General features: G+C 59.2%; 52 protein-coding genes (2 of these 52 running past the window's edge). 32 read left to right on the top strand and 20 right to left on the bottom strand.

Going from position 1 to position 57140, the window contains the following annotated elements:
• The 3 genes from repA to repC form a co-directional block, all read left to right on the top strand.
• A protein-coding gene (repA, locus tag ACGYLD_RS14720) for a plasmid partitioning protein RepA (protein WP_394402963.1) crosses the window boundary here: on the top strand, window positions 1-112 show its 3' portion. It extends 1088 nt beyond the left edge of the window; 112 of the gene's 1200 nt are visible here — the last part of the coding sequence; its start codon lies beyond the left edge, outside the window; its stop codon occupies window positions 110-112.
• Complete coding sequence (repB, locus tag ACGYLD_RS14725) at window positions 112-1080, top strand: plasmid partitioning protein RepB (RefSeq protein WP_394402965.1); 969 nt, start codon at window positions 112-114, stop codon at window positions 1078-1080. Before repA ends, repB begins: the two co-directional genes overlap by 1 nt.
• Window positions 1081-1318: 238 nt before the next feature.
• Window positions 1319-2374: a plasmid replication protein RepC gene (gene repC / locus ACGYLD_RS14730; protein WP_394402967.1), complete on the top strand. Its 1056-nt coding sequence runs from the start codon at window positions 1319-1321 to the stop codon at window positions 2372-2374.
• A gap of 212 nt (window positions 2375-2586) precedes the next feature.
• Here the strand turns inward: repC and ACGYLD_RS14735 are convergent, their stop codons facing one another.
• Window positions 2587-3789, bottom strand: coding sequence for a Fic family protein (locus ACGYLD_RS14735; protein WP_394402969.1), 1203 nt, complete (start codon window positions 3787-3789; stop codon window positions 2587-2589).
• Window positions 3790-4081: 292 nt separating this feature from the next.
• On the opposite strand from ACGYLD_RS14735, the gene ACGYLD_RS14740 reads away from it, so the two are divergent.
• Complete coding sequence (locus tag ACGYLD_RS14740; protein WP_394402971.1) at window positions 4082-4552, top strand: hypothetical protein; 471 nt, start codon at window positions 4082-4084, stop codon at window positions 4550-4552.
• A 40-nt stretch (window positions 4553-4592) separates the two neighbouring features.
• Complete coding sequence (locus ACGYLD_RS14745; RefSeq protein ID WP_394402973.1) at window positions 4593-5531, top strand: ArdC family protein; 939 nt, start codon at window positions 4593-4595, stop codon at window positions 5529-5531.
• A gap of 75 nt (window positions 5532-5606) precedes the next feature.
• Here ACGYLD_RS14745 and alaE read toward each other — a convergent pair whose 3' ends face one another.
• Entirely contained in the window at window positions 5607-6071 is a 465-nt protein-coding gene (alaE, locus tag ACGYLD_RS14750; protein ID WP_394402975.1) for an L-alanine exporter AlaE, read from the bottom strand.
• 95 nt (window positions 6072-6166) lie between these two features.
• On the opposite strand from alaE, the gene ACGYLD_RS14755 reads away from it, so the two are divergent.
• The 6 genes from ACGYLD_RS14755 to ACGYLD_RS14780 all read left to right on the top strand — a co-directional run bounded on the left by ACGYLD_RS14755 (window position 6167) and on the right by ACGYLD_RS14780 (window position 11089).
• A complete protein-coding gene (locus ACGYLD_RS14755) occupies window positions 6167-6556 on the top strand; it encodes a DUF3768 domain-containing protein (RefSeq protein WP_394402977.1) in 390 nt (129 codons plus the stop codon).
• A gap of 159 nt (window positions 6557-6715) precedes the next feature.
• A complete protein-coding gene (locus tag ACGYLD_RS14760) occupies window positions 6716-8698 on the top strand; it encodes a ParB/RepB/Spo0J family partition protein (protein ID WP_394402979.1) in 1983 nt (660 codons plus the stop codon).
• A gap of 75 nt (window positions 8699-8773) precedes the next feature.
• Window positions 8774-9367 (top strand): regulator, encoded by a 594-nt coding sequence (locus ACGYLD_RS14765; RefSeq protein WP_394402981.1) that lies wholly within the window; start codon window positions 8774-8776, stop codon window positions 9365-9367.
• Window positions 9368-9469: 102 nt separating this feature from the next.
• Window positions 9470-10123: a DUF6927 domain-containing protein gene (locus ACGYLD_RS14770; protein ID WP_394402983.1), complete on the top strand. Its 654-nt coding sequence runs from the start codon at window positions 9470-9472 to the stop codon at window positions 10121-10123.
• 124 nt (window positions 10124-10247) lie between these two features.
• On the top strand, window positions 10248-10574 hold the full coding sequence (locus ACGYLD_RS14775) for a type II toxin-antitoxin system PrlF family antitoxin (protein WP_005668772.1): 327 nt from the start codon (window positions 10248-10250) through the stop codon (window positions 10572-10574).
• Window positions 10571-11089, top strand: coding sequence for a type II toxin-antitoxin system YhaV family toxin (locus tag ACGYLD_RS14780; RefSeq protein ID WP_394402985.1), 519 nt, complete (start codon window positions 10571-10573; stop codon window positions 11087-11089). Before ACGYLD_RS14775 ends, ACGYLD_RS14780 begins: the two co-directional genes overlap by 4 nt.
• 301 nt (window positions 11090-11390) lie before the next feature.
• Here the strand turns inward: ACGYLD_RS14780 and ACGYLD_RS14785 are convergent, their stop codons facing one another.
• Window positions 11391-11816 (bottom strand): Lrp/AsnC family transcriptional regulator, encoded by a 426-nt coding sequence (locus ACGYLD_RS14785; RefSeq protein ID WP_394402987.1) that lies wholly within the window; start codon window positions 11814-11816, stop codon window positions 11391-11393.
• Window positions 11817-11944: 128 nt separating this feature from the next.
• On the opposite strand from ACGYLD_RS14785, the gene ctlX reads away from it, so the two are divergent.
• The 8 genes from ctlX to ACGYLD_RS14825 all read left to right on the top strand — a co-directional run bounded on the left by ctlX (window position 11945) and on the right by ACGYLD_RS14825 (window position 21261).
• Window positions 11945-12883, top strand: a complete 939-nt coding sequence (gene ctlX / locus ACGYLD_RS14790; RefSeq protein ID WP_394402989.1) for a citrulline utilization hydrolase CtlX — start codon at window positions 11945-11947, stop codon at window positions 12881-12883.
• Between the two features lie 10 nt (window positions 12884-12893).
• A complete protein-coding gene (locus ACGYLD_RS14795; protein WP_394402991.1) occupies window positions 12894-13943 on the top strand; it encodes an ornithine cyclodeaminase in 1050 nt (349 codons plus the stop codon).
• A gap of 412 nt (window positions 13944-14355) precedes the next feature.
• The gene (locus tag ACGYLD_RS14800) at window positions 14356-14502 is read left to right on the top strand and encodes a hypothetical protein (protein WP_156505811.1); all 147 of its coding nucleotides are present in this window, start codon (window positions 14356-14358) and stop codon (window positions 14500-14502) included.
• Window positions 14503-14770: 268 nt separating this feature from the next.
• Complete coding sequence (locus ACGYLD_RS14805; RefSeq protein ID WP_394402993.1) at window positions 14771-19033, top strand: strawberry notch-like NTP hydrolase domain-containing protein; 4263 nt, start codon at window positions 14771-14773, stop codon at window positions 19031-19033.
• A gap of 122 nt (window positions 19034-19155) precedes the next feature.
• Window positions 19156-19542 carry a DUF6878 family protein gene (locus ACGYLD_RS14810; protein WP_394402995.1) on the top strand — a complete coding sequence of 129 codons (387 nt, stop codon included), beginning with the start codon at window positions 19156-19158 and terminating at the stop codon, window positions 19540-19542.
• A gap of 1 nt (window position 19543) precedes the next feature.
• Complete coding sequence (locus ACGYLD_RS14815) at window positions 19544-20005, top strand: DUF6915 family protein (RefSeq protein ID WP_203212335.1); 462 nt, start codon at window positions 19544-19546, stop codon at window positions 20003-20005.
• Window positions 20006-20105: 100 nt separating this feature from the next.
• Window positions 20106-20408 (top strand): hypothetical protein, encoded by a 303-nt coding sequence (locus tag ACGYLD_RS14820; RefSeq protein WP_203212336.1) that lies wholly within the window; start codon window positions 20106-20108, stop codon window positions 20406-20408.
• Between the two features lie 124 nt (window positions 20409-20532).
• Window positions 20533-21261 carry a DUF736 family protein gene (locus ACGYLD_RS14825; protein ID WP_394402998.1) on the top strand — a complete coding sequence of 243 codons (729 nt, stop codon included), beginning with the start codon at window positions 20533-20535 and terminating at the stop codon, window positions 21259-21261.
• Window positions 21262-21493: 232 nt separating this feature from the next.
• Here the strand turns inward: ACGYLD_RS14825 and ACGYLD_RS14830 are convergent, their stop codons facing one another.
• The 3 genes from ACGYLD_RS14830 to ACGYLD_RS14840 are packed head-to-tail and all read right to left on the bottom strand — an operon-like array spanning window position 21494 to window position 24158.
• A complete protein-coding gene (locus ACGYLD_RS14830) occupies window positions 21494-21970 on the bottom strand; it encodes a hypothetical protein (RefSeq protein ID WP_292069321.1) in 477 nt (158 codons plus the stop codon).
• 5 nt (window positions 21971-21975) lie between these two features.
• On the bottom strand, window positions 21976-23175 hold the full coding sequence (locus ACGYLD_RS14835; protein ID WP_394403000.1) for a nucleotidyltransferase: 1200 nt from the start codon (window positions 23173-23175) through the stop codon (window positions 21976-21978).
• Entirely contained in the window at window positions 23172-24158 is a 987-nt protein-coding gene (locus ACGYLD_RS14840; protein ID WP_394403001.1) for a CBASS cGAMP-activated phospholipase, read from the bottom strand. The genes ACGYLD_RS14835 and ACGYLD_RS14840 overlap by 4 nt, the downstream gene beginning before the upstream one ends.
• A gap of 285 nt (window positions 24159-24443) precedes the next feature.
• Here ACGYLD_RS14840 and ACGYLD_RS14845 point away from each other — a divergent pair, with 285 nt between their 5' ends.
• The 13 genes from ACGYLD_RS14845 to ACGYLD_RS14905 all read left to right on the top strand — a co-directional run bounded on the left by ACGYLD_RS14845 (window position 24444) and on the right by ACGYLD_RS14905 (window position 44457).
• Window positions 24444-25505, top strand: coding sequence for an ImmA/IrrE family metallo-endopeptidase (locus tag ACGYLD_RS14845; RefSeq protein WP_028288601.1), 1062 nt, complete (start codon window positions 24444-24446; stop codon window positions 25503-25505).
• Window positions 25506-25542: 37 nt separating this feature from the next.
• Window positions 25543-25998 (top strand): hypothetical protein, encoded by a 456-nt coding sequence (locus tag ACGYLD_RS14850; protein ID WP_394403002.1) that lies wholly within the window; start codon window positions 25543-25545, stop codon window positions 25996-25998.
• A 596-nt stretch (window positions 25999-26594) separates the two neighbouring features.
• Window positions 26595-27524: a DUF2493 domain-containing protein gene (locus ACGYLD_RS14855; protein ID WP_394403004.1), complete on the top strand. Its 930-nt coding sequence runs from the start codon at window positions 26595-26597 to the stop codon at window positions 27522-27524.
• A 538-nt stretch (window positions 27525-28062) separates the two neighbouring features.
• Entirely contained in the window at window positions 28063-28269 is a 207-nt protein-coding gene (locus ACGYLD_RS14860; protein ID WP_394403006.1) for a hypothetical protein, read from the top strand.
• Between the two features lie 563 nt (window positions 28270-28832).
• A complete protein-coding gene (locus tag ACGYLD_RS14865; RefSeq protein ID WP_394403008.1) occupies window positions 28833-29426 on the top strand; it encodes a transposase in 594 nt (197 codons plus the stop codon).
• Entirely contained in the window at window positions 29413-31746 is a 2334-nt protein-coding gene (locus ACGYLD_RS14870; protein ID WP_394403010.1) for a relaxase/mobilization nuclease domain-containing protein, read from the top strand. Before ACGYLD_RS14865 ends, ACGYLD_RS14870 begins: the two co-directional genes overlap by 14 nt.
• 8 nt (window positions 31747-31754) lie before the next feature.
• Window positions 31755-33722: a type IV secretory system conjugative DNA transfer family protein gene (locus tag ACGYLD_RS14875; RefSeq protein WP_394403012.1), complete on the top strand. Its 1968-nt coding sequence runs from the start codon at window positions 31755-31757 to the stop codon at window positions 33720-33722.
• Between the two features lie 197 nt (window positions 33723-33919).
• On the top strand, window positions 33920-35077 hold the full coding sequence (locus tag ACGYLD_RS14880) for a cysteine desulfurase family protein (RefSeq protein ID WP_394403014.1): 1158 nt from the start codon (window positions 33920-33922) through the stop codon (window positions 35075-35077).
• A 9-nt stretch (window positions 35078-35086) separates the two neighbouring features.
• Window positions 35087-36013, top strand: coding sequence for a DUF4007 family protein (locus ACGYLD_RS14885; protein WP_349539930.1), 927 nt, complete (start codon window positions 35087-35089; stop codon window positions 36011-36013).
• A gap of 70 nt (window positions 36014-36083) precedes the next feature.
• Complete coding sequence (locus ACGYLD_RS14890; RefSeq protein ID WP_394403017.1) at window positions 36084-39317, top strand: hypothetical protein; 3234 nt, start codon at window positions 36084-36086, stop codon at window positions 39315-39317.
• Complete coding sequence (locus ACGYLD_RS14895; RefSeq protein ID WP_349539932.1) at window positions 39314-40150, top strand: phosphoadenosine phosphosulfate reductase family protein; 837 nt, start codon at window positions 39314-39316, stop codon at window positions 40148-40150. Before ACGYLD_RS14890 ends, ACGYLD_RS14895 begins: the two co-directional genes overlap by 4 nt.
• Before the next feature lie 66 nt (window positions 40151-40216).
• Complete coding sequence (locus tag ACGYLD_RS14900; RefSeq protein ID WP_394403019.1) at window positions 40217-42565, top strand: ATP-binding protein; 2349 nt, start codon at window positions 40217-40219, stop codon at window positions 42563-42565.
• Window positions 42565-44457, top strand: coding sequence for a hypothetical protein (locus ACGYLD_RS14905; protein WP_394403021.1), 1893 nt, complete (start codon window positions 42565-42567; stop codon window positions 44455-44457). Before ACGYLD_RS14900 ends, ACGYLD_RS14905 begins: the two co-directional genes overlap by 1 nt.
• A 17-nt stretch (window positions 44458-44474) precedes the next feature.
• On the opposite strand, the gene ACGYLD_RS14910 is transcribed toward ACGYLD_RS14905, so the two are convergent.
• The 14 genes from ACGYLD_RS14910 to ACGYLD_RS14975 form a co-directional block, all read right to left on the bottom strand.
• Window positions 44475-45416, bottom strand: a complete 942-nt coding sequence (locus tag ACGYLD_RS14910; protein WP_394403023.1) for a phospholipase D family protein — start codon at window positions 45414-45416, stop codon at window positions 44475-44477.
• A complete protein-coding gene (locus ACGYLD_RS14915) occupies window positions 45416-47248 on the bottom strand; it encodes an ATP-binding protein (protein ID WP_394403024.1) in 1833 nt (610 codons plus the stop codon). The genes ACGYLD_RS14910 and ACGYLD_RS14915 overlap by 1 nt, the downstream gene beginning before the upstream one ends.
• Window positions 47232-48884: a DEAD/DEAH box helicase gene (locus ACGYLD_RS14920; protein ID WP_394403026.1), complete on the bottom strand. Its 1653-nt coding sequence runs from the start codon at window positions 48882-48884 to the stop codon at window positions 47232-47234. The genes ACGYLD_RS14915 and ACGYLD_RS14920 overlap by 17 nt, the downstream gene beginning before the upstream one ends.
• 192 nt (window positions 48885-49076) lie before the next feature.
• On the bottom strand, window positions 49077-50156 hold the full coding sequence (locus ACGYLD_RS14925) for a type IV secretion system protein (protein WP_394403028.1): 1080 nt from the start codon (window positions 50154-50156) through the stop codon (window positions 49077-49079).
• Between the two features lie 6 nt (window positions 50157-50162).
• Entirely contained in the window at window positions 50163-50567 is a 405-nt protein-coding gene (locus ACGYLD_RS14930) for a hypothetical protein (protein ID WP_394403030.1), read from the bottom strand.
• Window positions 50564-50752 (bottom strand): hypothetical protein, encoded by a 189-nt coding sequence (locus ACGYLD_RS14935; protein WP_394403032.1) that lies wholly within the window; start codon window positions 50750-50752, stop codon window positions 50564-50566. The genes ACGYLD_RS14930 and ACGYLD_RS14935 overlap by 4 nt, the downstream gene beginning before the upstream one ends.
• Window positions 50749-51735, bottom strand: coding sequence for an ATPase, T2SS/T4P/T4SS family (locus ACGYLD_RS14940; RefSeq protein WP_394403034.1), 987 nt, complete (start codon window positions 51733-51735; stop codon window positions 50749-50751). The genes ACGYLD_RS14935 and ACGYLD_RS14940 overlap by 4 nt, the downstream gene beginning before the upstream one ends.
• 4 nt (window positions 51736-51739) lie before the next feature.
• Window positions 51740-53119, bottom strand: coding sequence for a TrbI/VirB10 family protein (locus ACGYLD_RS14945; protein ID WP_394403036.1), 1380 nt, complete (start codon window positions 53117-53119; stop codon window positions 51740-51742).
• The gene (locus ACGYLD_RS14950; RefSeq protein WP_067294495.1) at window positions 53116-53811 is read right to left on the bottom strand and encodes a TrbG/VirB9 family P-type conjugative transfer protein; all 696 of its coding nucleotides are present in this window, start codon (window positions 53809-53811) and stop codon (window positions 53116-53118) included. Before ACGYLD_RS14950 ends, ACGYLD_RS14945 begins: the two co-directional genes overlap by 4 nt.
• A 2-nt stretch (window positions 53812-53813) precedes the next feature.
• Window positions 53814-54470 carry a virB8 family protein gene (locus ACGYLD_RS14955; protein ID WP_394403038.1) on the bottom strand — a complete coding sequence of 219 codons (657 nt, stop codon included), beginning with the start codon at window positions 54468-54470 and terminating at the stop codon, window positions 53814-53816.
• 14 nt (window positions 54471-54484) lie between these two features.
• Window positions 54485-55294, bottom strand: a complete 810-nt coding sequence (locus tag ACGYLD_RS14960) for a type IV secretion system protein (protein ID WP_394403040.1) — start codon at window positions 55292-55294, stop codon at window positions 54485-54487.
• A gap of 8 nt (window positions 55295-55302) precedes the next feature.
• Window positions 55303-56382, bottom strand: coding sequence for a lytic transglycosylase domain-containing protein (locus ACGYLD_RS14965; RefSeq protein ID WP_394403042.1), 1080 nt, complete (start codon window positions 56380-56382; stop codon window positions 55303-55305).
• 55 nt (window positions 56383-56437) lie between these two features.
• Window positions 56438-56605 (bottom strand): hypothetical protein, encoded by a 168-nt coding sequence (locus tag ACGYLD_RS14970; protein WP_394403044.1) that lies wholly within the window; start codon window positions 56603-56605, stop codon window positions 56438-56440.
• Window positions 56602-57140 carry the 3' portion of a type IV secretion system protein B4 gene (locus tag ACGYLD_RS14975; RefSeq protein WP_394403046.1) on the bottom strand. Its footprint extends 1837 nt past the window's final position, so only the last 539 of its 2376 coding nucleotides appear in the window; the start codon falls outside the window, past its right edge; its stop codon occupies window positions 56602-56604. The genes ACGYLD_RS14970 and ACGYLD_RS14975 overlap by 4 nt, the downstream gene beginning before the upstream one ends.

The following is a 57140-nucleotide window of genomic DNA, read 5'->3' on the forward strand; positions in this document are numbered from 1 at the left end:
AGTTGATCCCGGCCAGTTCATCAGGAAAACGATTGATCGCGCTCTGACCAGCGTGAACGGCGTTGCCGATGAACTGGAGCAGACGATCCAAATGGCATGGGGGCGTCGCTGATGGCCAGAAACATTTTCAACCAACCTCCGAAGGACGAAAAAGAGAGCGCGGCTCCCTCCCCTACCCTGCAAAAAACTGCAAAGCTGCCCGGCTCTGTTGGCGGTTTGCGGGACTCCTTGCGCGAAATCACGGCCAATTCGATCCGGGACATCGAACCCGGTCAGATTGACATGGATGGCCTTCGCGATCGGTTGGTGCTGGAAGATACGAGTATCGACGAGCTTGCGGAGAGCATTCGCAAGCATGGCCAACAAGTGCCGATCATGGTCCGCCCATCGGGCCAACCCGACAGATACCGCATCATCTACGGCCGCCGTAGACTGGCAGCGATCCGCAAAATCGGAGGAACGGTCAAGGCAATCGTTCGCACATTGGACGACGACGCCTCGCTTATCGCACAGGGTCAAGAAAACAACCTTCGACTTGATCCGTCTTTCATCGAAAAATCTCTGTTTATCAGAGAGATGCAGGAAATTGGGTACAAACCCGGCGTCATTCAGGATGCTTTGGGGTTAACCCGGCAAGGCGTGTCCAACCACCGGGTCGTTATCGATCAACTGCCTGATGGGCTTGTTCAGCTTATCGGGCCGGCACATGGCATCGGAAGACGGCAGTGGGGTGATTTAGCGGCCCTATCGGGAAAGGTAGACTTGGTGAATTCGGCCAAAGAGGTGATCGCCGCCCTGCCCGACGACATTCCAAGCCCCGAGAGATTTCAGGCAGTCTATTCTGCTTGCTCGCACAAGGCGCGTGCAGACAAGAAACCGACCAGTCGCGGCGTGACGTCCGTCGTCAAGAATGAGAGCGGCGACACTGTCGGAACGCTGACAGTCGATCAGAAAGCGATCGCCATCAAGATCGCCAAAAAGGACAACCCGGAATTCGGCCAGTGGCTCGAGGAACGTGCGGAAGCTACGCTTTTGCAACTCTTCGATGAGTGGCGGAATGAGAGCGGCTCTGGGTCCTAACCCAAGCCACATAGAGGAACCCGAGCAAAGGAGAAAAGCGAAGACCAGAAAGAAAAGAGCCCCCCAAAGTTTCCCCTGGAGAGCCCTCATCATTCGATTTGCACTCATGATGTAGCAACCTCCAGCAAACCGGTCAAGAGTCACCGATTCGGTGAACCGATTTTTATTGCCTTTTCCCAGATAAAATCTTGGGAGGAGACAGGGAAGCTGTGGGCCAAACGGTCATCGTGATCAAATCATGGCATTTACAAAACTATCAATCGAGGCTGCTGGTGCAGATGCATCATGCGGCTCAATTCCCGCATCTGAAATCGATATCTGGACCATCTTCCGGGCCCTGAGAGACGCGCGCAGCGTGTTCGGGCTTCGCCCTGGCCACATCCAGACCCTTCAAGCAATGCTCAGCTTTTTGAAACCTGGCAACGGCGAAACGGTATTTGCGTCCAACTACACCATTTGCCAGCGCGTTGGCGGGATCGACGAACGGACACTCCGCAGGCACATCAACCGCTTCGTTGAACTCGGATTCATCAAGCGCAATGACAGCTCGAACCGAAAGCGCTACCGCGTACGCTCATCCGGCGGCGAGTGCATCAGTTATGGATTGTCTCTCACCCCCCTGCTCCAACGTGCGAGCGAGCTTATCGCCATCGCGCAAGAGATAGAGAATAACCGGCGCGATCGGATATTTATTCGCAAACAGATCCTTACCAAGCTCGCCCATTTGGAAGAGCATGATCCCAGCAACACATTCATCAACCACGCACGGAAAGCTCTACGCAGGAAGCTGAGCCTCCCCGAATACCACGCTCTGCTCGCCAATACAGATGCAGAATGCCAGAGTTTATCTACCCCGGATGACCCACCTGAAACTATGGAATTGCCCGCCAATGACGGACAAACTGTCCGGCATCAATCTAAGTCTAAAAAAGAAAAAAAAGATTTAGATAGCAACATAGGCGATGAGGCCCTGAAACCAGACTTGCTTACCTCAGTCTGCGATCAGGCGACATCGTTCTCCACAGAGAGACTTAGAAACTGGTTGGACATTGAAAACCATGCTCGAACACTTGCACCCATGATGGGCATTCACCCAGAAACTTTCGAGAAAGCCAAGAATGCTGTAGGAGCTCAGAAAACGTCATGCGCGATCTTCATCATGCTACAGCTCGGAAAACGCATCAGGGATTTTGGAGCGTATTTCCACAGTATCACCCTGGGTCAAAGACAAAACCAATTTGACCCATTAGCTTTGATCAAGCGACTGTCCAAAACCAATGAGCAAACCGTCTAATGTCCACCGCGGTGGACTTCGAACGGGAAACAGCGCTTATGGCAACCACAACTGTCCAAACGCACCTAGCGGCGCGTGGTGGTTCTTCAGTTTATCTCAGACCAGCAGATGTCCACCGCGGTGGACAAGTGACACACGAGCGAGCCTTGTTGGAAATCTCGCCGGCGATGGAAGAAATATGCGGTCAGGCATTACACCCTAAATCCCTAGAGTTATTGTGGGAGGTCACCGTCTCCAAAGAGGTTTGGAAAGAGCCGCTCTCGATAATCCAACGGAAACGCCAACCGAACTGGCGTCTTCGGCGAGGCGGACGTCAGGTATCCGGCGGCGGTCAGTTTACTCAGCGTGTTGCGAGCAGTACGCTCGGACGTCTTGAGCACAATCTGCGCATCGCCTCGTTCCAGTGCCCCATGCCGAAGAACCGCCGAGATTAGTTCCGGCGCACGCTTGTCATCGATGGTATCTGCAACAAGACGACGATACCGTTGGTCCAGTCCGCCGAGATCGAACAATCTTGCTGAGAAGGTGATCTGGTCGAGCGTCACATTTAGGAACCATTCACTAAACGTCTTCAGTGCCACTTCTGACAGGTTCCCCCGTCCGTCGCGGTCTCCGCGGCGTGGACTGTCGGCCAGATCCATCATCCGTTTGTACTCGCCCCGATCGGTTAGCCCGCGGGCCAGCCCACGTGATACGGACCAGAGCTCTTGGCCACCAATCCCCGCTGTGAGGGCCATGGCATGAGACATCAGTCTGCTGACACGGCCGTTACCATCCGGGAAAGGGTGGATGTAGTTGAGCCGGTGATGTGCAGAGGCGATCGCGATGATCCGTCCGCTCGAAGACCGCGCCGCAATCTGAAACCGTTTGTCGAAATGGTCCATGAATGCCGCGACGCGCGACGATGAAGGAGGTAGGTGGCGCCCGACCGCAACTTCCCGATCGTCATCCTGGCGCATGCGTCCCGGAACGATGGGCTCTTGTGTGCCGTCGGGATGTTCGATGACCCGAAACTCGTCAGGCATCTCGTCGTAGAAGCTCTTATGGACCCAAGTCAGGAATTCGACAGATGTGGGGCGGGGCAGGGTGCCTATGCGATGCATCTCATCGATGGCCCGTTGAACGATGACGTGCGCCCGGGCCTCAAGGGCGAGAGGGCGGGTTTCTTCCTCAAGCTCGGCGCCAGCCAGCGCCCTTTCGATGTCGCGAGGGCGTGTGTTGTGTCCTTCGATCAGGTTGGAGTAGTAGCAGTTCATCACGCGGACGAGGTCGGCCAGCTCGGCTGCGCTGTCAGGATGCAGCCCTTGTCCCAGCCCGGTGGCTTCCCTCTGGATGTCGACCGAAAGGTCTGCCAATTCTGTAGGAATATGCTCCTCGAAGAAGCAGGGTTCGATTCTGGCGGGTGTTTCCAGCATTTTTGCCGATCTTCCATGTTTGCAAAGTAATTGAAAAATAAACACATTTCGTACTTTCAATCAAGTTTTTGCCGATATGCGTTGCCGATCTTGCCTGCCGATCTGGAATTGCTGCATGAAATCAATGGCTTCGGCAGAAGGCCGGGCTTTTCGGTTTTGTTGTGTGCCCAAAGGGGCCGGAAAAAGAGAAAGTGTCCTTCGGGTTTTGTGACTGACGAATGAGGGCCTTTGGGGTCCCTCAGATGGGTCCGGGCCGGATTCCGGTCTGTCGTTCCTGACGAAGGGCATTCCCATGCAAATAGGTGTCTTGCGCGTGTTGCGCGCGACCGCTGCCTCGTGGTGGCGACACAAGGAACTACGCCGAACCGGCCAGACGGGGCAGGCACAACGGCTCGAGCGCGAGACGGTCCTGCGTGATCTCGGCTATCTCAGGCAGGCGGCGACGCTGCCGAATGCCCATGTGATTTGCGGAGAGGGCGGCACGTTCATCCATCTTGGTTGGACCACCGTCTCGACCCTCGCGCCGATCGAGCGCTTTCCGTTGGCCGTTCTTGCGGTCGCTCGAGGGACGCCCTTCATCGATATCCGACCCGTCACCGATGTGATTGCCTTTGCGAACCTGCCGCGGGTGACGCGGGACGGATCGGTCGACCCTGAACCCTGGGGTCCTGGCAAGTCCGTCTCGCTGACCACCTACGTCGACATGGTCGAAGTGCTTGGTGCCAGGATCGCCAACGATCCGAGGCCCCGTCAGTCAATCTGATCACCATTCCCTCTCACCAATACTCGAAAGGAGGCCAGCCATGGCCCGATCCCGCACCCCCAAATTCGATGCCTCCGAGGTCATCACAAACGAAATCATCCGCATCATCGAGCGCGGCGTCCTGCCGTGGCGCAAGCCATGGACCGCAGGGGGCAGCTCTCGTCCCCTGCGCGTGGGCGGAGAACCCTACCAGGGGGTGAACAACTTCCTGCTGACGATGCGGACCGTGATGGCGGGCCACAGCTCGCCCTTCTGGATGACGTTGCCGCAGGCCAATGCGTTGGACGCAAAGGTCCGCAAGGGCGAGAAATCCTCTGTCGTCGTCTATTACGGCCAAAGCCGGAAAGACGCGGGCGGCGAGGACGACCGCAGCGATAGCGATGATCGCTCCGAGGAAGCCCGCATCTTCCGCTTCCAGAAATCCTATCGCGTATTCAACGCCTGCCAGATCGAGGGTTTGCCGGATAGCTTCCATCCCGAGCCGGACCCGGTGCCTGAACATCCCCCGTCCGAGCCCATCCCGCACACGCAGGCGTTTTTCGATGCCATCGACATCACGACCGTCTTCACGGGGACGGAGGCGTACTATTTGCCGCCCGTGGACAAGGTCTACATGCCATCCATCACGCGGTTCCAGGACCCGCGCAATTTCTACGGGGTCTGGGCCCATGAGCTGGCCCATGCCACGAAGGCCCCCCATCGACTGAACCGTGATTTCGGGTTCTCGAAGTTTGGCAACACCTCCTACGCGCGCGAGGAGATCGTCGCAGAACTGACCTCGGTGTTCCTGGGTCAGACGCTCGGCTTCACCGCGCATACGCTCGAGATGAATGCCGCCTACCTCCACAACTGGTTGCGCGTTCTTCGGTCGGACAAGGGCGCGATCTTCCGGCACGCCGCGGACGCGCAGCGCGCTTGCGACTACCTGATCGCCAGATCGGAGACGGGCAGGGCAGGGCGCAGTGCCGAGGCCGCCTGACAGATCTATTGCTGCGAAGCGGAATATGGCCGTTTTGAGTTCAATATCACATCGAATGCGTGACCAAAATTTAGGCTAGGTCACACCAGAAACTTTGCGAACTGCATCGAGGAACAGTCCGAACGGTCGGCTGACTGCGAACATCAGCACAGCGGTTGATACAAGAAGCAAAACAATTTCGCTTCGATCAGCTCCAACGAAAAACAGCACTACGGCATAAACGGGCAATTGGAACGACAAGAAGGCGAGCCCGTCGATCAGAGTTTTGCTCCAAGAAACCGTGGGCTTGGTTGTGCTAAAAAACCAGTCTCGCCAGAGTCCGTACGGTCGCCCTGTGAACAGCATGAGCGGTATCATTGTCAGTCGCGTCTTCAGAACTTCGCCGGGCTCCATACCTGCGACGAACAATTCGGTAAGCGATGCGACAAACGTGAAAAAGATCACTGTCGCAAGTGTATCAACTATGGTTTTGCGCATGCCGTCGATTAGCGGTTCTGGATCAGATTGTCGAACGGCAGCAAAGTCACGCTGAGCGGACACTTGGATCTGGTCCGGTTGGGGAGGTTTGGTTCACCACGCGGAAAAGTGAAAGCGGGCTTTGGGAAGGGTGTTTCAACTTCTCAAAGGAGATCCCCATGTCCATGACCGTTCAACCCCTGCAAGACCGTCCGGATCCGAGTGTGATCGCGGCGCAGAACGACGCGTTTCGCAAGCTTGCATGCCTTGGGGTGCCGCCCGCGCAACCCATCCAGGGCCGCATGCATGTCACCCGCTCGCTTATGGAGGCCGGCGATGGCTTCATGGCCGAGGCGGTCAAGGCAACCGGTGAGTTTGCCACGTTCGAGCCTGAGAATGATCCCGAGGGCTGGCACGATTTCGGGGCGGTCGAGATCCGGGGAGAGACCGTGTTCTGGAAGATCGATCTCTATGAAGCAGACTCGGACTTCCGCTATGGGGCTGAGACCCCTGACAATCCTGCCACCACCATGCGCGTGCTGACCATCATGCTGGCGCGCGACTGGTAGAAGGGCAGGGGACTCCTCCCCCCTGACATCTGAGACGATGAAGGCCCGCTGACCCCTCAAAGGGAAAGTGGGCCTTTTGTCGTGGTGATCCCTGAAGCCGGGGATTGGTCACGCGCGTGAGCGCGCGGGCCACACCTCACCCTCCTGGAAGGATATCCCATGACCACAAGCTTTGCTCCCCTTACCGTCGCTATCGGCGATCTCGTCCCGCATCCCGCCAATGTGCGCAGCAACGCGCCGGAAACCTATGACCCCGAGAACATCGCCCATCTGAAGGCCAGTATCGCTGTGCTGGGCCTGCTCCAGCCGCTACTGGTCCAGAAGCTTGACGGCAAATATGCTGTCCTCGCCGGTGGCCGGCGCCATTCAGCCCTGAAGGAGCTGATCGCTGACAAGGCCAGCAAGGGGTTCACGGCGAAAACCAAGTTCGACTGCCGTCTTGTGCCAGAGGATTGCGATGTCACCACGGCCCTGTCGCTCGCTGAGAACATCACCCAGGCACCGATGAACGCAATCGACGAGTTCGAGGCTTTCGCCCGGATGATGGAGGTCGACGGCCAGACGCCCGAGACCATCGCAAAGACCTTCGGCACCACGGTGGCCGCCGTGAAAGGCCGGTTGCGCTATGGCCTTATCCACCCCGACATCCGCGCCGCGGCCCGGGCCAAGGTGATCACGCTCGACACGATGAAGGCCTTTGCCGAGCACCCGAGCCAGGAGGCGCAGTGCGAGGTCTTCGAGGCGCTCACGAAGGACGGCGGCTATCTGCAGGCTTATACCGTCCGTCAGGCGCTCAAATCCCGCGGCGTGCAGGTCAGCGATGATATCGGGGCTTTCGTGCGCGAAGACTACGAGGCGCGTGGCGGTGCCGTCGCGGCTGACCTTCTGGAAGAGCATTCCGTGCTCGAGGATGCCGCGCTGGTCGAGACCATTCTGCTCGAGAAGCTCGGGGCCGCCGCCGAGGACGCCCGTATGAGCCTGGGCTTTGCTTGGGCCGATGCGATGGTGCGCTATGATTACGCGACCATGGCCGATTATGGCCGGGTCTATCCCGGGCCGATCGATCCGGATGAGGCTGCCCAGAAGCGCGTGGATGCGATCACCGCTGAGCTCGAGAAACTCCAGCTCGAGATGGAGGATGAGGGGCTCGAGGACGGTGCCTACAATGCCCTTTACGAGCGCGTGGACGCCTTGGAAGAGGAAGCCCGCGATCTGCAGGAGGCCTACAGCGCCGAGGACCTCGCCCGGTCTGGGGTGATCGCGTCGTGGCAGGGTGGGCAGATCATGCTCCATGTGGGCCTCGTCCGCCCGGAAGACACCGTCAAAGAGGCGGGCGCGCGCGGCTCCTCGGCTAGCCCGACCGGGGAGGAGTCCCCAGACGCCGGCGAAATCACTTATCCAGCCTCGCTGGCCGAGGACCTCAAGACCGAGCGAGCCATGGCGCTTGGGGCCGCGATGGCACTGCATCCGGAAGCCACGCTCGATCTGACGCTCTTCAAGCTGGTCAGTGACGTTCTGGCCAGCGGCATGAGTGTCACGCAGGCGATCAAGATCGACGCCCGCAAGGAATACCGCAGCCATGCCAAGATGGACGAGATCGACGAGACCTCGCTCGAGCAGGTGGCGGCGGCGCATGATGCGCTTGATCTGTCTTGGCTCGATGACACCCGCGCGCCCGCCGATCAGTTCGCGGCGTTTCGTGCCCTTCAGGCAGGGGAGAAGGCCAAGCTCGTCGCCTTTGCAACCGCCAGCACCACGCAGTCCTGCTTCGCGCAGGACCGCCAGCGCGACAGCCTGATGCATGATTTCGAAATCGAGATCATGCCCGATATCCGCGCGCATTGGACGCCGAATGCGGCGCTCTTCAACCGCTTCAAGAAGGCTTGGCTCCTGAAGATCCTCGGCGAGGATCTGGGTCTCGCCCAGGAGGCTTTGACGCTGGCCCCGTCGAGCAAGAAGGAGATCGTCGCCTTCTGCGACAAGCTCTTTGCAGAGCCCTTCGCCACGCTCACGGACGCGCAGCGCGCTGCCGTGGCCGCCTGGTGTCCGCCCATGATGCAGACCGCCGGTGTCGCCTGTGATGAGGCGGAGCCCGCTGCGGAAACCCCGGAGCCTGACAGCGAGGTCGCGCGGGCGGCCTGAGCCATCACGCGACCCGCGCGTGGACCACGCCGCCCGCGCGGGTCGACCCTCCCACACCCAACGGAAAGACATCCCATGGCTATTCTCAAGTTCTCTGCCTCCGCTGTCGCGGCGCAAATCGCACATGCGCGCGCCTGCAAAACCTTCCTGCCCAACTGGAACGGGCCCGTGTACAGGCCGGCCCTGATCCTCATCGTCGGCAATGGTGTGCATCTGCGCTCGAACGGCATCGATGGCACGGCCACCCGTATCGTCACCACCGAGCAGGCCGACCCGTCCTTCGCCTTCGCCGACGGCATGAACCCGTTTCGAGACACCGACTGGATGGCGCAGCGCCGCATGGCGTTTCGCGATCTGACCGGCCAGTTCTACACCGACATCCTGGATGACATGCAGGTGCTCATCGACCGGGGGCGGGGTGCCATCCGGCTCGCCACCGATGGCCACAGCATCCGCGTCTTCGTGCGCCGCGCAGCGGATTATCTCATCGGCGGGACCTACGAGGTGCCCTCGGGCCTCGGCGGCACCTTCCGGGTAATCCTCAAGGATGCCTGCGACACCTTCGCGATCGTGCAGAACTGCGGCAATTGCGAGGATTTCGACGCCATGCAGCCCTACCGCGTGCCGCTCGATGCGCTGATGGAACTCGATGACCGGAGGGTGGCGTAACGCGCCCATTCTCAAACACGCATCGCCAATACCCTGCCGGGCCTGCGGCCCTCTCGGGACATTGGCGACAACAATTTCCCCAATGACAGAAAGGACTCTGAGATGGGTTGGCTCTTCTACACCGACGGCCGCGTCCAGACCTACGCGGATGAGAAAGCGGAGATTGCTCGGCTGTGCACCTTCGAGGGCGAAAGGCGCAAGACGGAACTGGTCAAAGCCTGCAAGGTGGGTTCGACTTGGTACGCGGCGGCAAAGGTCACAAATATCGACGGCACCCCTGTCGAAGACACGACCTATGTCACCGATGCGGATGGCTCCATCACTTTCGCCGCCGTATTCCTTACCCGATATGATGACGGCTGCTGGGGCTACAAGGACATGGAGGAAAGCGCGGGACCGGTCGAATCCCGCGCGCCACTGAGCCTATTGGCCCTGCTGTCCGAGCTGAAAGACCCAGACAGCTATGCTCATGCCTGGCGCCAGCGCTGCCAGGACTGGGCTGCGATCCCGGACTACGAGGAAGGCGACAAGATCAGGCTCGCCACGCCCGTGATGCTCACCGATGGCAGTACATGCCAGATCGTCACCGCGACGCACTACAAGCGGGGGCGGCAAAAACGCCGCTGCTACCGCATCGAGGAAACTGGTGGGCTCGTACGCCTGTCGAAGGCCTCGCTTGCGGGCTCGGAGCTGCTCAGCTCCGCGAAAGGTGCGGCTAGCCCGGTGCTGGCGGAGTTCCTGGCGTGGCGAAATTAGGTCCTGCGCCGGACGGTTCATCGACCTGCCCGGCGACAGCAGATGCTGCGGCTTGTCTTGACAAGGCAATGCAAATGCATTACCTATCGCGGGCAGCAAAGACCCTTTTCTTCAGGAGACTGCCATGACAGCCCTCGCACAAGATGTCTCGAAACTCACGGATCGGTATCAGACGACCGTGCCGGCGGGTGTGCGCAAGCAGCTCAAGCTGGGCAAGGGCGACCAGATTCGCTACTGCACCGAGCCGAGTGGCAGGGTCTATATCGAGCCCGTGCGCAGCGACGAGGAAGATCCCGTGCTAGGAGCCTTTCTCGATTTTGTCGAGGCCGATATCAAGGCGCATCCGGACCGCATTCGGGCGTTCGATGGGGCTTTGCATGACCGTCTTGCAGCACTGGTCGGAGACGTTGACGTCGATCTCGATGCGCCGCTATCGCTCGAGGATGAATGAGCGGCGATAGCGTGCCCGCCCAAGCGCCCCTTGTCGTAAACGGATGGTCGATTTATGCGCATCCGCTCTTTCTGGATCAGCTCGAAGGGCTGACCCTCGAGGTCGAGGCGCGTAAGGCACGCGATCCTAAGACCTGGCGCAAGAAAAACCCGACGAAACGGCTGGCCGCCATCTTCAAGCTGGTCACCGAGGCCATACCGGCAGATCCGGGTGCCGCCGCCTTCCGGCAAGGCGGCACACTCGGCGATCACCGCAAGCACTGGTTCCGGGCGAAATTCTTCCAGCAGTATCGGCTGTTCTATCGGTTCAACAGCGATGCGAAGGTCATCGTGGTGGCCTGGGTGAACGACGACAAGACCCTGCGCGCCTACGGCAGCAAGACGGATGCCTATGCGACGTTCAAAGGGATGTTGGAAGATGGCAATCCACCTGACAATTTTGACGCGCTCTTGAAAGAAGCAGCGGCGGCGAACAAGCGGTTCGAGACGTCCCTTGAAGCAGCGCCCGATCGGTAAGTGGGGTCGAATGCCCGAAGGGGCGGATTCCCACGCTAAGGCTGCCAGTGAGTGGGCATTATGCGTTTCAATCGCCGTCATACTTGGGCCAAGTGAAATAGGCGACATTGGTGTGTCATATGGCTGGTACGATGAAATTCTCAGAAGTCCCTCCCTATCCGTACACCTGCCGTTCGCTGCATCGTGTACTAACTGGTAAGATGCGGACGAAGTGCCACTTCGCTGCAGCTGCGCCAACGACGGCTTACGCTCGAATCTGTCGAAGCACTGAGCAAAAATCACATTCAAGGGCTGCTGATTGTCATACCGAGCTAAGAAGTATCGAAGTCTCACTGTTTGTGATCCCTGGAATGCCCCGCACTTCGCGGAGCACTCGATCGAAATCACTGAGGCTTTCTGCGCTAAGCTGCGCAACCAAATCCCAGTTTCCGTTGGTTGAATGCAATTGATGAAGCGCTGCTATACCGCGCAAGCTGCGTATCACTTGGGTTGTCGATTGACCTGACACCTCGATCATCATGATGGCCTGAACCCCATTTGGCCCGCTATCTTCGCGGGCGCGAATGGTAAATCCCAACACCGCGCCCCTATCCAATAATCTGTCCAGACGTGTCTGCACGGTAGCGCGCGACACCTGCAGCAGTGTTGCGAGTTTCGAGATGGGTGCCCGGCCATCTTCGCGCAGGATCGCGATCAGTTTGCGGTCAAGGTCATCGTAGATATGCATGGCAATATTTGTAATCAAATATAGCAGATTGCTCAATAAGAATATAAATATCGAATGTATTGAGTCTGCAAACTGCCATCACGGCAGTCTATGTTTTCTGTGCAACCCGCAGCACAAGGCTCGTTTCCATGCCCCGTTCCTCTGTTCAGGCACCATCGTCGGTCGCCATGATCCGCCCGCATCATTTCACGCCCAACACGTTGACGGCGCGGGACAACCACTTTCAAACCGACGGTGGCGCAGACGCCGCAAATGTCGCCCGAACCGCGCTGGACGAAGTGACCCGCGCCGCCGAGGCACTAAAGAATGCGGGGGTGCGGGTGCATCTGTTCGAAGACGAAGGCACGGCGACACCGGATTCTGTCTTTCCGAACAACTGGTTTTCGACCCATTCCGGCGGGCATGTGGCCATTTATCCAATGTATGCGCCCAACCGCCGCGCTGAACGGCGGCAGGATGTGCTGGAGATGTTGAAACATACCTACCGTGTCCAAGATATCATTGATTATTCCGGCCTGGAGCAGGACGATCTGTTCCTCGAAGGGACCGGAGCCATGGTGATAGACCATTTGGAACGGGTCGCCTATGCAGCACGATCCAAACGCACCAGTGAAATACTGCTGGAACGCTTTTGCACTCATTTCAACTACGAACCCGTGGTGTTCGACGCTGTGGATGCCCAAGGCCAGCCAATTTATCACACCAACGTTCTAATGTGCATCGGGACCGATTTTGCAATGGTCGGGCTGAGCGCGCTTCCCGATACCGTCCGTCGCCGCGATGTGGCCGAGCGGCTACGCCGGGGCGAGCGGGACATTGTGGATCTGACCCACGCGCAAATCGCCAATTTCGCAGGCAATGCCATCGAATTGCAGGGACGGGATGGGCTGATTTTGGCCTTGTCGTCCCGGGCTTTGCGCTCGCTGGAGCCTGCGCAGATCAAAACGCTGGAACGCCATGTCTCGCTGCTGCCGCTGGACATTCCCACCATCGAACACGCCGGCGGCTCTGTCCGCTGCATGATTGCCGGGCTACATCTGAGTGCCCGCTCCCCTCAAAGCGCCTGACGAGGTTCCCATGTCTCTTACGCCTTCCAAACGCGCCTATGTGCCCTTTGTCTCGGTCGAACACATGATGGGGCTCGTGCATCATATCGGCATCGAACAGGTGCTGACCGATCTGGCCAGCGAGATCGAAGCCGATTTCCGCCGCTGGCCCCTGTTTGACAAAACGCCCCGCGTAGCGTCGCATTCCGATGTGGGGGTGATCGAGCTGATGCCGACCTCAGATGGCGAAACCTATGGGTTCAAATACGTGAACGGCCACCCCAAGAACACTGCCGAGGGTCTTCAGACCGTGACCGCCTTTGGCCTGTTGGCCGAGGTGGAAAGCGGCTATCCCACCTTGCTGAGCGAAATGACCTTGTTGACGGCGCTGCGCACTGCGGCGACCAGCGCCATGGCCGCCAAACATTTAGCGCCCAAAGGTGCGCGGACCATGGCGATGATCGGCAATGGGGCGCAATCTGAATTTCAATGCCTTGCGTTCAAAGCGGTTTGCGGCATTGACACAGTGCGGCTTTATGACATCGACGCCTCCGCCACAAAGCGCTGCGCGCGCAATCTTGCGGCCCAAGGGCTGACAGTGGTGGAGTGCCGTTCTGGTCAGGAGGCGATGGAAGGCGCACAGATCATCACGACCTGCACGGCAGACAAACAATATGCAACGATCCTCACCGACAACATGGTCGGTAGCGGCGTGCATATCAACGCGATTGGCGGCGACTGCCCCGGCAAGACCGAACTACACCGAGATATTTTGCTCCGCTCGTCAATTTTTGTCGAATACCCGCCTCAGACCCGGGTGGAGGGGGAAATCCAGCAGTTGGACCACGACCACGCCGTGACCGAACTTTGGCAGGTCATCGAAGGTCAGGTAAGCGGACGCACGGATGACAGGCAAATTACCTTGTTCGACAGTGTGGGCTTTGCCATCGAAGATTTCAGCGCCCTGCGTTACATCGCGAAAGCGGTAAAAGGCACCCCATTCTTTACACAGCTCGACCTGATCGCCGATCCTGACGACCCGCGCGACCTGTTCGGGATGCTTCAACGAGCGACGCCATAAAACCAACAAGCTCTTGCCAAGCAGCGTGGGTAGAGTTCAAACCAACAAGAAATTCGGACTTTCATTCGAAGCGCAGCATTAGTCACAATGGGCTCGTTTGAGACCTTCGCGGCATCCCGCCCCAACGTCGGCAATGGTGTGAAGGGGCGTCTGTGCGCAGATGTTTTGGTCATCCCCATAATGTAGAGATCTCAAGAGTCTTATCGTCCGGGAAGTTTTGCTGTAACGTTCGATCATCGCGTGAACGGGGAATCCGAGTTGAAACAGCCTTCAGACCGCAAACAGGCTTGCGACAAAGTCAATCTGTCCAAGGTCCATTCTCCCTACCGCCGATCTCGGGTCGCTCTGAGCGTTGCAGCTATGCCGAGAGACCTAGGCGAATTTCTGGATAGGCGCCTCGAGGACCATTGCCGTGACCGCTGAGATGACGTCCCATGATGCCTGGTTTCGGTCCAAGGTGAAGGAGGCGCTGAATGACCAGCAGGCCGCGACACCGCATTCCTACGTGATGAATCTTGTGCAGGCGGTGATTGATGAGAAGCGCCGCCAACAGTCTTGAACAGTGCGTTCTGGTCTTACCTGGTACCTTTGTGCGTTTCGGGGTGTTTTGGTGGGTTGCCGCCGCTTCTTCTGTCAAAAAAGTGTTTGCCGATCGGCTGCGTGACTTAGCCTTTGATTCGGACAAGGGCGGGTCGCGCTCGTGATCTGAAATTCTGCACTCACTCTCGTTGCCCAACCTCCGTCATAGCTTTCGGCGGAAACCACAAAAAGTGTAGAGCGGGCTTTTTGTCCTTTGGAACTCAGACCCTGATCCAAAGGAAACCCCCATGTCCAAGCCCAAACCGGCAAATCCGGCTCTCTCAATCTCCGACACTGACCTCGCCTCTGCCCTCGCGCAAATCGGCGCGGAGATCGACCACCAACCCCTGCGCAGCTCATCGCTTGCGCGCATCATGCGCGAGACGTTTCATGGCAGTGATGCCGGTGGCGCCTGGGACTGGCGCATGGCCTATGACATGATGCAGGCAGCGGCCATTCAGGTGCTTCTGCGTGGGGCCGGTGCCACAGCAGACATCGCCAACGCAAAACTCCTCGCCTCACGTCTCCTTACGGAAACCCGCCGGTCAGAGCAGCAGATCCGGTTGCAGCAATTTTCCACGCCGTTGCCTTTCGCGGCAATGGTCGTGCGGGCGGCAGCCATTCGCAAGGGAGAGACTGTGCTGGAGCCCTCGGCTGGCACCGGTGCCCTGGCTGCTTTCGCCGCCCGGGCCGGTGCCGCGCTTATTCTCAATGAAATCGACCCCTTTCGCCAGCGCCTCCTGCGCGCGGTTTTCGGCGGAGAGGTCACAGGCCATGACGGCGAGCATATCGACGATCTGCTGCAGTCGCTGGTTCTACCCGACGTCGTGGTGATGAACCCGCCCTTCGCCTCATCGGTCGATCGCTCCCGAGACAAGCACATCGCCGCCAAACATCTCGTCGCGGCTGCAAAGCGCCTGGCACCCGGTGGGCGGCTAGTGGCGATCATGCCGCCGGGATTCACGCCCGAACGCGATGCCGCGCATTGGTCCCGCGCCTGCGGTCTCCTGACGCCGCGCTTGGCGTTGACGATGCCGGGGCAGGTCTACCGCAAGCTCGGCACATCTGTCGAAACCCAGCTGATGGTCTTCGACAAGGTGCAGGAGGACGGCGAAATGATCCGCGTCCCTGTGCGGGATCTGGATGAAGCCTTGGCATATGTCGATGCTGTGGCCTCAACCCGGACCGAGATGCGTTCCGTACAACAGGCAGCGGCGATCCCTAACGGGCGGCTGACCGTTCCATCCTCTACTCCGCGCAAGACCGCCGCTGCGCCTGTCGCCGCCTCCAAACCCCGGGCCAATGCCGTTGTCCCGCTAGTTTTCACGAGCCTTGATATCCCGCGCGACAACACGCCGATCTCGGACATCTATGCGCGCTACCGTCCGCAGCGGATCGAGATCGCGGGTGCGCAGGAACATCCCACCCCGCTCGTCGAAAGCATCGCCATGGCCTCGGTTGCCCCGCCCATGCCCTCAAACACGGGCAGTGATGACTTGCGCTTGCCCGCACGGTTGATCGAGGAGGGACATCTCTCCGAGGCGCAGCTCGAGTCCATCATCATGGCGAACGACGCGCACGCTCGCGACCTGCCTGGCCGGTTTATGATCGACGAGGACCAGACCCGGATGACCCGCGCCGACGATGACCCGGAGGCACGTGCCTATCGCCTCGGGTATTTCCTCGGTGACGGCACCGGCTGCGGCAAGGGGCGGGAATGCGCGGGGCTCATCCTCGTGAACTGGCTCGCGGGAAGTCGCAAGGCGGTCTGGATCTCCAAATCCGCAACTCTCATCGAGGATGCGATCCGCGACTGGACCGATCTCGGCGGATCGCCCGCCGACATCCAGCCGCTCGCGAAATGGAAGCCCGACCAGCAGATCCCCATGGGCGATGGCATCCTCTTTGTCACATACGCGACGCTGCGTTCCGCTGGCAAATGCGGGACAACCCGCCTCAGCCAGGTCCTCGACTGGATGGGCGAGGACTTCGACGGCGTGCTGGCCTTCGACGAGGCTCATGCCATGCAGAACGCCGCCGGATCGTCAGAGGGCAGGGGGGTCAAACCCTCCCAACAGGGTCTCGCCGGGCTCCGCCTGCAACTCGCCGCTCCCAGGGCCCGCGTCTTCTACGTCTCCGCTACCGGCGCCACCTCTGTTCACAATCTCGCCTATGCCTCCCGTCTCGGTCTCTGGGGCCAAGGGCCGGAATACCCGTTTCCGAGCCGGGAGAGTTTCGTCTCCGCGATGGAAGCGGGCGGCGTGGCCGCCATGGAGGTGGTCGCGCGCGATCTGAAGACGCTTGGCTTCTACACGGCGCGGGCGCTGAGTTTCGACGGCGTGGAATACGACGTTCTCGAACATGCGCTGACACCGGCCCAAATCGAGATCTACGATGCCTATGCCGGCGCCTTCCGGACGATTCATCACAATCTCGAGGCGGCGCTGACCGCGACGGGCGTCAATGATGCCTCCGGTCAGACCAATGCCTCCGCCGCCAATGCCTCGGCCAAGTCCCGCTTCGAGAGCACCAAGCAGCGCTTCTTCAACCATCTCCTGATGGGCATGAAAGCCCCGACCATTATCCGCGCTATCAATGAGGACCTGGCGGAAGGATTTGCCTGCGTCATCCAGGTGGTCTCGACGGGAGAGAGCCTGCTGAAGCGCCGGCTCGAGGCGATGCACCCGGAGGACGAGCTGGCGGAGGGTGCCTTGACACCTCGCGACTACGTTCTCAGTTACCTCGAGCAGGCCTTCCCGATCCATGCCCAGAAGCTTGTCGAGATCGACGGGAACATGGTGGCCGAGCCGCTTCGGGATGCGAACGGCGCCTTGGTCGTCTCACGCGAGGCGCTCGCCTTGCGCGACGCCGCGATGATGGAGCTGATGACGCTGGCGCCGATCCCCTCGGCGCTCGATCAGATCCTCTGGGCCTTTGGCGATGAGGCCGTGGCAGAAGTCACAGGCCGATCTATCCGGCCCCTCAAGGCCGAGGACGGCCATCTCTTCATCGAGAAGCGCGCCGCCAGCAGCAATTCCTCCGAAACCCAAGCCTTCATGGACGGTGAGAAGGATATCCTGATCTTCTCCGATGCAGGCGGCACGGGCCGGTCCTATCACGCGGCGCAAACGGCGAAGAACCAGAAACGGCGGCGGCACTACCTGTTGGAGCCCGGCTGGCGCGCCGACGCGGCCATCCAGGGGCTCGGCCGCACGCATCGCTCGGCCCAGGTCAGCGCGCCCTTCTTCCGGGTCTGCACCTCGGATGTGCATGGCGAGAAACGCTTCACCTCGACTATAGCCAAGCGCCTCGACCAGCTGGGAGCCCTGACCAAGGGTCAGCGCGAGACCGGCTCGCAAGGCATGTTCCGCGAGGAGGACAATCTCGAAAGCCCGATCGCGCGCGCGGCATTGCGTGGCTACTATGCCGATCTTGCCGCCGGGCGCGCCGAGGCGATGAGCTACGAGAGCTTAACCGACTGGACGGCCCTGCGGCTGATCGACAAGGACGGGGTGCTGCTCGAAGAGCTGCCGCCGATCCAGCGGTTTCTCAACCGAGTTCTGGCGCTGCCCATCCACATGCAGAACGCGCTCTTTGCCGAGTTCATGCGCCGGATTGCCGATCAGACCGAACGGGCGCGCGCAGCGGGTACGCTCGATCTCGGCGTGGAAACCCTGCCTGGCGAAAAGATCGAACAGGTTTCCACCGAGGATCTCTGGACCTGCCCGAAATCCGGTGCGGTCACGCGGATCATCGGACTTGAGGTGACGGACCCGGTGCACGTGCTGTCGGCGGATGACGCGCTGTCGCGCAATCCCGACAAGCTGCCCATGGTCAACCGCGCTTCCGGCCGCGCGGCGCTGATCTCGGCGCGGCCCATGCAGATGTATGACGAGGATATCGTCACACTGATGCGCAAGGCCGTGCGGCCCAACGGGTTCAGCTACCTCGAGGAGACGCGGTTCGCGTCCTCTGCCTGGGAAGACATCGGCAAGCCTGAGTTTGCAGGGCTTTGGGATGCCGAGGCTGCGTCCCTGCCAAAAACCACCACGACCAAGCTCTACCTGCTGACCGGGCTGCTGCTGCCGATCTGGAAGAACATTCCGACCACCAATGAGCGTATCTACCGCGTCACGCCGGACGGGGCGACCGCCATGATCGGGCGCACGCTGAGCGAAGAAGGGGCGGCCGCGCTGCGCGCCCGCTTCCTCGTCTCCAATCCGCAAACGCCGCAGGAGATGCTGACCGCCGCCCTCGGCACCACCGTACCTGTCGATCTGGGCCGGGGTCTCACCCTGACCCGTCGCCGCGTCGCAGGCGAGATGCGCCTTGAGCTCTCTGGTGCGGATCGGGGCATGATCGACGGCCTCAAGGCCCTCGGCTGCTTCACCGAGATCATCGCCTTCCAGCTACGGGTGTTCCTACCGCATGGGGACGGGATCGACACAGCCGGCATGCTGGCTCTGATCGTCGGGCAGGGAGCCGCCAGAGCGGCAGAACGAGCCGCCTGAAAAGTCAAAGCGGGCTTCCGGTCGGGCGGCGTGGATCTGGGTTTCACCGGTCTGCGCTTTCGGGGCGCGGGCAGACCAATGCCACGCTCAGCCCCCCCAACTTCAGACGAGAGGACAGACCCATGACCAACCCCCAGATCGACTATGCCGCAATGGCGGCTCAGTGGCGTGCAGAGCGCGAAACCACCTTGAAGGCATCCCGAACGGAGCTGCTCGCGCAACTACGTGCGCTTGGCATCAGCGAGGTCACCGCCGAATACGAAGGCTATGGCGATTCCGGCAATGTCGAGGATGTGACGGTGCAGCCTGCGGAGGTCCAACTGCCGGAGCCGCTTGCCACCGAGGTTGGCGACTTCGCCTGGTCGCTCGCCTATCACCATCACCCGGGGTTCGAAAACAACGAGGGCGGCTACGGCACGCTGACCTGGGACATAGCAGCCGACAGCATCACGCTCGATCATGCGGACCGCTACGTTGAATGCTCGCACAGCTATGACGAGGGGCTGTGAGATGGCGCATCCGCTTCATCATGCCGAAAGCTCGGCCCGGAAATTCGGCGGAGTGCCGTCTGACTATCAGTCCATACATGACTGGTTCGATGCCTCGAAAGAGCACCTCGCGCTCTTCACGCACCGAGCCATGCGTCACCATGCCCAAGGCCTATTTGAGGCCGAACGTGTCTTCGGCGTGTCCCTGACCAATAGCGCAGGTCGGGACATTCCCGTGCGCTGGATCGGCGAGCAGCATATCCGTGAAGACTGCCAGGGCCGCATTCCGAGCATGGCGGACTGGCTGCGACGGATCCAGCCCGAGCCATGGATGGCCAATGGTCATATCGACCGCCAAGTCGGCGATGATCCCTGCGGCGACCCAAGGGTTGCCTGGGCCTCCGAGGTCGCCGCCGGACGAACCGTTCTTGGCCTGAAGGATTGGATGGCGGCGCGCGCGATGCAAGCCACGCAAAGCGCCTGACAGGTCTCGGTCGTTTGCCAAACGAATGCCGCACGGAAGCCCGGTTGGACGATCGGGCTTCTTGCGTCGTTTCCCCACCATTCTTCTTGAGGAGGATCGCATGACACTCGATGAAATCAAAGCCGCGGTTGATGCCGGGCAGACCGTGCATTGGGCCAATACCGGCTACGTTGTCCACAAGGACAGGCTCGGTCAGTACCTCATCACCTATGTGCCGAACGGAAGCTGCATCGGTCTGACCGACCGGAGCGGGCACCGGTTGAACGGAAAAGAAACGGAGTTCTTCGTCGCGCAATCGAAGGACGCCGCAGAAAATCCGGGCAACCAATCAAGACCAGACGGGCAGGGGAGGGGCGTAGCACCCAGAGGCGCGGGGGCATTCCCACTCGGACAGCAGCTCTGACCCGTGGGCGGGGCTGAAAGGAAAGCAGGCTTTCTGATTTGTGATCCCTCAAGGGGTCAAGAAAGCAATCCCGGATGCGTTGGCAAAAACGTCAGGCACCGGCCAATCCAAAAGGAACCATCCCATGTTCGCAGGAACCCTTAACCGCAATGTCGAGACCGCAGCCGCCGAATACACCGGCATGATCCATTCGACGCGTTTTGACATCGCCATCCAGCTCGAGGCACGGGCCAAGATGTCCGAACGCAGCCCGGATTACGACGTGACGGCGGTCAACAAGTCTGGCCGCAAGGTGCGCATCGGTACGGCCTGGAACGAGACCGGCACGACCAGCGGCAATCCCTACATCTCGATGCAGATCGATGTCGGTTTGGGCCCGTTCCGGGTCAACGCGGTGCAGACGAAGGAAGCGCGCGCGGCCCAGAGCGGCGAATTCGAGATCATCCCGCTGGTCTCGAACGGCCTGATGAAATCCGGCTCGATCTCGGGCGAGCTCACCGCCATGGACGCTGACAACGCCTTCACGGGCTACATCGCCAACATGATGTTCGATCTGGAGTTCATGCTGATCGAGAACAGCTACAAATCCGAGGAGACCCACCCAGATTACCGGATCGAGGTCAGCTCGCCCCGGGGTAAACCAATCCGCGTCGGCTCGGCGTGGATGGCCAAAAGCAGCCGCACGGGCAATGACTACCTGTCGCTGCTGATCAACACGCCTGATGGCGACTTGCGCGTCAACGCCGTGCAGAACGAAGAACAGCGCGGCGGGCAGACCTTCTCGATCATCCCGTTCATCGACAGCGGTGAGCAGCCGCAGGACGCGGGCGCGGGGCTCTCCTTGGTCGCCTAATCGGCGCGCGAGGGGAGACGATCTGAATCGAAAGGGGAGCCGTGGGATCACGGTTCCCCTTTTTCTGTGCTGACAGGGTGTAGATACGCACTTGAGTTTGTTGAGTACCGAACCGACCTACTGTGGTTCTCAGGATCATGCGCCGCCGTTGCCTCACGTCTAAAACGACCATCCGCCACAGTCACTCGGTTCCAACCTGGTTCACATCATACAATGAGGATAACAGCGGATTTTAACGTTGTCGTTGAAGGCTGCGGCGCAACGCACGGTTGCCCTCGTTTGGGTCATCCTCTCCAGGGTGTTTTCCCCCGCCCTTCCAGTCGTCCGACACGAGCCATTCCTCGAAATAGATCAGCCAGAGGTGGGTCCAGGGGATGATGGTGAGGTCCAAACGTTTGCTGGCGTCCCATTGTCCGGTCCCGGGCAGATAGAGACAGAGCCGATCCGGGTCATGGTAGATATGCGGCAGGTCGCGTTCACCGGCGAGCAACCTCAGGGCAGGATCTACGACACGAACATCCGGCGTCCCGTCCCTTTCGAGGACAAGGGTGACCTGATACGTCCGGGAAAGCGGCGTAGGTTGTGCGTGAAAATGCCATTCCAACCGGCGCGGACCGAGCACCCCCTCGCCGGCTACTGTCTTGGACTTCCGCAGGAACAGGTACTGCTGGGGCAGTGTCAGCGGGTTTCTTGTGGTCGAGCCCGCCATCGCGCCTAGTCCCCGAAAAACTCGTTCTTGGGAACGGACGTCGAAGCGGCCGATTGTTGGGTGGTGAGGCCAACACCCGCACCAAGCACGAGAGCGCCCGTCTTCCGCCCCTCGTTCAGCGCGTCCATCCGCCGGTTCATTGTTCGGGCAACAAGTTTGTCACCCAGGCTGTCCTTCATGGAGCCGACAATGGCGTCTAGGCCGACGAGGTCACGAAGGGACTCAAAATCCGCAAGCGCCTTGCTATGCCATTTGTAGAAGGCTTCGATCCGCGCGGGTTCTTCATTCCATCGCTCGGCAAAATTCTCGCCGTTGGTGGTCTCGTTCCAGACCGCGTAGATCTGGCGGCCATTGACCAGAGGCCGCTCGATGAAGACCGGCATCAGGCGGATCGTGTCGATCAGCACCTCGAGTTCGTCGGCGAAAACATGACGCCTGACACACATCTCGTAGGAACGCATGGCCAGGGTCGTGATGATGATCGAGATCGGCGCGATCTCCTCCTGAACATGCAGGAATTCCAGATCCCGGTGACGCTTCAGGAGCTGCACGGTCCGCCGCAGAATGCCCTTGACGGACTGACGTACCGGGAAAGGTTCTGTCGTCGCCGCATCGCGCTGTGCCGCGATGATCGACTGTGTCATCCGCGGTACCAGTGCTGCCCTTTCGTCGAATAGGGCTCGATAGGCCCGAGGATTTGTAGCATGCCAGTCCCGTAGCTTGCGATCGGGCACCAGCTCACCGCCGTTCATGCAGTTCGGATTGGCAATGGTCGGGGAGATGTCGAGGTGAAAGTCACCGGCGTAGTTCAGGCGCCAGCAGCGCTTCTTTTCTTCCAGGATCGACGCGTAATAGGCGTGTTCGCGCAGGCGCTGGCCGATCGCAGCCTTTAGGCGTGCCGGTGCGATTTCTGGGCCGAGGCCAAGGATAAAACTGATCAGGTCGACATCGAACTCGTCGCGTCCGATCGGTTTGATCGAGGTCCCTAGTGCGCCAGAGCCGTGCAGGTAGACATGGAGGGAAGCAAGCATCGGGTCGCTCGATCCGGCCAACCAATCCGCGACCGCCTCGTAGCTGGTTCGGGCTTTCTCGAACTGGGTTTGGGTCCATTCCAGCTCCTGGCAGATTTCTTCGAGGATCGTGAAGACCTGCGCCCGCCGCTGAATGGCGGTATCGGTGAGGGTGTGCGAGAAGTTCTGGTTCATGCCGCGTTCCGTTCGAGTTGATGCACGGGCACGAACGGCTCGGCAGGTTGCTGGAAGAAGATGGGGGTCAGGGTGGGGCTCGCGTGCCGGGCGCTCGAAGCGCCAAGCCCCTTGAGCCTCTGGATCTTGGTGGTGTCGTCGAGGGAAAAGAAACCGTCCGGCACGCTCGGCGAGTACCGGTGAACAGCCGTCCGGTCATGCGGATCACCTGTCAGATGACGGGCAATGCCGAGCGCACCGCGAGACTGGCCGTCCATGAGAAGGCTGAGAGCCTTCAACCCGAGGCCGGCTTTTCCGGGGGATTCAGGCAGCATGTAGACCTCGTCGACGCAGCCGAGGCTCAGGATGTGCAATTCCTGCGAAGACCAGCCGAGCATCGAAATCGCTTCGACGGTCGCGACGCCTACCGGATTGTTGCACCAAGTGCCGCCATCGAGAAGCCCGACATCATCCACCGTCTTGTGACGCGCGAAATAGGTTGGAGCGGCCGACGTCGCCATCGCGGCGTCGAGGGCCGGCTTCCGGTAATCCTTTGTGAGCCGCGGATGATGCGACGTCTTGTAGATGTAGACGCTGCGCTGGTCGGCATCCCAGGCCGGGATCAGCAACCGGGTCTCCGCTTCGCCGATGAGCTTGTCGCCAAGGACGGCGTGGAGCTCGTCCCTAAGCGTCGATGCCTCGTGCTTCGGCTTGACCAAGTGACGGAAGGCCGCACGCGCATCCCGGGCCTTTTGCCCGAGCCAGCTCTTGTCTCCCGCTTGCCCGAAGATCGTCGGCCCGCGATTTTCGTAGAGTTCGAGGAGGGTCTTGGCCTTGATGCCGAGGGCTAGGCCGATCGCGAGAATACCCCCGGTTGACGTTCCCGCAATCAGGTCAAAGTAGCGGCCAATCGGTTCGTCCAGGTCTTCTTCCAAATCCGCCAGAAAGGCCGCCGGTTGGGTGCCTTTGATGCCGCCACCATCGATGCTTAGGATACGTCTCATGATGCACCTCGCTTTTCGAGGGTTGGCTCAGCCAGCCCACCATCAGGCAGTCCGACGATGCTCTGAAACATTGGTGTCAGCTCGCCCGTAAACGGTATCTTCATGGCTGCTTCCTCGTTTCTTTGCCTGTTGAGCGTTTCTTGGCGTGACTTGAAGGTTTACAAATTTGCCTTCCGTTTGGCCTCGTGCTACAAAATAGGGACAAAAGGCCGCGCTTTCAAGCGTTGTAGTTTACAAAAAATCAATCATATGGGTGAAGTGTAAACCACCCACTGGGAGGACGCTATGATTGGCAAGAGACTCAAAGGAGCCCGGGCGGCATCTGGCCTTTCGCTCCGTGCACTTTCCGATGCCATGGATAACAAGGTGTCCGCTCAAGCCATAGGCAAGTACGAGCGCAATGAAGACATGCCCGGATCGGGCGTGCTGCTGAGTCTTGCCCGAGCACTCGAGGTCTCTGTGGATTTCCTACTGAGCGATGACGAGCTTGAGTTGGAGGGCGTAGAGTTTCGCAAGTCAGCCAGCTCGTCGGCCAAGGAGATCGCGACGATCGAAGCCAAGACGCTCAATATGGTTGAAAAGTACCTGGCTGTCGAAAGCTTGCTGAATCTTTCGAGCCAGGAGTGGGATGCCCCGCACGAAGCGCCATACTGGGTGACCGATGTTCGAGATGCCGAGGACGCGGCTCGCAACATGCGTGCCTCTTGGCAGCTTGGTCATGACCCGATTCCAATGCTTGCCGAACTCCTCGAGGAGCACGGGATCAAGGTGTTGTCTCTGGACGTTGATCGGATCGATGGCCTTGCGGCCAAAGTCCGTCGAAAAGAGCATCACTCCGCGCGGGTGATCATGATCAAGAAGAAGACCTGGTCTGAACGGAAGCGCTTCAGTTTAGCTCACGAACTGGGCCACATGGTTCTTAAGGTCGCCGAAGGGTGCGATTCAGAACGCGCCGCAAATCGATTTGCTGGTGCGTTCCTCGTTCCGGCAGAAGTGCTACGGCAGGAGATTGGTGCCCGCAGAACGGACATAAGCATTGGTGAGCTCATTAGTCTGAAGGATCGGTTTGGCGTCAGCATTCAAGCGCTGACGTATCGATGCAAGGATTTGGAGATCATCAACCAGGCAACATTTGCGCGCCTTTTCAAGGTCTATAAGCAACGAGGTTGGCGGGATGAGCCGTTCGAGGAGCCGAATTCCATTCCTTGGGAACGAGAAGAACCGGACCGCTTTCAAAGGTTGTGTTTTCGTGCCCTCTCCGAGGGGTTGATTGGGTTGTCTCGTGCGGCTGAGCTTCTCGAAATACGAGTAAAAGAACTGGAAGAACGTTTGGACCACATGGCATAGTCGCTGTGTGCAAGTTCTTGTTTCTGATACCTCCGTCATGATCGACATCGAGAGAGCCTCGCTGACAGCGAGGCTCTTTGACCTCCCCTATGATTTTGTTGTTCCAGATATTCTTTATGAAGCGGAACTTCTCGACTGGATGGGCCCTGATCTGATCGATCTGGGACTAAGAGTGGAAGAGCTCACGCCGGAAGAAACTGCACACGCGACTGAGCTGAAGCGGGCGAAAGCTATGCTATCGACGCCAGATGTCTTTGCATTTTGCCTCGCGGCTGAAAGGGGTTGGGTTCTTCTTACCGGAGACGGAGCACTCAGGGTTGAGGCGGAGCGCCAAGAAATCGCGATGCACGGCGTCCTCTGGGTCTTCGATGAAATGGAACGTCACGAGGTTTGTTCGACCGTCCTCCTCAAGTCGGGCCTCGAGGCGGTTCGTGATCACCCGAGATGCAGACTTCCCAATAGGGAAATCAATAGGCGCCTTGCGAGATACTAGCTTGTTTATTCGGCTTGCTGGAAGGAAATTGTTGCGAAGCTCTTCTTCGCTTTAGCCTTGCGGCCTCCCCCGCTCGGTACGCCAGGTCGCAGGGGAGAACGGCCCTTCGGTCCGTCGCGCATTCGGCCATGCGGCCTCACCGCGGCGTTGCGTCTGGCATCCCGGTTTGCCCGCCTCGCGAGCACGTCCCTCCCCGGCCGCTCCGCCGGATTGCGCTCTGGTCTGTTTTGCTTGAGCGCAAAACGATCCCGCCACTCCATCCGTCTCCCGCGTCCGGTCGGGCCGTTTGCCTGCTCGGGTCGGGCAAACCTACCGTCAAAACACACACACATGAGCGTGGAAGCATATCCTCCGGATGGCCCCCAAATCAGCCCGCGTCAAGGATCGCAAAACTTTTCGGCGAGGGCGGGGCCTGTGGCGCGGGGCGGTCCCGTGGGTGAGGGCGCGCATGTGTCGGGTGTTGTGCACAGAAAACTTTTGCGCCCGGCAAGCCGGCGGCTGCGCCGTCCCTGACTCGGGCAGATTCGGAAACCAGGCATTCGGCCATGCCCCCACACTCACGTGGTGGCCTTGCAACCGAACACTGGAGACCAGACATGGCTTACGACAACGCAAACACCTACGAAACCATCGAACTTTTCGGACTGACTGAAAAGGACGCGCAGCTGCCGATCCCGGAGGATCACGTTCTGACCGACCACATCGTCAGCGAGAGCTTCGAGGCTTTGCTCGGCCAGCTGCGCGGGACCGGGCTTGAAGCAGAAATCGAACCGCTGGCCCATGGGCTCGCGACGATCCTGCAGCGCCGCAAGGTGGCACTCGGCAAGGAGGTCGACCGCACCGCCGACAAGATCGGCGCGCTGGCAAAATCCCACGACGGATCGGAAATCGCCGAGACCGCTATTGAGGAGGCGCAAGCGCGCTTTCTGCAGCTGCGCGAAATTGTCGGCGCCATCGAGGTGATGAGCGAGGCGGCGGCGGAATCCTACGAGATCGAGACGGGCCACGCTTTCATCCCGGCAGCCGGATCGCGCGCAAGCGTCCGGGCGCAAGAGACCGGGGCGGTCTTCGAGGCGCGGCAGCTCCTGGAGCAGCACGACCGCGAGACTGCCGAGAAGTCGAAAGTCGAGGGGGTGCCCCTGATCGTCTCAGGCGCCACCGACTGGACCGATGTCGATGTGATCTTCAACACGCTCGACAAGGTTCGCGAACGGATCAAGCAGAACCGCAATCAGGAGATCTTCCTCTGCCACAAGGGTGGCAAGCATGGGGCGGAGATGATTGCGGCCCGGTGGGCCCGGGCACGCGGGGTCGCGCAGGCGCGCTTCGATCCGCGCTGGTCCGCGCACGGGCGGGCGGCACCGTTCAAGTGCAACGACGAAATGCTGGACGACAAGTTCGCGGCGACGGGGGTTGTTCTCTTCGGTGGCAACGGGGTCGCGCTGAACCTCGGGCAGAAGGCGGAAGCGAAAGGCCTGACGGTCATGCGGGTTGCTGACCCGGCGAAGAAGACTGCGCAGGATTGAAGAGAGGGGGTCGCGCTTGGCGCGGCCCTTTCGTCATGTCTCATGGCGCGTGCGGTCGGTCACGCGTGATCGGGAGCTCGCGGCGGCCAGCAGCGTCATCGCTCTACCCGGTCCGCCAGAGTACGGCCCATCCGCATCGGTACGGGCTGGGGATGGTGCGCACCTCACGCACATCGTCAGCGGCGCAAGACGCGAGGGGTCGAGACTTCGCACTTGAGGCTGAAGACCTGCAGGTCCCTCGGGGCGTGTTTCGGAACATCGGATCCACGCGGGCGGGCTCCGTCAGCACACCGGCCAGGCTCGGCGGGACGCGGACGCGGATGGTGGCGGCTGCGTGATGGCAAGGGTCATCCGGATCACTCCTTTTTGCTCATTGATGTGGATCGCACGGGGTCGGCCCGTTCGTACCCTCAGCTTACGCTTCGGCAAGCACAAATACGGCTTCCACGGCTGGCCGCGGACCCTCCGCATTTGCGCTTGCGACCGGGCCTCTTGCCCCCGTGCCGGGTGATCCCCATCGCAACAAGGAGTAACCCAAATGACCAACCACTACGTCGCTACCGTCCCCGTCAAGTTCACCGATACCGATGGCCAGGAGCGCACCCGTTTTCAGCGCGTGGGCGCGATGTTCCGCAACAACCGCAACGGGGACGGCTCGGAGTTCTTCAGCCTCAAGCTCGACTTTCCGGTCGCAGTCTCGGAGCTGGTGATGTTCCCGCCGAGTGCGAAAGATCCCCAGGACTGAATCCTCTGACGAGGATGAGCCGCCCCAGGACGAACTTGGGGCGGCCCTGTCCCTGTTCCAGGGATGCCGTCACCGGCGCGGTTGATCGCCTACAGCGACCTCCTCTTGGTGCCGGTCGCTGCGCGGTCAAGGGACGCACGCCCCCCGGAATGATCAGGCCGCGACAGACCGGCCAGTCAGCCTCAAGGGGGCCATCCACAAAAACCTATCGGCCAGGGCCTCCCGGTTTTTGCGGCAGAGATTTGGGGACCCAAATCTGGCCCTCCTTGACCCTGCCTGTCCGCCCTGTCGGTGGGGTTTGCGCCCGCCCGCGGTTCCGTCCGAACACATACGTGTTCGGCCAGACCCTCGGGCGGGGCTGGCGGACGGGACCCCTAGGACAGGTGGGTCGCCCGGTGGTGAGGGCGGCAGAGCCGCGTCCCTGCGGGCCGCGGGGGAAGCGGACACCAAGGCTGCCTGAGACCGAATGCGACGTAAGTATATAATTGACAGTTGGGTATATTATCGTAAGGTGGGGGCAGCCTTGGTGGAAGGTGGCAGGAAATAGGGGGTCTTTCTTCCGCATGTCCCGAACAAAACGCCTGACAGAGATCGAGAAGATGCAGATCGTCCGCGAGGCCGCGGAGGGTGTGTCGACGTCCGAGCTGGCTGAGCGTTTCGAGGTCACATCGCGGGCCGTGCGCTACGTCCTGAAAGCTGATGCCGAGCGCCAGGCCGATGCCGCGATCCCGGTCTCAGCAGTCAGTGTGAAGGTCACGGCTGCGGAGCTGGCGGCGCTCGACGAGGTGTTGGCGAAGGCGGGGATCGAGAGCCGGGCCGAGGGGTTGCGGCGGCTCATCCATGCGGCAGGTGGCGTGTTTGTCCCGGACGCGCAGATGGCGGCTGAGATGGCGCGCTATCGCGCCTCGCTGCACGAGGTCGGCAATGGGGTCGCGCAGATCGCCAAGCAGATGACGCAGGCCAACCGGCGGGGGCAGGGGGCAGGGGGCGGCACGAGTGCCGAGTTCACCGAATTGCGCCTTGCACAGATGCGCGGGCTGGCGCGGTTCATTCTGGATTCCGCTGACGAGATCGACCTGCTGCTGCGGCGTCGGCGCGACGTCATGCAGCTGGAGGCCACGGCCGCGCTGAGGGAGTTTGCCCATGCGGCTGAATGATGCTGTCCATGCCGTCACGGGCGAGGTCTTTCGGGATGGCTGGAGCCGCGTCCGGGGCTCGATGCAAGGGCTGCACGTGGCCAAGCAGACCCAGCTTGTGCGCGCGGCAGCAGGGCATCGGCCGGCGGTCTTCAAGGCAATCCGAAGCGGGGGCACGCACACGAAATCGCAGCTCGCAAACCAGCTCGATTACCTCACGACCAAGTCCACCCATATCGTTGACAGTAGCGGGTTCCTGGATGGCAAAGCGAAGCTCGAGGCGGATGACATCAAGGACCTGACCGAGCGTTTTGCCAAACGGTGGGATGCGGGCTTCAAGCCCAAGCTGGGCCAGACCACACACATGCTCATGTCCTTCCCCATCGGCACGCGCGGGGAGGATGTGCGCGACATTGCGACGGATGTGGCCGAGCGGTTCTTCCAGACCGACGAGGGGCATTTCGATTACATCATCGCGGTGCATGAGGACCGCGATCACCCGCATGCGCATCTGGTGCTGAACCGCCGCTCGCAAGAAGGCGAGTTCTTCTTCCTCGGCCGCAATCACCGCTTCAACTATGACGACTTCCGCCTCGCCATGGTCGAGGAGGCCGAGAAGTATGGCGTGCGCCTGGAGGCCACGCGCCGGGTGGATCGCGGGGCTGTACATTACCCAGCCCGGACCAGCGAGGTCTACGCCGCGAAAGAAGAGGGGCGGGCACCCCGCGAGCGGGAACGTGTGGGGGCCGACCTGACCCGGACTCTGGCGGAGATCGCCAACACCAGAACCGTCTACCATTCCCTCGCCGCGGAAGCCTCTCGGGAGGCCCGCGAAGATATTGCCGCAGCCCTCTTCCGCGCGGGCGAGGTGCTGGCGCGGGGCGGGCAGGTGGATCGAACAGGAGATGTGTATATGGCCGAGGATCAGAGCTTCGAGGACCTGAGAAGCCTCTACGCGGAAAAGCTCGCGCGGGTGCAGGGCATGATCGCCGAGAAGTCTGACGCGGAACGTCCCGTGCTGGAAAAGCGCCTCATCGAGATCCAGACGCAGGTCCAGCACATGCAGCCGCTCGGATTGCGTTCATCCACGCTATCAGACGCCCCCTCGGAGGGTGGGATCTATTCCGAGGCGAACATACAAGAGAGCCAGTTGGAGCGCCTCACTGAGCCACAACTGCGCTCACGGATTGATGCTGCGTTGCGCGGCACCGGGATCAGCACATCGGAAGTGGTGTCCCGGATCGAGACGGGCGCCTCAAATGCAGCGCTGGAGCATCAATGGATCGCCAATGATCTCTCCAAGGTGGCCGAGGCGCGGGATCTGAACCTCGAACGCCGCGCTGATCTGGAACAGGCGCGCGACATTCTCAACGATGTGCATGTGGAACTTGGCACGCTCTTGGAACGGGAGAACGTGCTGCGCCGGGACGGTGTTATGGAAGCGGAAGCGGTCAGCGAGCGGTTCCACTATCACGAGGGTGCGGTGCGGGAGATGGAAGGGACAATCCGTCAGGAGATGCGCGCCGAGGGTTTGACTACACAGCAGATCGAGGACCGGGACCCTGAGGTTGTCTCGCGGGCGGAGCGCCGGATCGAGACCGAGCAGCGCGCGTATCTCGAGGCACATCCGGATCTGCTCGCACGCCCAAGCGATGTGATTGACCGGTCCGAGCCCTACAGGGAGGCCATCACCGATGCTTCCCGCGCCAGCGAGATGACCCGCGAGGTCGACCGGATCATGGAGGGACGCGACCTCCGCACGTCCGTTGCGGATGCTGTCGCAGATGACTTGCGCGCGCGCTATCCGGACACGCCGTCGCACCTTGCCCGCGGGCTCGGTGCGACCTATGCGGCCGTTGTGGAGATACGCGACACGGAGGTCATCAATCAGGTCCGCCGCGAAACCGAGATGCGCGACGGGCTCGGTTCTGGCACGCGCGACGCACTCCTCGCAGCCCGCGGTGGGACTGCGCCGCAGTCTGACCGTGCCGACCGCCTTGCAGACGAGATTGCGCATGTCCTGGACCATGAGCGGGCGGGGGAGTTGTCCGCGCCCTTCGAGACCGAGGCGGAGCGCGACGCCTTCCGCGGTGAGATCGCGCGGGTGCTGGACGTTCGCCAACTAGACCGGCTCACATCCGGCGATGCCGATGCGCTGGACAAGGTTCTCGAGGACCGCCTTGACCGGCTCTATGTCGCCAAGGTCTACCTGCAATCGGATGCAGCGACGGCCAACACGGAGGCCCTGCGTCAGGTGGTCGATGATCTTGCCGACACCGAATACGAACGGCACCGCACCGCCGACGTGGATGGCGAGACCGAGCGGGGTCAAGTCCATTGAGCGCCTCCATGGGAAAAGCGCGGATCGCCACAGGGGTCATTCTGGTAACGCTGGTGACCGGGGCCATGGGCTATACCATCGCCTCGACGGTGCTGACCTACCAGGATCTGGGCTTTGGCGCCGAGATCGACTTCGCCTATATCGCGCAGAACTATCTGGCGATCCTCGACCGCCGCCCCGAAGAAGCCCAACTCATCCACCTGATCATCGGCAGCTTCGCCGCCGCCGGCCTGATGCTGAGCCTCGCTCTCTCGGGATCGGCCCTGACACGCTTTGGCCAGACCCATTGGCAGACCGCGCGCGAGATGAAGGCCAACGGGTTTTTCGGCGCGCCTGGGACAGGGTTCATCCTTGGCAAACTGGGGACGCCCGGCTCCCGCGCAAAATACATTTGCTCGAAAGCCTTCCCGCACGCGTTGATCGTGGCTCCCACGGGTCGCGGCAAGACCACGGGCTTTGTCATTCCGAACCTGCTGACCTGGCAGGGCTCCGCCGTGACGCTCGATGTGAAGGGCGAGTGTTTCGAGGCCACGGCCCGGCACCGCGCAGCCCAAGGCGACAAGGTCTATCGCTTTGCCCCCACCGATTGGGAGGGCCAGCGCACGCATCGCTATAACCCGCTCCTGCGCATCTATGAGTTGAAAGATCCCGCGCGCCAGCAGATGGAATTGCAGCTGCTCGCAACGCTTTTCCTGCAGAGTGACAACGATCGGGTGCAGGGGCTCCTCAAGGGCGGGATAGATCTCTTCGTGGCGGCAGGGCTGCTCGCGTTCCAGCGCAAGCGTCCGACCCTCGGTGAGATTTACCGCATCGCGGCTTCAGGCGGGAACAAGCAGAAGGAATACTTCGCCCGCGGCCATGAGGTGGACAACAGGGCCGCCAAGCTGATCTTCACGCGGCTCGCTTCCACCAACAACGACACGCTGACCTCTTATGTCTCGCTCCTGATGACCTCGGGGCTCGACCAATGGCAGAACCCTGCGATCGATGAGGCAACGGCGGTTTCGGATTTTGATTTCCGCACGATCCGGAAAAAGCCCTTTTCGGTCTATCTCGTGGTCCAGCCGCTGATGGTGAAGCCGCTTGCGCCGCTGATCCGGCTCTTCTTTTCCGATCTTCTCTCGGCCATGCAGGAAAAGGACCCAGGGCCGGATGAGCCTTGGCCGGTGATGATCATGCTCGACGAGTTCAATCGTTTGGGCAAGATGCCCATCGTGGTCGAGAGCATCGAGACCCTGCGGACGTATCGCGGTCACCTCGCCGTGGTTACCCAAACCATCCCCGCCCTAGATGAAATCTACGGCGAGAACACCCGCCGCGCGCTGCAGGGCAACGCGGGCGTGAAGCTCTACCTCACGCCCTCGGATGAGAAGACAGTCGAGGAATTGAGCAAGGCGGTCGGCAAGACCACGAAAACCGTCGTCACGCGCTCCCAATCCATCGGCAAGAACCCCTTCGAGGGCCGCAGCCAATCCACCCGGACCGAAGAAAGTTCACTGCTCCCCGAAGATGAGGCGCGCCGCTTGCCGCTCGATGAAATCGTCATGGTGATCGATGCGCAGATGCCCGTCCGTGCGAAGCGGATCCGGTATTTTGACGACCGGCTGTTCAAGGCGATCCATGATGCGCAGTCGGGGGAGTTGCCGTTTCCCGAACCGGGGGGAGGGGGGTCGCAAGGCACGCTGCCGCTGAGTATGCGCGCCATGCCGATGACACAGCCGCCAGACGGGTCAGGCGGATCCGAGGCCGCCCGCGAGGCTGCTGACGGCCAGTGGTCAGGGCAAACCGATGTCGCCCCAAAGAAGACAGCGCCTGTCGTTCAAGCTGTGATCGCAGAGGAACAACGACAGATGGAGATGGATTTTGCGGCGCAGGTGCGTTCTGATGATCCTATAAGGGAGGAGGGAGACGATCAGCTAAGGACCGCCGTGGATCGGTTGGGCGAGCTGGAGACGAATATGAGAGAATGGCTTTGAGGCGGTTGGTGTGTCTTTGGGGGAATGATATCTTGAAAATACGAAGGTAGAAAAGACGCAACAAGAACTGTATGGCAACACTTTCAGATACCAGTATCATGGTGCAAAAATATAACTGCACCGAATGGGCTGAATGTGGCTCACTGTGCTTTCTGTATTGAGGATATCCGGCGGTTTTTGGGAGTGAAGCAGACAGCATGTATTACCTTGATGGCCTGGCGAGCTGGCCAATGCGTCCGGAAGCCAAAGACGCACTCATAGAAGCACTGGCCCAACCCGGAAATGCGAACTCCAATCACGTTGCCGGCTGGCAGGCCAGCAGTCTCTACGAAAAAGGAAGAAGGGCAGTCGCTGATCTCATCGGCGCTGCGCCGAACGAGATATTCATAACCTCCGGCGCTACGGAGGCAAATGCGCTCGCGATCATAGGGGCTGCGCGCACCCTTGCGGGTCAGGTTCCAAGTAGAAACAAAATCATTCTGTCCGCGCTGGAACACGACGCGGTTCGACGTCCTGCAGAAGCGCTGCGCGAGCTGGGCTTCGAGGTTCCGGTGTGTCCTGTCGGAGCAAGTGGTTCGATTTGCCTGGAAAGTTTGGAAGCTCTTTTAGGCGAGACCACACTGCTCGTCAGCACGATGCTTGCAAGTAACTTGACAGGTGTGATCCAACCAATTGAAAAGATAAGTGAAATGGCGCATGCAGTCGGTGCGCTCATGCATGTCGATGCTGCACAGGCAGCGGGCAAGCATCCGATCGACGTATTCGATCTCGGCGCCGACTACCTCAGCTTGTCGGCTCACAAATTTGGGGGACCACAGGGTGTCGGTGCACTGTTCGTTGCCGCCAACGCCCCAAAGCCATCCGAGCTGACATCCGCAAGACCGTTGGAAGAGTACCTGAGCGGAACGCAACCTGCCGCGATGGTCGCGTCGATGGGCCGTGCAGCTGAGATATCGGCTCAGAACATGGCGCGAGAGTCCGTCCACAGCAGGGTTCTGATAACCATGTTCGAAGAGCAACTCTCTGGCAACGGATTGCGAGTGGAGCGGCTTTTCCCATCAAGTCCGGCGGTTCCCGGGGCCGCCGCATTCATTATCAACACGCCGGCGAGCTCAGATCTGATCGACAGTCTGAACACCAAAGTATGTCTTTCGAATGCGTCTGCCTGCCATTCCGGTTCTTTGCAGCCTTCACCGGTTCTTTCCGCGCTGCATCTCACTCATGACGAGCAGAAACGCTTCCTGCGCATAGGTGTCGGGTGGTGGCTTTCTGAAGACGATATTGGCTCGGCGACGGCGATCATGGCCGGCGCAGTGGAGAAAGTCCTCCTTGCTACTGGTGAGCTTCACCAGTAGCATAGGCTTATGGCCGATGTATTTGACAATTGGTCCGGCAAACCGCAATTCGCCGGGCACGAAACATTCCCGCTGCGCATCCTTTGGTTGCGCAAAGCATATGACGCGGTTCGGGGCGGCGCCCCGCTGACGGTGTTCAAGGACGACGAAGCCATCTCCCGGTTCGGCGTTGGCCGAAACATGGCTGTTTCGATGCGATTTTGGGCGCAAGCCGCGGAAGTAATCCAACTCGACGGCAAGGAGCTAAAGCCCGATGATTTGGGTGACCTGCTCTTCGGCGAGAACGGATTTGACCCTTTTCTGGAGCATCCAACCTCACTGTGGCTCATCCATTGGAAGCTTGCATCGGTACCGGAGCACACCACAACTTTCTACTATTGTTTCAACGGGTTATTTGGTCATGAGTTTCGATCGACGGATTTGGTGGATGCCATCGAGAAGTTGATCGAGCAAAAGGGATGGCGTGGTGCTCACAAGACCATCCAGAACGACGTCACGGTCTTTCTGCGGAGCTACTGCAGCCGACCGAGCGGGGCGATGGATGACGCTGCGGAACCCTTGCTGGCTGAACTAGCGTTGATCCAGGAAACTGGCTCGAGCGGATGGTACGAATTCTCGGTTGGCCCAAAGCCGAACCTTCACGACGCCCTCTTCGCCTACGCCTTGGACGCCTACTGGACTCGGGCGCACGACAACCGCGCGACGCTCGCTGCGGAATTGATCTGCCACGACGCCGGCAGTCCCGGACGGGTGTTCAAGATGGACGAAGACAGCGTCATCGAGCGGCTGATGCGGATCGACGAAAGCACTGGTGGTGCCTTCGTCTGGACGGATACGGCTGGCCTGCGACAGGTCCAACGCAATCGGCGTCCTCACACGGATGCTCTGCTGCATCGCGCATTTGGCGAGATCGCGCGCCGCGGAAAGGTTGCATGATATGGTGCCTGATACGCTCTCAGACAAAGTCAGACTAAACGGCCGGTTCGTGCGAAGTGCACGGATCGACATGGACCTGACCGGGACGCCGCCCCTTCAAGGCTATGTTCTCCAGGCCAGTACCGAAAAATCGCTCCTCGCGATGGCCGCATCGCTATCGGAGGGAGCACAAAGCGCTTTTACCTGGACCGGACCCTACGGCGGCGGCAAGTCGAGTACAGCATTGCTTTTGGGTAACCTTGTTGCCGGTTCCAAGGAAGGAAAGTCTCTCGCTCGGAAGATCGCCGGGCCGAAACTGTCAAAGGCAATTGAGAAAGCCTTCGATCCCCGCTTGGGCAATTGGGCTGTTATTCCGGTTACCGGAAGCCGTGTTAGCCTCAGACAGGCGGTCGCCGAGAAAATCGCAGAGCGATACAGGTGGACCCGCGCACAAAAGGAACGCGCGACCAAGAGCGACGGCCAACTCATCCAAGACATATCTGAGCACGCCAGTCAGGGACCAATTGTTCTGGTTCTGGATGAATTGGGAAAGTTCCTCGAAGCCGCGGCCGATAAAGACCACGATGCGCACCTCCTACAGGATCTGGCTGAGGTAAGTGCCAGAAGCGACGGTCGTTTCGTTGTGATCGGAATCTTGCATCAGGCATTTGAGGCATATGCGGACAAGCTCGCTTCGAGCGCCCGTCTCGAATGGGCCAAGATCCAGGGGCGGTTCCAGGATCTGTCCTTCCTTTCTGCAAGTGATGAGACGGTCAGGTTGCTCGGGCGGGCAATCGATACGGATGAGAACCCTGGCACAGCGGAAGCGCAGGCAAGAAGTTTGGCAACATTCGTCGCCTCAAATCGACCAACGGACGAAGCGGAGCTGACCGAGGCGCTTGCGCAGACCTGGCCTTTGAACCCGATTTGCGCCTTGTTGCTTGGCGGGATCACACGCCGAAGCTTTGGTCAGAACGAGCGCAGCATCTTCGGATTCCTGGCGTCCGAAGAACCCGGGGGGTTTCGCGAATTCCTTAAGTCGACACCGGCAACCTCAGGGGAAACCTTCGACCCCGATCGTCTCTGGGACTATCTTCAGTCGAACTTTGGTCTTGCTCTTGCGGCTGGTCCGTTGGGGCCGCAGATGACGCTCGCGGCGGAGGCAATCGAGAAAGCGAACGTGCTCGGAACCGACCTGCACGTGAGGCTGGCGAAGTCAGCCGCGCTCATTGAGATCTTCAAGAACGGGACTGGGTTGGCCGTCGACCAGGCTGCCCTTTTGATCGCAGTTCCGGGGAGCAGCGTCCCTGATATTACGGGTGCACTCGATGAGCTATGTGACTGGGGAGTTTTGCTTCGCCAGAAGCGCGTGGGTGGGTATGCGTTATTCTCCGGCAGCGATTTTGACCTCGATGCGGCTCTTGAGAGATTTGGCGGTCGGACCACCTCCTCAGATCTTTCCCAAGTCGCCGCAAAAGCCGGCTTCGACCACATTGTCGCTAAACGACATTACTTCGATTGCGGCGTATTGCGAACCTTTGCGTTGCACGTAGAGTGCCTGGGTGAGCACTTCGATCCAAATGAGTTCAAGCGTACCGTAGGTCGCAAGGCGTCGGCAGTTAGTGGTGTCATGGTGATGGCCATCGCGCCCCAAGACGCGCGCTCGCCAGACATCGAAGCGATGATGGATGAGATTGTTCGGATTCTAAGGCGTACGGGCGTCGTAAGCGCAGTCTCTTTGGTCGGAGATGGGAAGCGCTTGATCGAAGATGCAGGCGACCTGGCGGCGTTGGCTCAAGTTCAAAAGCAAGTACCTCAGATAGCCGGAGATAGGATCGCGCGACGGGGAATCCGTGCGCGTGAGGCATTGCTGCGCAATCGCTCGAACGTCGAACTCCAGCGCCTTATGCTGTCGAGCCAATGGCAAATCCTGGGGACAAACGACTCCGATATAGTGCTCTCTTTGTCCGCTGCGGCATCGCGCTTGGCTGACACTGCCTATCACTCGACACCAATCATTCACAGCGAACTGCTGCAAAAGGACAGACCTTCCTCGAGCGCTGCGGCCGCTCTTCGAGCCCTTAGCCATGCCATGGTGAAAAACCCGGATCAGAAAAACCTTGGCTTCGAAGGGTTTCCCGCTGCATTCGGTCTCTACCTCACAACCCTGACCCCGAATGGTCTGCACCGAAAATCCAAGTCGGGCTACGGTTTTGCTGATCCAGATAGGACCATGACCGGTGCTTCCCTGAAGCCAGCCTGGAAGGTTTTGCACTCGAAAAAGGAGCAGTCGCTGGCGGAAGTCTATGAGGTCTGGCGGGGCGTGCCCTTTGGCATGAAGATCGGCGTGATGCCGGTTCTAGCGCTCGCATTCATGCTCGCAAATCGGCAGACCTATGCTGTCTACCAAGACGGTCGCTTTGTGGCGGATCTCGATGACATCTTTGTCGACAGGATGCTTCAGGATCCTTCGGCCATTGTGCTGCGGCCCGCTGGACGTTCTGAGCACCATCTGGCGTTCTTATCCCGGCTTGCGGAAGGGCTGGGCCTGTCTGATGCATCTGCACTTACGGTTGCAAGCGCGGCCTTCCAGCGGATCGAGGCTTTGAGCGACTTTGCCAAGCGCACCAATCTCGTCTCTGCCGACACGCGAAAGATACGCGATGCAATCCGGCACGCAGACGATCCCGAAACACTGCTCTTCGAAACGCTTCCCGGCCTGAATATCAAAGGTGATCTAGTTGAAAAGACTGTCGCTGCGATTGAAGAGTGTGAGGCGGCCTATGATGGCCTCGCTAAAGATCTGCGGCAAGCGTTGGCGCATTCCATCGGAGTTCCGAGTGACACCTTTGCCGGAAGCCTTGAACGCGCAGAGTCCATCAAGGGATTGAGCTCAGACCTGAAGTTCGAGGCTTTTGCGGCGCGTGTTGGGGAGATTGAAGCCGGGACCGGCAGCCTGGAGGCAGTGGCCGGAACTCTGCAGCCGAAGCCCATGCGCGACTGGTCCGACCGCAACCGCGAAGGGGCTTTGTCTGAGGTAGCAAGGCTTGGGCGCCGCTTCAGGCAGGCCGAAGCCGTGGCGTTGATGCGCGACCGAAAATCAAACACGGAAGCGATCGCTCTCATTGTAGGCGTGGATCCGAAGCAGCCGCCAATCCTTCAGAGTTTCGAACTCAGCGAAAACGAAAAAGAAACTGCAAGCAAGCTTGCGGACCAGATCATTCGGAATCTTGGCCAAAGTGAACATGGGCATGAACTCGCGTTGGCCGCTCTCGCTCGGGCTGTTGCGGCGCTCACCGATAATATGGACAAGATTGAAACATGACCAACGAACGACACATTCTCGGGATATCGGGCGGCCGCGATAGTGCGGCCTTGGCCGTCTATATGCGACAGAACCACCCAGACATCGACATGGAGTACTTCTTCACCGACACAGGGAAGGAACTGCCAGAGGTCTATGACTTTCTGAACAGGCTCGAGGGGTTCCTTGGCAAGCGGATCAATCGGCTGAACCCAGATCGGGATTTCGATTTCTGGCTGGCGGAGTATGGGCATTTCTTGCCGTCGGCCAAGACCCGTTGGTGCACACGGCAACTAAAGCTGAGACCGTTGAACCTGTGGCTGCGTGACGACCTGGAAAAGGGCGTAGTCGTCCACTCCTACGTTGCTATCCGGGCCGATGAACCAAATCGGACTGGCTACAAGTCACAGCATCCAAACATGTTGGTGCGCTTTCCTCTTCGGGACGCCGGCATCGACAAGGCCGGTGTCGTCGATTTGCTGAAAGACACTGACATCGGCGAGCCAGAATACTATCGCTGGCGGTCCAGGTCCGGATGCACCTTCTGCTTCTTCCAGCAGAAGATAGAATGGGTGCGCCTGATGGAAGAGCACCCCAAAGCGTTCGAAGAAGCACGTGCATATGAAAAGACGGCTGAGGAACATGGATCCCCGTTCACCTGGAGCGATGGTGAAAGCCTAGACGACCTCGCCAAACCTGAACGTGTTGAGGCGATCAAGGCGGACTACGAAAAGCGCCGGGCCCGCGCCATGCGCGCCGTGCGGCCCAACCCACTGTCAGCGCGCTCCGAGCCGTCGATCGACGAGATTTTTGGTGTCTTTGAGGGAAATTCATGTGTTGTTTGTCACAAATAGTCTCCAGGCCCATTAGCATATAGATTCGCGGCACGGTGCTTCGACAAGGGGCGAGAAAGGCAGTATTTGTTTAAAGTAACGGCAAGAACAGTTTTGGAACTCGGCTCCGAGCTTATCAGTTCGGACGTGATCGCGTTTTATGAACTTATCAAGAACGGGTTTGACGCGCGAACCGAGAACGGCGTTGAGGTGCGCTTTGATGTTGTGCTTGGTCTGCGAAGCTTCAGCTCGCTTCGCAATCGCTCGAAAGAGCAAGAAGTCCCGCTGCAAAATCTCAAGGAGCGTTGCCTGTCCGAGCTGAACTCAGCTGCCACAACGATCTATGACAAAGCGCAAAAGTTGATTGCTGCCGCAGACTCTTATGATCAACTTTCTAAAGCGTTGAACGAGGTCTATTCGCTTAACACGATCCGCGTCATTGATACTGGCACTGGGATGTCGGCGACGGATCTGGAAGACAAATTTCTGGTCATTGGTACACCCTCACGAAAGATCGCCGTAGAGAAGTCCGTTGCCGAAGGGCAGAAAAAGCCTGATTTTCTCGGCGAGAAAGGCTTGGGTCGGTTGTCAGCAATGCGATTGGGTGGAACGCTCTCTATCGAAACCGCGCGAAAGAAAGACACGAAACTCAATCACCTATCGATCGATTGGCGGGCGTTTGAAGACGTCAATAAGATGATCGAAGACATAGATATCAAGGCAAGTACGTCTGGCGCAAAGCGATCGCCAAACTACTCCGGAACTGTTCTTACTATCTCAGAGCTAACATCCGATTGGAACGAAGGCCGGATCAAACAGTTGGCCGCTGAAGATTTTGCTTTTCTGACCAATCCCCTTGCAGATAGCAGAAATCGACCACGAATTGCATTGGTATGGAATGGTGAGCGCATCCCAGTTCCTATGCTTGGAAAGAGCTTTCTCAAGCTCGCCCACGCTAGCATTTGGGGGGCATACACGTTAGGAGAAAGCGGACCCCAGCTTACCCTGAACTTGAAACTCAGAGAGTTAGGTTTTGAGCACCCAGTTGTCGAAGAGGAGCTAAGGTTCGGGGAGAAGGACCTGTTTGCAATGATACGCGGCCGGGACGAGGCGATTCCAGAGGATGCGTTGACTGACTTGGGTCCATTCACCTTCGAGGCGCATTGGTACAACAGGCGCCGTGTTAAGGCGGAGGGTGGGATGGATCGCGAGCAGATCCTGAAGCTACACCGTCAATGGACCGGGATCAGAATGTATCGCGATGACTTTCGGGTCTATCCGTATGGGCAAGAGAAGGATGACTGGCTCGGACTTGATCGTGAAGCTCTTATGGCTAGAGGATACCTCCTCAACAAGATTCAGCTTGTCGGTCAAGTCGACGTCAGTCGAAGCGCGAATCCCGGTCTCGTAGATCAAACCAATCGGGAGGGCCTGAGAGAGACCCACGAACAGCAAGCGATGCTGAGGATTGTTCAGTTCTCTATTCAAGACCAATTGCGCAACGCGATGAGGCGTGCGGAGACCAAATACAAGACCAAGCGTGCAAAACCAGTGGAAGCAAAGACAGAGATCGCAAGGCTCGAGACGAGAGCGCAGAAGGCAATCAGCAATTTGCGTTCAGTAACGACCAACCAAGAACGCGAAACGATAGAAGAACTACAACAAACATTGCTCGAGCTGACGGAGCTCGCAAAGATCTTGAGAGAACGTAACGCCGAGGTCGAGGGCGATGCGAAGCTAATGCAAGACATGGCCGGCATTGGACTACTGGTCGAAATCGTCGCTCACGAACTCGCACGCACCTCAGAGCATGCTTTGGAGCGCATTCGGGAAATTCGAAGCACGGCAACGTCGGACGAAGTCGTAACAGGCTTGGATGGGTTGGCGGCTTCGATGAAGAGCATTCACAAGAGACTGCGCATTCTGGACCCATTGAGTGTAAGTGGGCGACAAGCACCCGAGACTTTTTCGCTTACCCAGCTCATCAGCGAGACCCTTGAGGATCATCAGACTCAGTTTAATAGGCACGAAATTCATCTCAAGTATGAACCGCCAAAAGACCGCTTCATGACCAAGACGGTCAAAGGCTATGTTGTGCAGATATTCGAGAACCTACTTGCGAATTCCGTCTACTGGTTGAGCCTAGAAAAAGAGAAGTCGCCTCTGTTCGAACCTCAGATCAGTGTCAGCATTGTCGGCTCTCCGACCAGAATCATATTTTCTGACAATGGCCCGGGGATCGACCCTGAACATAAAGATCGCATCTTTGATATGTTCTTCTCCTTAAAAGAGAGCAAGAAACGGCGCGGCCTAGGTCTTTACATCGCCAAGGCCAACGCCGTCGCAGCAGGTGGATCACTCGAGCTACAAGAGGAGCCGGTAAATGATTTCGGGCGCCTGAATACATTTGAGTATTGTATTTCGGAACAAACCTAATGGATATCCAACATAACGGCGTTGCTACAGCAATAATTGTCGATGACGGCGTAGATCCGTCACCCCTAGTGTCCGACCTTGGAAATGTGGATGATGAATGGTCGGTTTTCTGGGCTGATTTGACAGCCGAGGACAAAGCGTTGCTCGATGAGATCTACCCCGAGCACAAGGATCTCGATGCGGAAGCGCTGATCAAAGACCAGACCTTCGTCACGCTAGCGTTTGAACGACGGGAGGAATTTTCTGGTAACGCTCTCGGCAACGTGTTTGAGGCATTCCTCGGAAATCAACAGCAAGTCCGGAAATTCATCGACGCTGCGGCCGCGAAGCTTGATGGCATCGGCTTGAAAGTAAGCGAAGTCGGTAGGGATTTCGTTACCGCTGCAAAAGAGGCCGATCTTATTATTGTCGATCTGTTTCTTGGGTCTGAGCAAGCGGAGGGTGATAAGGAGCGATCCATCAGCGGCTTGAAAGAGATCTTGAAGGATCGGGCCGGCAACCCGCCTATGGTGATATTGACCTCTGCACACAACAGCCTCCATGACCTTCGCCATGAGTTTCGCGACAAGACGGGGCTACTGGCGTCCGGCTTCAGGACCATCAAAAAGTCGGAAATCGAAGAGGACGGGCTCCTTGAGCAGCTTGTCTTCGAATTGTCCGAGCATCGAGGAGATGCGCTGAAGCTGTGGGCGTTCCTGAAATCCTGGGAGACCGGCATCTCACAAGCGCTGCAACGAGCGCAAAGTGAAGTTCGGAAGCTCGATCTCGAAGATCTTTCTCACGTGAAACAGATGCTATCGTCAGAAGGAGTGCCATTGGGTGGCTACATGGTCGATATTATGGATGCAGTGCTGGCACATGAACTGGAGGCGGAACAAGGCGTTATCGACGCGGCGATCGCGCTCAACTCGCTAGAAGCGACGTCCTTTCCCCCGAATTCAATCACGGGAAACAAGAACACGCTTGAGGTTGTTCGTAAGACACTGTTTGTAAATGAAAAAAGAAGGCAACTTGATCCGAGTGGCGGCTTTCCAGTGTCCTTGGGCGACATCCTTGCGATTTCACCAGACGCTGACGGGCCCGATGTTCGGAACGGCACAATTTTCGAGGGCGAAGAGCGACGCGTCTTCCTCGTACTGACGCCTTTGTGCGACCTTGTGCGGGATCCACCGAAGGCCAAGCGTGTCCTATTGCTCGCAGGCACCTTTCACGATCACGGGGCGCTCAGCTTCAAAGCTGTAGCCAATGGAGTCCATACCCCTGTCTTGGATCTGAATGAGGAATTGCGCGGTATCGTTAAATGGGACTTGAAGCATATCGAGACGATTGGGAGCGACGCGCTCACCAATCTTCTGCCGCCGCACGGCTCGTGTTTTGTCCCTGCGAGGTTGAAGGAGCATACGGCAATTGCGCTGCAGCAAAAGTTACTCAGTGACTTGGGTCGGGTTGGAGAACTGAAAACCATGCCATCGATGTTCCCGATTCGGTGTGTGGTGTATTTCACGAACAGCCACCGCGAACTTGTGCCATTGGCAACGAACCTCGATGGAATTCTGGTAGGTGAGAGCTCTAATAGGCTCGCGTTCGACGCTGCGCACAGGTTTGGCTTTATGAAAGAGGTCCGGGCGGCAATCGCAGAGGTCTACGAAACTAGCAGGGCGAAACTCCAATCGACCTTGGCTCCAAGCGCGTTGGACGCTCTGTTCACAACGGGTGTTGAATACAAGTCAGATGCCAAGCCGAAGCCCTGCAAAGTACCGGGTGATGGTGCGAGCGTCGAAATTGGCAAGATCATCATCAACGAATCTGCTCAAGACGCCTTTCAGGATGTCAACCAACATCAGGGAGCCGGTTTGATCTTCGAACTGAGTGAAGGACCAGCGAATGTCTAGTTCAATGGATGGCAACGCTACCCGGAAGAAATGGTTCGGCCCTTGACCAAGACTTCTTGGCCTACCTCTATTCGATACTGCTCCGGAAAGAAGTGCATCATCCATTGTTTGAGAATTCTCCAGGCGTCAGTCGGACCAATCATTGATGACTCATCGATATACTCTGCGATCAGCTCCGCCGCCTGAGTATCAGAAACCCCTGAACTGCTGGCAGAGACCACTTTCTGGACGACTTCCAGCTGCTGGAGCCGATCTGCAACGTACTCTAGGAACTGTTCCTCCGAGTAGCCTTTGGGCGGGCCTAATGTTCTCAAATCGCGCTGCGCGAATTCGTAGGCTGACCGGACCATTTTTGCCTCGTCAAGCTCGCCGGTATATACCTTGAATAGACGTTGTGGCGATGGGCAGAGGGGTATCCATCGAAAACTCGGATCATCGTCGTGCTCAACATCGATCGAAGTTATCTTCGGACGCTGAGCCGCCAACTCTGCGGCCTGGTGCGCGATCTGATCACGCAGTTCGGCCGTCACCGGAACGCAGCGGCTCATTAGCGATGCTTCCCATGCCTGGAGCTCATGTTGGCTCATATCTAGCTCAACAAGTAGTTCGAGATTGGTCGGGAGACGCCAACCAAGTGCTCGCCCGGTCAGATTTGCGGACCCAATGAGACAAGACTGGTCGGACCGGAAGAACTTGGCGTGCAGGTTTGACTGTCTCCAAAGCTGCGCTTTCGCGCGATCGGCGATGACGTCGAAGATCTCCAAGTCACATACACCGTCCACGATATCTTCGGGCCGCCACCGCGTTACGCAGTCTATATGCGGCCCTGCCGAAATCGGGATGGCGTCCAATACCCGCTGTAGTGCATCGACCTTAATGAAGGGCGCAACGAGGACGACTCGCTCTTTTGCCGATGACACTAGTTCCAGCAGCTGGTCGCCAAGCATCTCACCCGGCATTAATCATCCTCGCCATCGTCGAGGAAGAACCGGGTCATCTTGCCCCACTCTTGACGCATGTCCGATAGGCGTTGCTTGTGCCTGACTTCTTCCATTTCGTAGCGAGCCCAAGCCGAAAACACGATGCGCAGTGTGTCCGAAGCCATGTGTACGCGGTCGAGCAGTTCCTTCTCGGTATCTTCTTCTGTGTCCGGGTTCAGCGCTCTCACCAGGTTGTCGTAGAACGGATGGTTGGAATTGAAGATAACGTTGGTGACACCACCTTGGACTCTCTCCACGTTGAAGAACGCATAGCCTTCCATGGCTTTCTCGAGGAAAGCGACCTTGCGCTTTCTCGTAAGGATGGCGTCAGCAATGGCTTTGGCGACGTCGTCGGGGTAGTGCTTGTCGTCCTTCAAATCGTCTTCATAGGCATCCCGGTCATCTGCTCCGAAATCCTCCGTGTCTCCTGGCGTCTCATGTCCCTCGTCCGCACGTTGACGGAATTTCGAGGTGACTGTGTCTTCTACGCCTGGCTCTTCGTGACGCTTGCGACCGCCCGTGCTTCGTGTGCCTTTCGTCTGCTGTTCTGTTCTTTTCCTCAGTTGCGTGATCTGTTCCCGGATGTGCTCGACGATAGGGATTAGGAGCGCCCGCGGGTCACCTTCGCTGCTTGCTCGTTCAATGAAAGAGGAGCGGCTTTCATTCTCTTCTGCGTCGGCCTTCCAATCATATTGCGCCAGCTGCGAAAAGATCGTCGCACTTTGCTTGTTGTTCGTTACACCGAAGATTTCGTCGAGCGTGGCAGGGAATTCGACCTCTGCTCCCCACCATCGTTCCGTGGGGTCATAGCTGTTGGTCCAAGATGTATCCAAATCGAGTTCACGACCCTCTCGAACAATTGAAAGGCCTAGGTTCTTCATGGCATGTTTGCCGTACGGCTTTGATCCGCGATTCAGCCCGTCATCAGGCACCGTCTCTGGTTTGGCCCAACTAAACCTGACGAAGACTTTATGCTGCTTGCCTCCAAAATCGATTGTGAACTCTTCGTCGTTCTCGCCCCAACGCTGAAACATCGGAACCTTGTCAAAAGGTTCGGGAGTGGAGGAGTTCGGCATGAGGTAGAGGGGATCATTGACAACCGCTAACCTTCGGCCGGTGTTCCCACCCTCTTCGACCCGAACGAGGTGAATGGCGACACGGCCATCGTTAATGAACTTGCGATACATCCTGCCGATGATCGCCTCGGTATTCCGCAGGGTCGCCTCAGCGCCTCGCCATGTAAGTCGATACTCTTCAAACCTGGACCAGACCACGAGTGTACCGGAGGTCCCCAAGATTTCGGACCGTTCGCGCCATTTGGTGGGCAGGGGTGAAGGAGCTGGCGGCGGCACCCGATCTTTCACACCGCTTTGAATGTCAGTGACATCCAGATAGGAATGAATGGCGTTGTCCGGCCCGTTCGTCCAAGTCCAGACATCCAAACGGCGACATTGCGAAATTGACGAGTTTGGAAGTCCCATGCCGAACCGTCCAATGCCAGCTCGATCATCCAGGTGAGTGCCGTTTCCAAACTGCAGTGCGATGGCCAATGTTCGTGCGGACATGCCCTTGCCGTTGTCGATCGTGCCGATCTCTTGCAAGCGAAGGCGCTGCTGAGAATTTACCTGCTCGTACTTCTCGATACAGATGAGCTCAACTTCACTGGCGTCAGCCTGAATTGAGTTGTCGATCAGCTCTGCGAGTGCGTATGCGGTATTTCGATACCCACTATCGCGCATCGCTTTAACGGCGAGTTCCGGTGGAATAATGAACCCGGACTCAGTGGTCCCGTCGCTAACAATTTCTTTCATTCCAAACATCTTCCCAATTGCAGAAAGCGTCAGCTACATCTCCGAAGCCGTGCATTTCAGTATCCGTCACCGAGACAATCTCTGAGGTTTCATTTCCCCCAGCTCTTACACCTCGCGTAGCCCGGCCCACCATTTGGCTATAGAGAACCAAGGATTTGGTAGGGCGGGCAATGATGGCCGCACTCGTTTGCGGTGCATCGAATCCAGTTGTGAGAACGCCATAGTTGAACATCACAATAGGTTCTGGCGCCTGGCTCTTGAAGCGTCGAATTGCCCGTTCGCGAGCCGCCGGAGCGGATTCTCCGGTGACGACAAGTGCTTCAGTGCCCCGTGCGACCATGATGGCTGCCAGCATCTTGGCGTTGGCAACCGATGGGGCGAAGACAATGACCCGGCGATGGGATGACACGAGATTCTCGCACTCTGAAATTATCCTGAGGTTTCTTTGTGTGCTTTGACCTAGTCGCTCCAGAACGTCCCCCGGCACATCAATCGCCTGTGACAGGCCCTTCATGTCCTCTTGTGACAAGTCGAGTCCGGCCTGCACGTTCAGAGTTCGGAAGTGCGGACGGGCAAGATAGCCTTCTTCCATCAGATATGTGACCGGGTCGGGGTGGCCTTCGATTTCCAACATTACCTTTTCACGACCGAAGAATTCGGAGAGCTTTTCGTCTTTGCTCAAATCATCCCAGGTTCGTCCGGGAGTGGCCGTAAGGCCAAGGAGACGCGTCGTCGCCCGTTTTGTTGCAAGGGCATCAAGAACAGAGCGATATGTTGGAGCGATCGCTTGGTGTGCCTCGTCGATGATCACCAAAGATACCCGGTCAGCCAAAGTGAGCAGATCATTCACCGAGTTCTTTTCCAATGCTGACATTTTACCTAAGCCAGCGACAACTAGCCCGTCCTTGGCGTTGGCAAGATCGACAGGCTTGTTTCCCCAAAGCCGCCAAAGCCCGACATCCCTGTTGCCAAGGAAGCGCCACGACTTCTGAAACTCATCTGCGGCTTGATCGAGAAGCTCTATGTTCTGGGCGAGCCATACGACCAGTGTCGGTTCACTGGCGCTCAGGTGCGATCCTACGAGGTGCATTGCGGTACGTGTTTTTCCTGCGCCTGTTGGCATGTGCAGGACACCGCGGTGTGGACCTTGGGAGAGCATTCTTTCGGTTCGCCTTGCGGCCAACCGTTGATGCTCGAACAGCCCGTAGCCGACGTGAGCGCGATCGTTTCCTGGAAGCCGCGCCCCTGGAGCAGTCGGGTCGTCCACGACCCCAAAAAAGGAAAGCAATGCTGGGAGGTTTTCAGCGTTCGAAGCAAGCGTCAATGCATTATCGAAAGGGTTTCGCCCGGCTGGAGTGCCGAGTTTTGTGCACAGCTCACGCGCTTTCTTTAGAGGCATTAAAGAAATCAAAGCGTCGCGCGACACGTCGTTCTGTAGCGTCTCGGTAGGATCCAACATGTATACTGCCAGCTCGGTCAACTTTTCTGACGTGCTGAAACCGGGTTCCAACCCATCCATAATGTCGAGCATTTCGTCAGGAAGAAGGGCTTTAACTCTCCCAGGCTTCGCCAGCCGTAGGAGTTTGGAGAATGCGAGACCCGGTGAGTCCAGATCAATGTCTGCATCAGGTGCCATGGTCTGCTCGCGGCCCTCTCAATCGTTCTTGAACAATTGCTGGCAGGTTACGTTGGTTCTGAATAACGCGCCACCTTGAAAGCAGAGTTTGCTTCTGCTTGCTCAAAGAACGCCTGTTGCGACGGATTAGCACGCTTTCGAACAAGACGGTTGGGTCAGACGCGTGAGGCAAGCCGGTCGACTAGATTGTCCTTACCGTTTGCCTAACCTCCTCAACCTTGAAAGCTGCGCCAGCATTCGGGCTCCTGTGCCGGTCGCGTTGCCGGTGGGAGCTGCGGTTGGCCCGCCTGCAGAATTGGGTCGGCTCGGCAACGCTTGGACACCAAAGAATTGTCGCGCGCGTAGAGCTGCGTATTCCGCACCTGTCGCACCTCCGATGGCGTATCGGTTGTAGACTTGTTGGCTGCCTGCGAGTCCTCGTGCAAAGGCATAGCTGCCTCCAAAGCCGGCTGAGAGCGCTGGTATCATGATGTTTCCAGAAATCGCCCGAACCAGGAAGGGCGTTGCAATGATGAATCCCTTTGCCATCAGAACCATCATGAAGAACGGGATGAGCGCGCCGATGTTGGAGGCGCCTTCCGGGTCGCCCAACTCAGCAAGAAGCGCACGCGAGACACCCGTGATGGTCGCGAACACGCCCGCAACTACGATCGGATACATCGCGAAGGAAATCAGCGCGGATAACCAGCGCGCGAAATAATCCTTGGTCGCTTCAAAGAGGGTCAGGAAGATCATGACCGGCGCAATCCCGATCAGAAGAGCGATCATGAGCCGAGACGCAACGACAATGAATGCCGCCAAACCACCGAGGATCGAGAGCAGCAGAACGCCCAGGGTGTCCAACAGGGCACCGGCCATCCAGTTCAGTTCAGACCCCGCAGCATTCAGATAATCGCCGAGCGCTGCAATCAGGTCATCGAACTCCTCAGCAAAGGTACCGGACGGTCCGGGTGATCCGCCGCCGACAGACGCCACAAGCGATCCTGCAATGCTGTCGATTCCATTCAAGATCGCTGCAGCAAGGATGTTGAACTGGACCCAGTTTGTCGCGAAGACACCTATCAACCCCACTTTCACGGCGAGCCCAAAGGCCGTGCGCCCGTCCATCGCTCGATATTGGTAGATCGTGTTGATGAAAACCAGGATGACAACGAGTGTCGTGCCGAGTACGAGCATCGTCCCGACTGTTGCGGCAACCGCGCCAAATTGAGTCTCGGCAGCGGTATTGAGATATCCTTCAGCCGTTTCCACGAAGTAGGTGACGACGCTCATGGAACCCTACCAGTTTCCAGCGGCTTGGCAGATTGGCATGGCTTCGCGCCGAAGCTCATTTGCCTGCTGTCGGTAATCTGAAGTCGCTTCCACGATATCCCAGTATTCAGATGCGGCGAAATGCTCGACGAAGACGCCTTCGGCTGTCTCCCAAGAAGGATACCGCGTTGGACATTCACAGCTTTGGGCTTCAACGATGCGTTGCATGCTTTGTGCCCGGTAGATTTGCTGAATCAGCAGCCGTTTGTGGCCCTCGCGTACATCGATATCTTTCATCCACTGTGGCTCTGGAGGCTGGTCGGAACAAACATCTGGCTCGTTGTCGAGCGTTGGGATCAGGTTCCGTTCAGCGACGCCAGCGGTTGCGCCAAGAACGACGAGCAGGCTTCCGATTGCAACGGCTCGCATCATTCTAATGCCGCCTTCTTACCAGCAGTCTCGCGCTTCAAGAACGTGGTGTAGCCGTAGTCACCTGCCTCGGCGGTGATGACTTCCCACCCCTCCGAGCCGCGCTCATTTAAGGCACTTCGCAGCGCGTCGTAGTCCTTTTGCTTCTTCACCTGAAAGGACAGGATATCGTATTCAAAGGTTTTCATTGGGAAGCTCCGATCTGGTCTGCGCCGGGGAGGTAGAATTCGGTGATGCCGCGTTTGCCATCATGGCGACCGGCCTGGATGATTACGTCGATGGAGTTCTCGATGTACTGGATCATGTCGGCATAGGTCATCGGGATCTCGGTCTTGAGTGCGGCGATGGCCAGACGCTGCACGGCAAGTTGCGGGGTTTCTGCGTGCAGCGTGGTCATTGAGCCGCCATGGCCAGTGTTGATCGCCTCGAGGAAGGTCATGGCTTCCTTGCCTCGCACCTCGCCCAGGATGATCCGGTCGGGGCGCATGCGCAACGTTGCGGTGAGCAGCACATCGGCGGTCTGGAACTCCGCATCGCGATTGGCGATGAGGGTCACGGCATTGGGCTGGGTCGGCAGAAGCTCGGCGGCTTCCTCGATGGTGACGATGCGTTCCTCGGATGGCACGTGCGAGAGGATCTTGCGTGCAGCCACGGTCTTGCCGGTGGAGGTGCCGCCAGAGACGATCATGTTAAGCTTGTTGTCGACGCAAAAGGCCAGCGCATCGTCGATCACGCCCGCGGCCACCACTTCGCGCAGTTCGTGGGTTTTCTCGAGGCGGAGTTCTTCAAGCTTGCGTTCCTTGCCAAAAAGGAAATCAAGCGCAATTCCCTCGAGCGGCAGGCTTGAGAAGAACCGAAGGCTGATCGACATGGCCGAGAGCACGGCAGGCGGGGTGATGACCTGTGCGCGGATCGGACGGCCCTTGTAAGTGATCGAGACCGAGACGATGGGGCGGTCCTTGCTCATCGTGGTGTTGGCAGAGGAGGCGATCTGGTTGCCGAGGTCCTTCACTTCGGTTGCTGTCAGCTTCTGGTCCAGCTTTCTCATGAAGTGATCGCCCTGGAACTCGCCCCAGCAGGTTCCGTCTGGGTTGATGCAAATCTCGATGACATCGTCGCGGGCGGCGGCGTCGATCCGGTCGAGCGAGGTTTGAAGATAGCTCAGCGACATGGGCTCAGAATATCTCCAGATCGCGATCGACCATGACCGTGACGCGGGCGCCCTGGTCGACATAGATGACCGGGCCGATCGAGAGGTAATCGCCAATCACACTGTCCGTGGCATCGGCAAGATCATCGCCCACGTCTTCGAGCACATCCGCGGCGGTTTCGTCCTGCACATTTGCAGCGGCTGCACTAGGCGCGGCGGAGATCAGTGAAATCAGCGCGGCCGAGCCGAAGCGCTCGTCAAAGCGCGTGTCGACAAAGCCGGTGACGCCGGAGCGACCCAATTCATCGCCCCCAAAAGAACTGATCTGGATGGTCTGGTTGTCGGGCAGAATGATCCGATCCCAAGCGATCGTGACCCGGCGCTGCGCGATATCAACGCCCGAACGAAAGCGCCCGATGAGGCGGGATCCACGCGGGATCAAGAGCCGAGAACCGTCGAAACTGAACACGTCTTCGGAAACAACGGCCCGGGTCTGGCCGGGCAGAGAGCTGTCGAGGGCGGTTTCCATGACGGCCTGGATCATCGTGCCCTGGATGATCGTGTTGGAGGGGTTGGCGATGACCTCAGCTTGCGTCACCGAAGTGGGCAGCGCACCATTCAGCACAAAATCCGTCACTTCCCCAAAAGTCCGTTCGGTCAAAGCAGTTTCATTTGCGCCTGAGATGCCGCCAAAGGCGATGGTGGGCGAGGTGATGCGGCGCTCCTGAAACGCGCGCTCCTCAGCAGCGCGGCGTTCAAGTTCCGCGAGCCGTCGTGCTTCTTCCTCGCGGCGCAGCCGTTCTTCTTCCCGCGCGCGCAACTCGTCCTCGGTGGGCCCGGTGGGTGCGGGGAGGGGGCGGTTGGCCTCGAGTTGGGCCAGTTCCAGATCCATGCGGAGTTGCTCAAGGCTGCGATCCCGCGCCGTCAGTTCGTCCTGGAATCGTTGCTGTGCGGCTTCCGAGGCGGCTTGGAGCGCAGCGATCTGAGCGGTCAGCGCGTCGATCGCCTCTGCGGCGGCGGTGTCTTCCTCGACGACCGGTTCAGGGGCGTTGCGCAATTCCTCGATCTGGGCCTGAAGGGCTGCGAGCTGTGCCAGAAGCTCAGCATTGGGCTCGACCGGATCGGGTGCGACGAACACAACCTCGGGCTCGGGCGGGGGCAAGGTCTCGATGGCGCCGAACCCGTCGCCTTCGTTCTGGAACACGTCCGGCGTGGCCGTGGGAAGGACTTCCTCTTCCTCGGGTTGGGACATGAGATAGAGCAACGCACCGCCCGCGCCGATCACGAGGACGACGACCAAAGCGAGCAGCGGTGAGCGCCGTGGGGCAGGGGGCGAACCAGCGCCCTTGCCTTGTTCTAGAGCAGCGAGGCGTTTCTCGAGGTCTGCGTTTCCAGTATCGCTCATGAGCCTACCCCCGCAGGTGGGGTGGCCTCGATGCAGACCACCTCCTCCCCGATCCGCAGCACCCATTGTCGGTTCACGCCTGAAACCCGGATCACGCTGTCCTCGGTGGCTTGCGTGTTGACCGTGCGCTCACGGCCATTGGCGTAGCGGAAGATCGCAGGCACCGGCGCGTTCCGCGGAAATTCGAAATACGTAAACGTCCCGTCATCCCAGACACGGGTGGGGGTGAACTCGGTCCGCGCGCTGGCACCGTAATTATAGTTCGGCGCTTGGGCCGCGATGGCACGTGTGGGCCGCGTATTGTCTTCGGGGTAGCGGAACTGGACCACGTAAAAGGTCGGACTGCGGGTCTCCTCGACGTTGAAGTAATAACTGCGCCTGTTCGTGTAGACGGTCACATTGGTATGCACCCCGCGCGCCACCGGCTTGATCGCGAAGGCCTGACCCCCGGGTACGCCGTCGATCTCGAAGCCTTCCGTGTCGCCCGCAATGATCGAGCGGATGCTCTCGCCTTCCCCGAACTCGACCGTGGTCACATGGGTGAGCGACACGCTGAGCCGGTAGACCTGACCTTCTTGATATGTTGCCAGCCGCACCCGATTGTCATTGGGCCCGCCACGCGGGATGGCTTCGGCGAAAGCAAGGCCGGGCAACAGGGCAATCAGCAATATGAAAAGTCGAACAGGGAACAAATTCAATTCTCCAATCTGGCGGAGCGGATGGAATATTCGAGGACCGTGAAGCCGAAGGGGTTGGTCCAGACCTCATCGATGGAGCGGCGGGTCTCGGGGCGGAACTCGAAGAGAAGCGTGGCGGTGAAAAGCCCGGTTTGGACGCCATTGATGGAGGTCAGGCGCTTGCGCAGGCGGACCGTCGAGCGGTTGGTTCCGATCCGGTTGATGCTGAGGATCTCCACTTCGAGCCGCGCATTGGGGCCATAGACCGTCGGCGGGTAGTTCTCATTGGCGCTGTTCCAGATCTGGCGCAGCCCGCTCTCGGCAGCTCCGTCCGAGCGGCGCAGGACGTTGCGGATGCGCAGATCGTTGTCGAGCTGGTTATAGACCTCCCGGTCGGTCACATAGCGGAACACCTCCGCCTCGATGATCGCCTGGTTGGCGGTCACCGAGGAGGCGTCGACCGAGGCTTCGGGGAGTGCAAAGCCGGTGGCGGGATCATAGGGGACAACGACGGGGGGCGGGTCGACATCGAGGATCGAGACCGCCGCCGCGCTCAGACAGCCGATGACACCGAAGACAAGGCCCATCAGGCCAAGGCGTTGCCAGAGCCGTTCGCGGCGCAAGGCACCGTAGACCAGTTCTTCCTCGATGATTTCTTGTTCACTCGCCACCATTCATGCCCCCACGATTACTCGGCCCGCAGGTCCGGCAAGGTGAAATCCATGAAGCGCTGTTCTTCGGCGATTGTGGCGGCATCGATCACGCCGCCTGTGCCGTCCCCCACGGTTTGCACGGCCTCAAGCTGCCACATGGCGACGAGGGCAATTGCCAGCTCCGCCGTCACCCGCGTGTTGAGGTCGATACTTTCCTTCAGTTCGTCCATGTCATCGATCAGCCCGACCAGCCGGTCGATGCGTTCCAGCGATTGGCCCGCGTCCTCGTAGCTGTTCTGGGCAGCGGCCGAGACGAGCGCGCCGGTTGTGGCCTGCGTCGCCACGCGGTTAGCCCCGGGATTCCCGCTAGTGGCCATTTCCGAGAGGGTCTCATCGTCAAATCCCAGATCGGCTAACACCCGGTCCATCTGGGTTTCGATCTCGCCCGCATCGGAACCGGACAGACCGGAGAAATCCCCCGTCTTGATGGCCTCGATGGTGGCGAGGATATCGCCGAATTCCTGATCGAGCAGGCCGTTCAGCTCGTCCTCCATCTCGGTGCGGATAATCTCGGGAAGCTCGGCAAGGCGGGTAAGTGCTTCATAGGTTCTTTGCAGCTCCGCGAGTTGGTCCGTGAGTGTCGCAAGCTGTTCGCGGAGCTGCGTCAGCTGCTCGTTTTGCAGGATCTCGTCTTCGATCATCTGCCGGAGCTGCTGGATGTTTTGCGCGATGTTCTGTGTGTCGACGACGGGTACGCCCTGTGAAAGGGCCGGGGACAGGGTGCCGAGATGCAGACCGATCCCAAGCGTCGTGGCCAAGGCCGTCCTCACGAGTAAGTCTCTCATCAGTCTATCTACCTGATCGTGAATTCCATGAAGGCGCCCTCGGCCATGCGGGCGCTGGCCTGTGCCAATTCCTCGGCCGAAAGCACGTGGGTCCGCGCCGCTTGAAGACGAATACGCGCGGCGACGAGACGCACGAGTTCGGCGCGGGCATAGGTGTTGAGTGCGACGCTTTCCTGCATGTCTTCCGACTCGGAAATCCGCTCGACGATATCCGCAATGCGCAGGGCGGCCTGCCTGATCGCAGCGGGTGAGTTGTTGCCATAAAAGGCCGCCCCATGACCCGTGAGGGAGAGGTTTGCATTTGCCAGAAGCGCGGGGTCGATCGTACCGAGCGCTTCGATCCCGCCGATGCGGCCCAGGTAGAGATTGTAGCGTTCGGGGATGACCTGAACGTAGTGCTGGGTCTCGCGGAAGGGTGGCACGCCCCCATATTCGAACACGCGACCGGGTCCGGCGTTGTAGGCCGCGAGGGCGTTGATGATATTGCCGTCAAAGGTGTTGAGCTGGGCCGCCAGATACCGCGCGCCGCCATGCACCTGCAGGTAGGGGCTGTCATAATATTCCGGGTTGATACCAAGATCGCTGGCGGTGCCGGGCATGATCTGGGTGAGGCCAAAAGCGCCGACCGGCGAGCGGGCGCCGATGGTGAAGCGGCTTTCCTGCCAGATGAGAGCCTGCAGCAGGGCTCGCCATTGGACTGGGGAGAGGCCCGCGCGGCCCACGCCCGCTAATCCGCTGGTTTCCCGGGCGACGCGGATGATGAGCTGCTCGATGTTTTCCGCCGCATCGCCAAACATCTGTGCGCCGCCGGGATTGGGGTCGATGTCGGCATTGCCGTAGACCGCTTCGACGGAACGGGCTGGATCGCCGCTTCCGTTTTCCAGCCCTGAAACCATCGCGGGTAGGCCCTGACCGCCGAAGCTGGTTTGGGCATCGAGGATGCGTTGCAGGGTTTCCAGTTGGTCGCGTTCGATCTCGGCAATGAGTTCGCGCACGGCAAGCTTGTCCGCCTGAACGGCCAAGTCAGCCTCGCGATCGCCTGTTTCGACGATATCACGCGCGGTCAGCCCACTGTCATTGGTCGGCACGCCTTGAGACGAGGCCAGACCGGGCAGCAGGCAAAGCGCCACGATATGAGGCAGGCTAGACTTCAATGTCGCCCTCCGGCGCGCCGAGGGGCTTGAAGGTGCAATCTGGCGCGACGGGGGCCGTCGAGGCCAGGAAGGTGAAGCAATTGGCCTGCAGCTCCTGGTACTGGGCGCAGGAGGCCAAAGCGCCGAGCGCGGTGAGAAGAAACAGATTACGAATCATGAAAGCCTCCAAAAGTCTGGGCGGTCGCGGTAATCGGCGCCCACGAGCGCCTCGCCTTTTTCCATGCCGCCGAGGATGGTGAGATTGGGCCCGAGGGCGCTCAGATCGGCATCAATGACGATCGAGCCCTGGTCGTCGCGGATGAGGGCCAAGCGGCTGTCGCTGCCAGTGTTGAGAAGCACGTCGAGTTCCTTCTCATAGAGGTTCAGCATCGCGTAGTCGGCCGCATGGGCGCGGATGTTCGGAAGCAGGATTTGCGTCGGCACCGCCTCGACGATGGTCTTGCCGGTTCGGGTGCGCTCGAGCTGGCTGGCGTATTGCGTCATCATCACAGCGACGGTGTTCTGTTTGCGTGCGGTCACGAGCCAGTTCGAGAGCCGCTCGGCGAAATATGCGTTGTCGAGCGCCTTCCAGGCCTCGTCGATGACGATGATGGTGGGGCGGCGGTCCTCGATCTCGCGCTCGACCCGGCGGAAGAGATAGGAGAGGACCGCCATCCGCTCCTTCTCGGCCTCGCTGTCGAGAATGCCGGTGA

It is taken from the genome of Sulfitobacter sp. 1A12056 (genome assembly GCF_043558125.1).
GTDB classification, from domain to species: Bacteria; Pseudomonadota; Alphaproteobacteria; order Rhodobacterales; family Rhodobacteraceae; genus Sulfitobacter; species Sulfitobacter faviae.

What these genes read in the sequence shown, in the direction of transcription:
- repB (WP_394402965.1), top strand. Translation starts at nt 112, where the DNA reads ATGGCCAGAAACATTTTCAACCAACCTCCGAAGGACGAAAAAGAGAGC.
- repC (WP_394402967.1), top strand. Translation starts at nt 1,319, where the DNA reads ATGGCATTTACAAAACTATCAATCGAGGCTGCTGGTGCAGATGCATCA.
- ACGYLD_RS14735 (WP_394402969.1), bottom strand. Translation starts at nt 3,789, where the DNA reads ATGCTGGAAACACCCGCCAGAATCGAACCCTGCTTCTTCGAGGAGCAT.
- ACGYLD_RS14740 (WP_394402971.1), top strand. Translation starts at nt 4,082, where the DNA reads ATGCAAATAGGTGTCTTGCGCGTGTTGCGCGCGACCGCTGCCTCGTGG.
- ACGYLD_RS14745 (WP_394402973.1), top strand. Translation starts at nt 4,593, where the DNA reads ATGGCCCGATCCCGCACCCCCAAATTCGATGCCTCCGAGGTCATCACA.
- ACGYLD_RS14755 (WP_394402977.1), top strand. Translation starts at nt 6,167, where the DNA reads ATGTCCATGACCGTTCAACCCCTGCAAGACCGTCCGGATCCGAGTGTG.
- ACGYLD_RS14760 (WP_394402979.1), top strand. Translation starts at nt 6,716, where the DNA reads ATGACCACAAGCTTTGCTCCCCTTACCGTCGCTATCGGCGATCTCGTC.
- ACGYLD_RS14765 (WP_394402981.1), top strand. Translation starts at nt 8,774, where the DNA reads ATGGCTATTCTCAAGTTCTCTGCCTCCGCTGTCGCGGCGCAAATCGCA.
- ACGYLD_RS14770 (WP_394402983.1), top strand. Translation starts at nt 9,470, where the DNA reads ATGGGTTGGCTCTTCTACACCGACGGCCGCGTCCAGACCTACGCGGAT.
- ACGYLD_RS14775 (WP_005668772.1), top strand. Translation starts at nt 10,248, where the DNA reads ATGACAGCCCTCGCACAAGATGTCTCGAAACTCACGGATCGGTATCAG.
- ACGYLD_RS14780 (WP_394402985.1), top strand. Translation starts at nt 10,571, where the DNA reads ATGAGCGGCGATAGCGTGCCCGCCCAAGCGCCCCTTGTCGTAAACGGA.
- ACGYLD_RS14785 (WP_394402987.1), bottom strand. Translation starts at nt 11,816, where the DNA reads ATGCATATCTACGATGACCTTGACCGCAAACTGATCGCGATCCTGCGC.
- ctlX (WP_394402989.1), top strand. Translation starts at nt 11,945, where the DNA reads ATGCCCCGTTCCTCTGTTCAGGCACCATCGTCGGTCGCCATGATCCGC.
- ACGYLD_RS14795 (WP_394402991.1), top strand. Translation starts at nt 12,894, where the DNA reads ATGTCTCTTACGCCTTCCAAACGCGCCTATGTGCCCTTTGTCTCGGTC.
- ACGYLD_RS14805 (WP_394402993.1), top strand. Translation starts at nt 14,771, where the DNA reads ATGTCCAAGCCCAAACCGGCAAATCCGGCTCTCTCAATCTCCGACACT.
- ACGYLD_RS14810 (WP_394402995.1), top strand. Translation starts at nt 19,156, where the DNA reads ATGACCAACCCCCAGATCGACTATGCCGCAATGGCGGCTCAGTGGCGT.
- ACGYLD_RS14815 (WP_203212335.1), top strand. Translation starts at nt 19,544, where the DNA reads ATGGCGCATCCGCTTCATCATGCCGAAAGCTCGGCCCGGAAATTCGGC.
- ACGYLD_RS14820 (WP_203212336.1), top strand. Translation starts at nt 20,106, where the DNA reads ATGACACTCGATGAAATCAAAGCCGCGGTTGATGCCGGGCAGACCGTG.
- ACGYLD_RS14825 (WP_394402998.1), top strand. Translation starts at nt 20,533, where the DNA reads ATGTTCGCAGGAACCCTTAACCGCAATGTCGAGACCGCAGCCGCCGAA.
- ACGYLD_RS14830 (WP_292069321.1), bottom strand. Translation starts at nt 21,970, where the DNA reads ATGGCGGGCTCGACCACAAGAAACCCGCTGACACTGCCCCAGCAGTAC.
- ACGYLD_RS14835 (WP_394403000.1), bottom strand. Translation starts at nt 23,175, where the DNA reads ATGAACCAGAACTTCTCGCACACCCTCACCGATACCGCCATTCAGCGG.
- ACGYLD_RS14840 (WP_394403001.1), bottom strand. Translation starts at nt 24,158, where the DNA reads ATGAGACGTATCCTAAGCATCGATGGTGGCGGCATCAAAGGCACCCAA.
- ACGYLD_RS14845 (WP_028288601.1), top strand. Translation starts at nt 24,444, where the DNA reads ATGATTGGCAAGAGACTCAAAGGAGCCCGGGCGGCATCTGGCCTTTCG.
- ACGYLD_RS14850 (WP_394403002.1), top strand. Translation starts at nt 25,543, where the DNA reads ATGATCGACATCGAGAGAGCCTCGCTGACAGCGAGGCTCTTTGACCTC.
- ACGYLD_RS14855 (WP_394403004.1), top strand. Translation starts at nt 26,595, where the DNA reads ATGGCTTACGACAACGCAAACACCTACGAAACCATCGAACTTTTCGGA.
- ACGYLD_RS14860 (WP_394403006.1), top strand. Translation starts at nt 28,063, where the DNA reads ATGACCAACCACTACGTCGCTACCGTCCCCGTCAAGTTCACCGATACC.
- ACGYLD_RS14865 (WP_394403008.1), top strand. Translation starts at nt 28,833, where the DNA reads ATGTCCCGAACAAAACGCCTGACAGAGATCGAGAAGATGCAGATCGTC.
- ACGYLD_RS14870 (WP_394403010.1), top strand. Translation starts at nt 29,413, where the DNA reads ATGCGGCTGAATGATGCTGTCCATGCCGTCACGGGCGAGGTCTTTCGG.
- ACGYLD_RS14875 (WP_394403012.1), top strand. Translation starts at nt 31,755, where the DNA reads ATGGGAAAAGCGCGGATCGCCACAGGGGTCATTCTGGTAACGCTGGTG.
- ACGYLD_RS14880 (WP_394403014.1), top strand. Translation starts at nt 33,920, where the DNA reads ATGTATTACCTTGATGGCCTGGCGAGCTGGCCAATGCGTCCGGAAGCC.
- ACGYLD_RS14885 (WP_349539930.1), top strand. Translation starts at nt 35,087, where the DNA reads ATGGCCGATGTATTTGACAATTGGTCCGGCAAACCGCAATTCGCCGGG.
- ACGYLD_RS14890 (WP_394403017.1), top strand. Translation starts at nt 36,084, where the DNA reads ATGGACCTGACCGGGACGCCGCCCCTTCAAGGCTATGTTCTCCAGGCC.
- ACGYLD_RS14895 (WP_349539932.1), top strand. Translation starts at nt 39,314, where the DNA reads ATGACCAACGAACGACACATTCTCGGGATATCGGGCGGCCGCGATAGT.
- ACGYLD_RS14905 (WP_394403021.1), top strand. Translation starts at nt 42,565, where the DNA reads ATGGATATCCAACATAACGGCGTTGCTACAGCAATAATTGTCGATGAC.
- ACGYLD_RS14910 (WP_394403023.1), bottom strand. Translation starts at nt 45,416, where the DNA reads ATGCCGGGTGAGATGCTTGGCGACCAGCTGCTGGAACTAGTGTCATCG.
- ACGYLD_RS14915 (WP_394403024.1), bottom strand. Translation starts at nt 47,248, where the DNA reads ATGAAAGAAATTGTTAGCGACGGGACCACTGAGTCCGGGTTCATTATT.
- ACGYLD_RS14920 (WP_394403026.1), bottom strand. Translation starts at nt 48,884, where the DNA reads ATGGCACCTGATGCAGACATTGATCTGGACTCACCGGGTCTCGCATTC.
- ACGYLD_RS14925 (WP_394403028.1), bottom strand. Translation starts at nt 50,156, where the DNA reads ATGAGCGTCGTCACCTACTTCGTGGAAACGGCTGAAGGATATCTCAAT.
- ACGYLD_RS14930 (WP_394403030.1), bottom strand. Translation starts at nt 50,567, where the DNA reads ATGATGCGAGCCGTTGCAATCGGAAGCCTGCTCGTCGTTCTTGGCGCA.
- ACGYLD_RS14935 (WP_394403032.1), bottom strand. Translation starts at nt 50,752, where the DNA reads ATGAAAACCTTTGAATACGATATCCTGTCCTTTCAGGTGAAGAAGCAA.
- ACGYLD_RS14940 (WP_394403034.1), bottom strand. Translation starts at nt 51,735, where the DNA reads ATGTCGCTGAGCTATCTTCAAACCTCGCTCGACCGGATCGACGCCGCC.
- ACGYLD_RS14945 (WP_394403036.1), bottom strand. Translation starts at nt 53,119, where the DNA reads ATGAGCGATACTGGAAACGCAGACCTCGAGAAACGCCTCGCTGCTCTA.
- ACGYLD_RS14955 (WP_394403038.1), bottom strand. Translation starts at nt 54,470, where the DNA reads ATGGTGGCGAGTGAACAAGAAATCATCGAGGAAGAACTGGTCTACGGT.
- ACGYLD_RS14960 (WP_394403040.1), bottom strand. Translation starts at nt 55,294, where the DNA reads ATGAGAGACTTACTCGTGAGGACGGCCTTGGCCACGACGCTTGGGATC.
- ACGYLD_RS14970 (WP_394403044.1), bottom strand. Translation starts at nt 56,605, where the DNA reads ATGATTCGTAATCTGTTTCTTCTCACCGCGCTCGGCGCTTTGGCCTCC.